Source organism: Chitinophagales bacterium (assembly GCA_019694975.1).
In the GTDB taxonomy this organism is placed as follows: Bacteria; Bacteroidota; Bacteroidia; order Chitinophagales; family UBA10324; genus JACCZZ01.
In genome coordinates, this window is the sequence record JAIBAY010000003.1 from 1 (window position 1) to 57,671 (window position 57,671).

The 57,671-nt window shown below is 44.1% G+C and carries 62 protein-coding genes and 7 tRNA genes (1 of these 69 running past the window's edge); 10 read left to right on the forward strand and 59 right to left on the reverse strand.

Annotation, left to right across the window (positions count from 1 at the left end):
• Positions 1–215 precede the first annotated feature (215 nt).
• The 34 genes from rplQ to rpsL form a co-directional block, all read right to left on the reverse strand.
• The gene (gene rplQ, locus K1X61_06380) at positions 216–770 is read right to left on the reverse strand and encodes a 50S ribosomal protein L17 (protein MBX7108260.1); all 555 of its coding nucleotides are present in this window, start codon (positions 768–770) and stop codon (positions 216–218) included.
• 101 nt (positions 771–871) lie between these two features.
• Positions 872–1,864 carry a DNA-directed RNA polymerase subunit alpha gene (locus tag K1X61_06385; protein ID MBX7108261.1) on the reverse strand — a complete coding sequence of 331 codons (993 nt, stop codon included), beginning with the start codon at positions 1,862–1,864 and terminating at the stop codon, positions 872–874.
• 84 nt (positions 1,865–1,948) lie between these two features.
• Positions 1,949–2,554: a 30S ribosomal protein S4 gene (gene rpsD / locus K1X61_06390; GenBank protein ID MBX7108262.1), complete on the reverse strand. Its 606-nt coding sequence runs from the start codon at positions 2,552–2,554 to the stop codon at positions 1,949–1,951.
• Positions 2,555–2,617: 63 nt separating this feature from the next.
• A complete protein-coding gene (gene rpsK, locus K1X61_06395) occupies positions 2,618–3,007 on the reverse strand; it encodes a 30S ribosomal protein S11 (GenBank protein ID MBX7108263.1) in 390 nt (129 codons plus the stop codon).
• Between the two features lie 54 nt (positions 3,008–3,061).
• Positions 3,062–3,445 carry a 30S ribosomal protein S13 gene (gene rpsM, locus K1X61_06400; protein MBX7108264.1) on the reverse strand — a complete coding sequence of 128 codons (384 nt, stop codon included), beginning with the start codon at positions 3,443–3,445 and terminating at the stop codon, positions 3,062–3,064.
• A 68-nt stretch (positions 3,446–3,513) separates the two neighbouring features.
• The gene (ykgO, locus tag K1X61_06405; GenBank protein ID MBX7108265.1) at positions 3,514–3,630 is read right to left on the reverse strand and encodes a type B 50S ribosomal protein L36; all 117 of its coding nucleotides are present in this window, start codon (positions 3,628–3,630) and stop codon (positions 3,514–3,516) included.
• A 57-nt stretch (positions 3,631–3,687) separates the two neighbouring features.
• The gene (gene infA, locus K1X61_06410) at positions 3,688–3,906 is read right to left on the reverse strand and encodes a translation initiation factor IF-1 (protein ID MBX7108266.1); all 219 of its coding nucleotides are present in this window, start codon (positions 3,904–3,906) and stop codon (positions 3,688–3,690) included.
• A gap of 95 nt (positions 3,907–4,001) precedes the next feature.
• Positions 4,002–4,781, reverse strand: a complete 780-nt coding sequence (map, locus tag K1X61_06415; protein ID MBX7108267.1) for a type I methionyl aminopeptidase — start codon at positions 4,779–4,781, stop codon at positions 4,002–4,004.
• 6 nt (positions 4,782–4,787) lie between these two features.
• Positions 4,788–6,125 (reverse strand): preprotein translocase subunit SecY, encoded by a 1,338-nt coding sequence (secY, locus tag K1X61_06420; protein MBX7108268.1) that lies wholly within the window; start codon positions 6,123–6,125, stop codon positions 4,788–4,790.
• 8 nt (positions 6,126–6,133) lie between these two features.
• Positions 6,134–6,580 carry a 50S ribosomal protein L15 gene (gene rplO / locus K1X61_06425; protein MBX7108269.1) on the reverse strand — a complete coding sequence of 149 codons (447 nt, stop codon included), beginning with the start codon at positions 6,578–6,580 and terminating at the stop codon, positions 6,134–6,136.
• Positions 6,581–6,582: 2 nt separating this feature from the next.
• Positions 6,583–6,762, reverse strand: a complete 180-nt coding sequence (gene rpmD, locus K1X61_06430; GenBank protein MBX7108270.1) for a 50S ribosomal protein L30 — start codon at positions 6,760–6,762, stop codon at positions 6,583–6,585.
• 82 nt (positions 6,763–6,844) lie between these two features.
• A complete protein-coding gene (gene rpsE, locus K1X61_06435) occupies positions 6,845–7,363 on the reverse strand; it encodes a 30S ribosomal protein S5 (protein ID MBX7108271.1) in 519 nt (172 codons plus the stop codon).
• 47 nt (positions 7,364–7,410) lie between these two features.
• A complete protein-coding gene (gene rplR, locus K1X61_06440; protein ID MBX7108272.1) occupies positions 7,411–7,758 on the reverse strand; it encodes a 50S ribosomal protein L18 in 348 nt (115 codons plus the stop codon).
• 57 nt (positions 7,759–7,815) lie between these two features.
• On the reverse strand, positions 7,816–8,379 hold the full coding sequence (rplF, locus tag K1X61_06445) for a 50S ribosomal protein L6 (GenBank protein ID MBX7108273.1): 564 nt from the start codon (positions 8,377–8,379) through the stop codon (positions 7,816–7,818).
• Positions 8,380–8,491: 112 nt separating this feature from the next.
• Positions 8,492–8,896: a 30S ribosomal protein S8 gene (rpsH, locus tag K1X61_06450; GenBank protein MBX7108274.1), complete on the reverse strand. Its 405-nt coding sequence runs from the start codon at positions 8,894–8,896 to the stop codon at positions 8,492–8,494.
• Positions 8,897–8,930: 34 nt separating this feature from the next.
• The gene (gene rpsN / locus K1X61_06455; protein MBX7108275.1) at positions 8,931–9,200 is read right to left on the reverse strand and encodes a 30S ribosomal protein S14; all 270 of its coding nucleotides are present in this window, start codon (positions 9,198–9,200) and stop codon (positions 8,931–8,933) included.
• Between the two features lie 4 nt (positions 9,201–9,204).
• Positions 9,205–9,750, reverse strand: coding sequence for a 50S ribosomal protein L5 (gene rplE, locus K1X61_06460; protein MBX7108276.1), 546 nt, complete (start codon positions 9,748–9,750; stop codon positions 9,205–9,207).
• A gap of 32 nt (positions 9,751–9,782) precedes the next feature.
• A complete protein-coding gene (rplX, locus tag K1X61_06465) occupies positions 9,783–10,142 on the reverse strand; it encodes a 50S ribosomal protein L24 (GenBank protein MBX7108277.1) in 360 nt (119 codons plus the stop codon).
• Between the two features lie 2 nt (positions 10,143–10,144).
• Complete coding sequence (gene rplN, locus K1X61_06470) at positions 10,145–10,513, reverse strand: 50S ribosomal protein L14 (protein MBX7108278.1); 369 nt, start codon at positions 10,511–10,513, stop codon at positions 10,145–10,147.
• An 83-nt stretch (positions 10,514–10,596) separates the two neighbouring features.
• Entirely contained in the window at positions 10,597–10,851 is a 255-nt protein-coding gene (gene rpsQ, locus K1X61_06475) for a 30S ribosomal protein S17 (protein ID MBX7108279.1), read from the reverse strand.
• Positions 10,852–10,899: 48 nt separating this feature from the next.
• Positions 10,900–11,118 (reverse strand): 50S ribosomal protein L29, encoded by a 219-nt coding sequence (gene rpmC / locus K1X61_06480; GenBank protein ID MBX7108280.1) that lies wholly within the window; start codon positions 11,116–11,118, stop codon positions 10,900–10,902.
• 14 nt (positions 11,119–11,132) lie between these two features.
• Entirely contained in the window at positions 11,133–11,552 is a 420-nt protein-coding gene (rplP, locus tag K1X61_06485) for a 50S ribosomal protein L16 (GenBank protein MBX7108281.1), read from the reverse strand.
• 70 nt (positions 11,553–11,622) lie between these two features.
• The gene (rpsC, locus tag K1X61_06490) at positions 11,623–12,387 is read right to left on the reverse strand and encodes a 30S ribosomal protein S3 (protein MBX7108282.1); all 765 of its coding nucleotides are present in this window, start codon (positions 12,385–12,387) and stop codon (positions 11,623–11,625) included.
• A 32-nt stretch (positions 12,388–12,419) separates the two neighbouring features.
• Complete coding sequence (gene rplV / locus K1X61_06495) at positions 12,420–12,893, reverse strand: 50S ribosomal protein L22 (protein MBX7108283.1); 474 nt, start codon at positions 12,891–12,893, stop codon at positions 12,420–12,422.
• A 3-nt stretch (positions 12,894–12,896) separates the two neighbouring features.
• Positions 12,897–13,166, reverse strand: coding sequence for a 30S ribosomal protein S19 (rpsS, locus tag K1X61_06500; protein ID MBX7108284.1), 270 nt, complete (start codon positions 13,164–13,166; stop codon positions 12,897–12,899).
• Between the two features lie 71 nt (positions 13,167–13,237).
• The gene (gene rplB / locus K1X61_06505) at positions 13,238–14,062 is read right to left on the reverse strand and encodes a 50S ribosomal protein L2 (protein ID MBX7108285.1); all 825 of its coding nucleotides are present in this window, start codon (positions 14,060–14,062) and stop codon (positions 13,238–13,240) included.
• Positions 14,063–14,153: 91 nt separating this feature from the next.
• The gene (rplW, locus tag K1X61_06510; protein ID MBX7108286.1) at positions 14,154–14,447 is read right to left on the reverse strand and encodes a 50S ribosomal protein L23; all 294 of its coding nucleotides are present in this window, start codon (positions 14,445–14,447) and stop codon (positions 14,154–14,156) included.
• Between the two features lie 15 nt (positions 14,448–14,462).
• A complete protein-coding gene (gene rplD, locus K1X61_06515) occupies positions 14,463–15,089 on the reverse strand; it encodes a 50S ribosomal protein L4 (protein MBX7108287.1) in 627 nt (208 codons plus the stop codon).
• Positions 15,090–15,119: 30 nt separating this feature from the next.
• Complete coding sequence (gene rplC, locus K1X61_06520) at positions 15,120–15,743, reverse strand: 50S ribosomal protein L3 (GenBank protein ID MBX7108288.1); 624 nt, start codon at positions 15,741–15,743, stop codon at positions 15,120–15,122.
• A 14-nt stretch (positions 15,744–15,757) separates the two neighbouring features.
• Positions 15,758–16,063, reverse strand: a complete 306-nt coding sequence (rpsJ, locus tag K1X61_06525) for a 30S ribosomal protein S10 (protein MBX7108289.1) — start codon at positions 16,061–16,063, stop codon at positions 15,758–15,760.
• A gap of 569 nt (positions 16,064–16,632) precedes the next feature.
• The gene (locus tag K1X61_06530; protein ID MBX7108290.1) at positions 16,633–17,934 is read right to left on the reverse strand and encodes a tail fiber domain-containing protein; all 1,302 of its coding nucleotides are present in this window, start codon (positions 17,932–17,934) and stop codon (positions 16,633–16,635) included.
• Between the two features lie 409 nt (positions 17,935–18,343).
• Complete coding sequence (gene fusA / locus K1X61_06535; GenBank protein MBX7108291.1) at positions 18,344–20,452, reverse strand: elongation factor G; 2,109 nt, start codon at positions 20,450–20,452, stop codon at positions 18,344–18,346.
• 24 nt (positions 20,453–20,476) lie between these two features.
• Entirely contained in the window at positions 20,477–20,944 is a 468-nt protein-coding gene (rpsG, locus tag K1X61_06540; protein ID MBX7108292.1) for a 30S ribosomal protein S7, read from the reverse strand.
• Positions 20,945–20,975: 31 nt separating this feature from the next.
• Positions 20,976–21,365, reverse strand: coding sequence for a 30S ribosomal protein S12 (gene rpsL, locus K1X61_06545; protein ID MBX7108293.1), 390 nt, complete (start codon positions 21,363–21,365; stop codon positions 20,976–20,978).
• Positions 21,366–21,624: 259 nt separating this feature from the next.
• Here rpsL and K1X61_06550 point away from each other — a divergent pair, with 259 nt between their 5' ends.
• Positions 21,625–22,914 carry an aminopeptidase P family protein gene (locus K1X61_06550; protein MBX7108294.1) on the forward strand — a complete coding sequence of 430 codons (1,290 nt, stop codon included), beginning with the start codon at positions 21,625–21,627 and terminating at the stop codon, positions 22,912–22,914.
• Positions 22,915–22,928: 14 nt separating this feature from the next.
• Here the strand turns inward: K1X61_06550 and K1X61_06555 are convergent, their stop codons facing one another.
• From K1X61_06555 to K1X61_06575, 5 genes are all read right to left on the reverse strand, one after another.
• A complete protein-coding gene (locus K1X61_06555; protein ID MBX7108295.1) occupies positions 22,929–23,729 on the reverse strand; it encodes a class I SAM-dependent methyltransferase in 801 nt (266 codons plus the stop codon).
• Between the two features lie 398 nt (positions 23,730–24,127).
• Positions 24,128–25,219: a T9SS type A sorting domain-containing protein gene (locus K1X61_06560; protein MBX7108296.1), complete on the reverse strand. Its 1,092-nt coding sequence runs from the start codon at positions 25,217–25,219 to the stop codon at positions 24,128–24,130.
• A gap of 120 nt (positions 25,220–25,339) precedes the next feature.
• Entirely contained in the window at positions 25,340–26,119 is a 780-nt protein-coding gene (locus tag K1X61_06565; protein MBX7108297.1) for a sugar nucleotide-binding protein, read from the reverse strand.
• Between the two features lie 226 nt (positions 26,120–26,345).
• A tRNA-Ala gene (locus K1X61_06570) sits at positions 26,346–26,419 on the reverse strand.
• 91 nt (positions 26,420–26,510) lie between these two features.
• Positions 26,511–26,584, reverse strand: a tRNA-Ile gene (locus K1X61_06575).
• Between the two features lie 214 nt (positions 26,585–26,798).
• Between K1X61_06575 and K1X61_06580 the strand changes: the two genes are divergently transcribed.
• The 3 genes from K1X61_06580 to K1X61_06590 all read left to right on the forward strand — a co-directional run bounded on the left by K1X61_06580 (position 26,799) and on the right by K1X61_06590 (position 31,074).
• Positions 26,799–27,872 (forward strand): endonuclease/exonuclease/phosphatase family protein, encoded by a 1,074-nt coding sequence (locus K1X61_06580; protein MBX7108298.1) that lies wholly within the window; start codon positions 26,799–26,801, stop codon positions 27,870–27,872.
• Between the two features lie 265 nt (positions 27,873–28,137).
• Positions 28,138–29,979 (forward strand): 2-oxoacid:acceptor oxidoreductase subunit alpha, encoded by a 1,842-nt coding sequence (locus K1X61_06585; GenBank protein ID MBX7108299.1) that lies wholly within the window; start codon positions 28,138–28,140, stop codon positions 29,977–29,979.
• A gap of 51 nt (positions 29,980–30,030) precedes the next feature.
• Positions 30,031–31,074 (forward strand): 2-oxoacid:ferredoxin oxidoreductase subunit beta, encoded by a 1,044-nt coding sequence (locus K1X61_06590; protein MBX7108300.1) that lies wholly within the window; start codon positions 30,031–30,033, stop codon positions 31,072–31,074.
• 48 nt (positions 31,075–31,122) lie between these two features.
• On the opposite strand, the gene K1X61_06595 is transcribed toward K1X61_06590, so the two are convergent.
• Entirely contained in the window at positions 31,123–32,664 is a 1,542-nt protein-coding gene (locus K1X61_06595) for a GH3 auxin-responsive promoter family protein (GenBank protein ID MBX7108301.1), read from the reverse strand.
• Between the two features lie 225 nt (positions 32,665–32,889).
• Here K1X61_06595 and K1X61_06600 point away from each other — a divergent pair, with 225 nt between their 5' ends.
• The 4 genes from K1X61_06600 (at position 32,890) to K1X61_06615 (ending at position 40,918) form a co-directional block, all read left to right on the forward strand.
• Positions 32,890–33,918: a hypothetical protein gene (locus K1X61_06600; protein ID MBX7108302.1), complete on the forward strand. Its 1,029-nt coding sequence runs from the start codon at positions 32,890–32,892 to the stop codon at positions 33,916–33,918.
• A gap of 132 nt (positions 33,919–34,050) precedes the next feature.
• Positions 34,051–35,973 (forward strand): molecular chaperone DnaK, encoded by a 1,923-nt coding sequence (dnaK, locus tag K1X61_06605; GenBank protein ID MBX7108303.1) that lies wholly within the window; start codon positions 34,051–34,053, stop codon positions 35,971–35,973.
• A gap of 613 nt (positions 35,974–36,586) precedes the next feature.
• Positions 36,587–38,278 (forward strand): DEAD/DEAH box helicase, encoded by a 1,692-nt coding sequence (locus K1X61_06610; GenBank protein MBX7108304.1) that lies wholly within the window; start codon positions 36,587–36,589, stop codon positions 38,276–38,278.
• A gap of 612 nt (positions 38,279–38,890) precedes the next feature.
• A complete protein-coding gene (locus K1X61_06615; GenBank protein MBX7108305.1) occupies positions 38,891–40,918 on the forward strand; it encodes an SBBP repeat-containing protein in 2,028 nt (675 codons plus the stop codon).
• Positions 40,919–40,935: 17 nt separating this feature from the next.
• On the opposite strand, the gene K1X61_06620 is transcribed toward K1X61_06615, so the two are convergent.
• The 3 genes from K1X61_06620 to K1X61_06630 all read right to left on the reverse strand — a co-directional run bounded on the left by K1X61_06620 (position 40,936) and on the right by K1X61_06630 (position 45,799).
• Positions 40,936–43,047 carry an aryl-sulfate sulfotransferase gene (locus K1X61_06620; protein MBX7108306.1) on the reverse strand — a complete coding sequence of 704 codons (2,112 nt, stop codon included), beginning with the start codon at positions 43,045–43,047 and terminating at the stop codon, positions 40,936–40,938.
• 289 nt (positions 43,048–43,336) lie between these two features.
• On the reverse strand, positions 43,337–43,828 hold the full coding sequence (locus K1X61_06625; protein MBX7108307.1) for a PUR family DNA/RNA-binding protein: 492 nt from the start codon (positions 43,826–43,828) through the stop codon (positions 43,337–43,339).
• A 162-nt stretch (positions 43,829–43,990) separates the two neighbouring features.
• Positions 43,991–45,799: an ABC transporter ATP-binding protein/permease gene (locus K1X61_06630; GenBank protein ID MBX7108308.1), complete on the reverse strand. Its 1,809-nt coding sequence runs from the start codon at positions 45,797–45,799 to the stop codon at positions 43,991–43,993.
• A gap of 180 nt (positions 45,800–45,979) precedes the next feature.
• On the opposite strand from K1X61_06630, the gene K1X61_06635 reads away from it, so the two are divergent.
• Together K1X61_06635 and nusB are read left to right on the forward strand one after the other, a co-directional pair.
• On the forward strand, positions 45,980–47,086 hold the full coding sequence (locus tag K1X61_06635) for a leucine dehydrogenase (GenBank protein ID MBX7108309.1): 1,107 nt from the start codon (positions 45,980–45,982) through the stop codon (positions 47,084–47,086).
• Between the two features lie 144 nt (positions 47,087–47,230).
• Positions 47,231–48,175, forward strand: a complete 945-nt coding sequence (gene nusB / locus K1X61_06640; protein MBX7108310.1) for a transcription antitermination factor NusB — start codon at positions 47,231–47,233, stop codon at positions 48,173–48,175.
• Between the two features lie 189 nt (positions 48,176–48,364).
• On the opposite strand, the gene rplK is transcribed toward nusB, so the two are convergent.
• From rplK to K1X61_06720, 16 genes are all read right to left on the reverse strand, one after another.
• Complete coding sequence (rplK, locus tag K1X61_06645; protein MBX7108311.1) at positions 48,365–48,802, reverse strand: 50S ribosomal protein L11; 438 nt, start codon at positions 48,800–48,802, stop codon at positions 48,365–48,367.
• 200 nt (positions 48,803–49,002) lie between these two features.
• Complete coding sequence (gene nusG / locus K1X61_06650; protein MBX7108312.1) at positions 49,003–49,548, reverse strand: transcription termination/antitermination protein NusG; 546 nt, start codon at positions 49,546–49,548, stop codon at positions 49,003–49,005.
• A gap of 17 nt (positions 49,549–49,565) precedes the next feature.
• A complete protein-coding gene (gene secE / locus K1X61_06655) occupies positions 49,566–49,757 on the reverse strand; it encodes a preprotein translocase subunit SecE (protein MBX7108313.1) in 192 nt (63 codons plus the stop codon).
• A gap of 32 nt (positions 49,758–49,789) precedes the next feature.
• Positions 49,790–49,862, reverse strand: a tRNA-Trp gene (locus K1X61_06660).
• Between the two features lie 231 nt (positions 49,863–50,093).
• Positions 50,094–51,281, reverse strand: a complete 1,188-nt coding sequence (gene tuf / locus K1X61_06665; GenBank protein MBX7108314.1) for an elongation factor Tu — start codon at positions 51,279–51,281, stop codon at positions 50,094–50,096.
• Positions 51,282–51,591: 310 nt separating this feature from the next.
• A tRNA-Thr gene (locus K1X61_06670) sits at positions 51,592–51,664 on the reverse strand.
• 70 nt (positions 51,665–51,734) lie between these two features.
• A tRNA-Gly gene (locus tag K1X61_06675) sits at positions 51,735–51,807 on the reverse strand.
• 134 nt (positions 51,808–51,941) lie between these two features.
• Positions 51,942–52,024 (reverse strand) — tRNA-Tyr (locus K1X61_06680).
• Between the two features lie 68 nt (positions 52,025–52,092).
• Positions 52,093–52,166: transfer RNA gene (locus K1X61_06685), tRNA-Thr, on the reverse strand.
• A 284-nt stretch (positions 52,167–52,450) separates the two neighbouring features.
• A complete protein-coding gene (raiA, locus tag K1X61_06690) occupies positions 52,451–52,750 on the reverse strand; it encodes a ribosome-associated translation inhibitor RaiA (GenBank protein MBX7108315.1) in 300 nt (99 codons plus the stop codon).
• A 44-nt stretch (positions 52,751–52,794) separates the two neighbouring features.
• Positions 52,795–53,679, reverse strand: coding sequence for a tyrosine-type recombinase/integrase (locus K1X61_06695; GenBank protein MBX7108316.1), 885 nt, complete (start codon positions 53,677–53,679; stop codon positions 52,795–52,797).
• Positions 53,680–53,737: 58 nt separating this feature from the next.
• Complete coding sequence (rpsU, locus tag K1X61_06700; GenBank protein MBX7108317.1) at positions 53,738–53,935, reverse strand: 30S ribosomal protein S21; 198 nt, start codon at positions 53,933–53,935, stop codon at positions 53,738–53,740.
• Between the two features lie 223 nt (positions 53,936–54,158).
• Positions 54,159–55,424 carry a glycosyltransferase gene (locus tag K1X61_06705; GenBank protein ID MBX7108318.1) on the reverse strand — a complete coding sequence of 422 codons (1,266 nt, stop codon included), beginning with the start codon at positions 55,422–55,424 and terminating at the stop codon, positions 54,159–54,161.
• A gap of 72 nt (positions 55,425–55,496) precedes the next feature.
• Positions 55,497–56,540 (reverse strand): NAD-dependent epimerase/dehydratase family protein, encoded by a 1,044-nt coding sequence (locus tag K1X61_06710; GenBank protein ID MBX7108319.1) that lies wholly within the window; start codon positions 56,538–56,540, stop codon positions 55,497–55,499.
• Positions 56,541–56,709: 169 nt separating this feature from the next.
• On the reverse strand, positions 56,710–57,648 hold the full coding sequence (locus K1X61_06715; GenBank protein ID MBX7108320.1) for a glycosyltransferase family 2 protein: 939 nt from the start codon (positions 57,646–57,648) through the stop codon (positions 56,710–56,712).
• Between the two features lie 8 nt (positions 57,649–57,656).
• On the reverse strand, positions 57,657–57,671 hold the final stretch of the coding sequence (locus tag K1X61_06720; protein ID MBX7108321.1) for a DUF4199 domain-containing protein. 513 nt of this gene lie beyond the right edge of the window; the window shows 15 of its 528 coding nt (coding positions 514–528); the start codon falls outside the window, past its right edge — the gene reads right to left on this strand; the stop codon is at positions 57,657–57,659.

Sequence of the window (57,671 nt, forward strand, 5' to 3'; positions counted from 1 at the left end):
TACATTTGTAGTGCAAATTTTACTGCCCCAAATTTGATCACTTCGTGACTTATTTGGGGCTTTTTCTTTGCACACTATACTGTGAAATACTTACTCAGATTGAGTTCTACATTTTCGGGAATACCCTATCCTGAAATCAAACAACAGCGATGTGCCGCAAAAAAAAAGCGCCGGAAAAAATATTCCGGCGCTGCAGCAAGTTAAGTTACATCCAACTATGCACCGCCTGATTTGCGCTGGCGGATTTTAGGTGTATTAGTGGTTTTTGTGGAAGGCTTCTTCTCACTCTTCTTCGATTCAACATTCTTAGGTTCTGTCTTGGCACCTGTTGATTTATTGGTTCCTCTGCGTGTACGCTTTTTCGGTGCAGCGGTTTCAGCAGCCGCAGTGGCTGATGCAGCGCCATTCAGCAGGCTATAATCCACCAGTTCTATTAAGGCCATATCAGCATTATCACCTGGGCGATTGCCAATTTTAATAATCCTGGTATAACCGCCCGGGCGATTGGCAATTTTTTCAGCCACGTCACCGAAGAGCTGATCAACTGCCTCTTTGCTCCTCAAAACACTGAATACAACCCTGCGGTTATGCGTGCTGTTTTCCTTTGCACGGGTGATAATCGGTTCAACATACCGGCGCAGTGCTTTTGCCTTCGCTGTGGTAGTGGTAATATGCTTATGCATAATAAGCGAAGTTGCCATATTACTTAACAGTGCACCACGGTGCTGACTCGTTCTGCTGAGTTTATTAATCTTATTCTGGTGTCTCATTGTTTTATTCTCCGTTGTATGTTGGCTGAAAAGATAAGTGCAGGATCAAAATGAAAAAACGTTATGAAAAGTGCATTGTCCTTCAGCAATAAATCAAATTATTAATCATCAAGCTTGAACTTCGAAAGGTCCATTCCAAAATGGAGGCCCTTTTCATTAATCAAAGCTTCAATCTCCATCAGCGACTTGCGGCCGAAATTGCGGAACTTCAGCAGCTCATTCGTATCATATTTTACCAATTCTGAAAGAGAACTGATCTTGGCTGCTTTCAGGCAATTGTAAGCGCGCACAGAAAGGTCAAGATCTTCCAAAGGTGTCTTCAGCAATTTGCGCATATGCAGGATATGCTCATCCACCACATCATCTTCCTTTTTCTCTTTATTGTCGAAAGTGATGTTTTCATCAGAGATGAGCATCAGGTGCTGAATCAGGATACGGGCAGCTTCTTTAATGGCTTCTTCCGGATGAATCGTGCCATCCGTTGTGATTTCCATAATCAGCTTTTCATAGTCTGTCTTTTGTTCAACACGTGTATTTTCAACTGCGTACTTAACATTTTTTATCGGTGTGAAGATCGCATCCGTGGCAATCGTTCCGATTGGAGCATCCTTTACTTCGTTTTCTTCAGCCGGTACATAACCACGTCCTTTCTGCACAATTATTTCCATGTCAAGTTTCACGCTGCGCTCCATCCTGCAGATCACGAGATCAGGATTCATGATGCGGAAGTTGGAAGAAGCCTTTTCAATATCTCCTGCACGGAAATCATCTTTATTTTTTATGGAAATAAGGATTTTTTCCTGTTGTAAATCTTCCTCAGTAGTTTTCTTAAGCCGTATTTGCTTGATGTTGAGAATAATCTCCGTCACATCTTCCATCACGCCTTTTATGGTCGAAAACTCATGATCCACACCGCTGATCCTTACTGCCGTGATAGCATATCCTTCCAGCGAGGAAAGCAGTACCCTCCGCAATGCATTACCGATGGTTACACCAAAGCCGGGTTCCAACGGACGAAATTCAAACAATCCTTCAAAATCAGTTGCCTTCTGCAGAACGATTTTATCCGGTTTTTGAAATGTGAGTAAAGCCATTATTTGTTTCGGGTTTTAGTTCTAAAATTTATAATTCCGGTATCCGTTTAATGCTATTCAACACGCTGCATATCCGGCTTGGCACTACTTGGAATACAATTCCACAATCAGCTGCTCATGAATGTTTTCAGGAATCTGCTCCTTCTCAGGCATAGCAAGAAACACACCCTTCATGGTATCACTGTTCCATTCCAGCCATGGGTACTTCGACTCACGGTTGCCGAGGGCCTGTGTGATAGCAGGAAGGCCCTTGGATTTTTCTTTGATACTGATCACATCTCCTACACGAAGCACAAGTGACGGAATGCCTGCAACTCTACCGTTCACGGTGATGTGCTTGTGCACCACCAACTGACGGGCTGCCCTGCGGGTGGGCGCTACGCCAAGGCGGAAAATGGTGTTATCAAGCCTGGCCTCCAATAACTTCAGCAGGTTTTCACCGGTTACTCCCTTTTTACGAACGGCTTCAGCATAAAAACGCGCAAACTGCCTTTCCAGCAGGCCATAAGTCATCTTGGCTTTTTGCTTTTCCTTCAGCTGTGTCGCATATTCGGAAGACTGCTTCTTCTTTCGAGACTGCCCATGCATACCGGGAGGATAACTTTTCTTTTCCAATGATTTGGTGTAACCCATGATAGGTTCTCCAAATCTCCTGTTTATTTTAGCCTTTGAGCCCGTGAATCTTGCCATGTTATTGTCGTATTCGCTGTATTTTAAATTGAATGAATTGTTTAATGTTTCGAAGATGTGTCACTAAACCCTTCTTTTCTTCGCCGGCCTGCATCCGTTATGCGGCAGTGGTGTAATATCTTTGATCACTGTCACATCTATTCCTGACGAAGAGATAGAACGGATCGCTGATTCACGTCCCGAACCGGGTCCTTTCACAAATACCTCCACCTTACGCATACCGGAATCATGTGCAACCTTTGCAGCATCCTGTGCGGCGAGCTGAGCGGCATAAGGGGTATTCTTTTTCGAACCCTTAAAGCCAATCTTGCCGGCAGAGGACCATGATATCACCTGGCCTGTTTTATTGGTAAACGTGATGATGATATTATTGAAGCTGGCCTGAATGTGCACGTGTCCTTCAGGTTCAGCTTTGATACTGCGCTTTTTGGTGGTCTTTTTTGTTTCAGCCATTGTGATTTATGCTTTTACAGATGAGGGTGCAATGCTTTCAGCACTGCGTATTTTTTATTTCTTGGCAGGTGTCTTCTTCTTACCCGCAACAGTTTTGCGTTTTCCTTTCCTGGTTCTGCTGTTCGTCCTGGTACGCTGACCTCTTGTCGGCAGTCCTTTGCGGTGACGGATTCCACGGTAACATCCGATATCCATCAATCGCTTTATGTTGAGCTGAATCTCCGAGCGCAATGCACCTTCCACTTTCCAGTCATTATTTATGATATTACGGATGGAATTCAATTCATCATCATTCCAATCCTTAACCTTCTTGGTAATCTCCACACCTGCTTCCTGAAGAATTTTCTTGGCAGCAGACTGGCCAATGCCAAAAAGGTAAGAAAGGCCAACGTAGCCCTGTTTATTCTTAGGTAAATCAACACCTGAAATTCTCGCCATGATGTATCGTTAATCTTTGTTTTTCAATTAAAATTACTGATTGCTTATTGGCAATTTGTCTGATGATCTTAACCCTGGCGCTGCTTGTAGCGCGGATTTTTTTTGTTGATCACATACAACTTTCCTTTGCGCCGCACAATTTTGCAGTCTGCGCTTCTTCTTTTTATGGATGCTCTTACTTTCATCGTCTGATTTTTATGCGTCCTGAAATTAAACCCGTATTGCCACTTTATTTATTAACGCTACTTGAACCGATAAGTAATCCTACCTCTTGTCAGATCATAAGGCGACATCTCTACCGTTACCTTGTCGCCTGGAAGAATCCGTATGTAATGCATCCGCATCTTTCCTGAAATGGTGGCTATAATCTCGTGCCCATTCTCGAGGCGGACACGAAACATCGCATTGGATAATGATTCCGTAATCGTGCCGTCCTGTTTAATAAGATCTTGCTTAGCCATTCAAAATTTGAGGGTGCAAATATCGGTTTAATTCGTGAATTTTTTTAAGCTTTTGCTGAATTACTCCTGCTGATGTTGAATCGATCCATTTTCCTTCACACTGCCACATTCAAAACTTCTTCAATAAAGCTGAAGGTGGTTAGCATTTGCGGTCCGCCTTTCGTTACAGCTACCGTATGTTCAAAATGCGCGGAAGGCTGATGGTCCTCTGTAAAAATCGTCCACCCGTCATTTGCCTGCAGAACATTCTTTTTTCCCATATTCACCATTGGTTCAATGGCAATAACCAATCCTTCCTGCAACTTTGCACCGGAACCACGCTTACCGTAGTTAGGTACTTCGGGATCTTCATGCAACTTTTTTCCAACTCCGTGACCTACCAGTTCCCTCACTACCGAGTAGCCATTTCTCTCGACATAATCCTGTATGGAAGAGGCAATATCTCCGATTCTGCCACCAACCTTTGCCTGCTCCACACCTAATTCAAGCGATTGCCTTGTTACAGCTAACAGTCGCTGCTTTTCTTCACTTATTTCACCTACCGGAAAAGTGAATGCACTGTCTCCGTAAAAATCATCTAATACAACACCGATGTCTACACTTACAATATCTCCTTCCTTTAGTATAGTATTACCGGGAATCCCGTGTACCACCACTTCATTGACAGAAATACAGGCCGCGTTGGGAAAACCACGATAACCAAGGAAGGCTGGAAAACCTCCATGATCCCTGATAAACTGGTCAGCCACGGCATCAAGCTTTATGGTTGCTATACCAGGCTTAATATGCTTTGCCACTTCGGCTAAAGCTCTTGAAACAATCAAAGAACTCCTTCTAATACGTTCAATCTCTTCCGGTGTCTTGTAATAAATCATTTATTGCTAAGCACTAACTGCCGTTGTTCTCCCTTTTATGCGTCCTGACTTCATCAACCCGTCGTAATGACGCATCAACAGGTGACTTTCTATCTGCTGTAGCGTATCGAGAATTACACCAACCATAATGAGCAACGAGGTACCGCCATAGAAATTTGCCCATTGACTGTTTACACCGAAAGCACGTGCAAACGAAGGCATGATGGCAACAAAAGCAAGAAATAAAGCACCCGGCAGGGTTATCCTTGACATTACCGTATCAATAAAATTGGCGGTCTGCTTTCCAGGCTTCACGCCTGGAATAAAGCCACCGTTTCGTTTCATGTCATCTGCCATCTGAATCGGATTCACAATAATGGCTGTATAGAAATACGTGAAAATGACAATCAGGAGCAGGTCGACCAGGTTATACCAGAACGATCCGGGATTGGTGAATGCTGTTGCTCCCTGCATGGCAGCGGAGTCGGGAAAAAACTGTGCAACTGTGGCCGGTATAAACATCAATGCCTGCGAAAAAATGATTGGCATAACACCTGCAGCATTCACTTTCAGCGGAATATACTGCCGCACACCTCCATATTGCTTATTACCCACGACGCGCTTAGCATATTGCACCGGAATCTTCCGTGTTCCCTGCACCAGCAAAATAACCATCACTATTACCGCGAGCAGCACAGCAAGTTCCAGCAGGAAGGATACAAGACCGCCGCCTTCATTCAAGCGACTGTCAAATTCTGCGAGGAATGCAAAGGGTAACCGCGCAATGATACCGATCATAATCAACAGCGAAATTCCATTCCCGATGCCGCGATCGGTGATCTTTTCACCCATCCACATGATAAAGATCGTGCCGGCTGTAAGAATAACGAGCGATGAAAACCAGAAAAGCCCCGGATTGACGCCGCTTACCACATTGGCACCAATACCGCTTTTCAGGTAAACAACATACCCGGAAGCCTGTGCGGCAGTTATTACTACTGTCAGCCACCGGGTGATATTATTAATCTTGCGGCGCCCGCTTTCACCTTCTTTCTGCATTTTCTGAAAGGTGGGAATAGCCAGTGTAACCAATTGCATCACGATGGAGGCCGAGATATAGGGCATAATTCCCAAAGCAAATATGGATGCCCTCGAAAATGCGCCACCGGCAAAAATATCGAGCAGACCAAAAATACCTTTGGCCCCCTGCTGGGTTACAGCTGCCAGTTGTACAGGATCAACGCCCGGCAGTACGATGTATGAACCTACCCGATAGACGAAAATAAGCCCCAGCGTATAAAGAATCCTTTGACGCAGGTCTTCAATTTTCCAAATGTTCTGTATGGTTTGAACGAAACGTTTCATGTACGTTATTAAACAAGGTTAACAGTACCGCCGGCAGCTTCAATGGCCTTCTTTGCCGTTTCGCTGACTGCATTCACTTTTACATCAAGCTTTGATTTTAATTCGCCGGTTCCAAGAATTTTCACCTTATCATTCTTAGTGATAATGCCATATTCCAGCAGTACTGCATGATTGACCGCGGTGAGTTTGTATTTATCAACGTATGCCTGTAAGCGGCCGAGGTTAATGACTTCAAACTCTTTACGGAATGGATTCTTGAATCCAAACTTCGGCAACCTACGTTGCAACGGCATCTGACCGCCTTCAAAACCTCTCCTGCTTTTATTGCCGCTTCTGGCACCGGCACCTTTATTACCTCGTGTAGAAGTACCTCCATGACCGCTGCCCTGACCACGACCGATTCGCTTTACCTTTTTTACGGACCCTTTTGCGGGTTTCAGATTACTGAGATTCATGCTTAGATTTTTTCAATAGTCACTAAATGTCTCACCTTTGTCAGCATTCCCTGTATTTGTTCGGAATCTTCCTTCACAACCGGAACATGCAGTTTGTGGATGCCCAAAGCAGTAATCGTACGCTTCTGCCTTTCGGGCCGGTCGATTGCGCTTTTTACCTGGGTAATTTTTAGTTTTGCCATGGTTATTGATTCTGTTTTTCGATACAATATGCGATCAGCAAAAATTGCAGCTGCCTATTGTTCCCGGAAAATGCCGGCTGTATTAACCGTTAAAGACTTTTTTCAGATTTACATTGCGCGTTTGTGAAATTACCAGCGGATCCCTTACCAGTGAAAGGGCTTTTATGGTTGCCTTAACCACATTGTGAGGGTTGGTTGAACCCAGTGATTTCGCCAACACATCCGTAACCCCTGCACTTTCCAGCACTGCACGCATTGCACCGCCTGCAATTACACCGGTTCCGTGTGAAGCCGGTTTTATCCATACTTTCGATGCACTGAATTTGGCGATCTGCTCATGCGGAATCGTTCCTTTGTAAACCGGCACTTTAACAAGATTCTTTTTAGCATCATCGATGCCTTTGGTAATAGCTTCCTGCACCTCCCGCGCCTTGCCAAGGCCTTGTCCCACGATACCATTACCGTCTCCCACCACCACCAAAGCGGAAAAGCTGAAGGTACGGCCACCTTTTGTCACCTTCGCCACACGCTGAATGTTTACCACTTTGTCTTTAAGGTCCAGCTCGCTTGCCTTTACCCTTTGAATGTTTGCTTGCGCCATTGTATTTCGCTGATTTCTTGTTAACAGATTAGGATTCAATCCTGAATTTAAAATTGCAGTCCGCCTTCACGTGCACCATCTGCAACGGCTTTAACCCGTCCGTGATACAGGTAACCGCCACGATCAAATATTACATTGCTGATACCCGCATCAATTGCTCTTTTGGCAATTGCCTTTCCTACTTCCTTCGATCGTTCAATCTTGGTTCCGGTGATTTCCTTCATATCACGGGAAGAGGCTGCCGCTAAAGTATGTCCCTGAGAATCATCAATGATCTGCACATAGATTTCACTGTTGCTGCGATAGACTGACAGGCGGGGCCTTTCCTTGGTGCCGGAAATTTTCTTCCGAATCTTCCTGCGGATCTTTTCTCTTCTTGCTTCCTTTCTTACCATTTTTTTTGATTTTATTTTCGCTTACGGATTTTGCCGTAGGCTGTTTTTTAATTCATATTATTTTGCGCCTGTCGCAGCGGACTTACCGGCTTTGCGGCGCAGAATTTCGTTCACATGCTTAATACCTTTGCCCTTGTATGGTTCCGGCCTTCTCACTTCACGGATCTTCGCTGCCATCTGCCCCAGCAATTGCTTGTCATAGCTGCTCAGGGTGATGATGGGGTTCTGACCTTTCAACTGTTCAGCCGATGCCTTGATTTCCTTCGGCAGTGAAAATAAAACAGGATGTGAAAATCCAACGGATAATTCCAACAACTGACCGGTTACCGTTGCCCTGAAACCAACACCCACAAGTTCCAGTTTTGTTTCGTACCCTTCAGTGACTCCCTTCATCATATTTGCCAATAAAGCACGGTACAATCCATGCAATGCCTTATGGCGTTTCTGATTGGTGGGCCTGTTAACGATTACCTGACCATCTTCCGTTGTGAACGTGATATCTGCATCAACTTTCTGCGTCAACTGACCTTTCGGGCCTTTTACAATAACCTCATTGGAAGGAGTGACAGAAAAACTGACTCCTTTGGGTAATGCAACCGGCATTTTTCCTATGCGTGACATGCTTGAATATTGCTTGTTTTAAAATCCTGTTTTAACTACTGTGAATACCTGCTTTCGTTCATTTCACCAATTCATTATCCTGCACTCTTGCCAGCAGGTGAATTACTTTTACTTAGAAAATATAGCAAAGCACCTCTCCGCCAATTTTTTGTGTCTTCGCTTCCTTATCAGTCATCAGCCCTTTGGAGGTGGAAATTACTGCTATACCCAATCCATTCATCACCTTTGGTAATTCTTCAGCGCCACGATATCTTCTCAATCCCGGACGGCTTACCCTGCGCAGCGAGCGTATAGCAGGCTGCTTGGTAACCTGGTTGTATTTCAAGGCAATTTTAATGACGCCACTTCCATTTGTGCTGTCTTCAAATTTGTATTTAAGTATGTATCCTTTATCATACAATATTTCAGTCAGCCGCTTCTTCAGGTTGGAAGAAGGAATTTCCACTATGCGATGATTCGCTGTGAGTGCATTGCGCATGCGGGTGAGGTAGTCAGCTATAGGATCGGTTACCATTATGAGTTGTTGGAATTGATTAATTAATTTATCACGCTTACCAGGAAGCTTTCGTTACGCCCGGGATCTTGCCATTCAGGGCCAGCTCCCTGAACTTGATCCTGGAAATGCCAAATTCACCAATGTACCCTTTCGGCCGTCCAGTTATCTGGCAACGGTTATGCTTACGTACCGGTGATGCATTTTTAGGAAGTTTATCCAATCCAACATAGTCACCGGCAGCTTTAAGGGCTTTACGTTTTGCGGCATATTTAGCCGACATGCGGGCACGTTTTCTTTCTCTTGCTTTTACTGATTCTTTTGCCATTTGCTTATTTATCTTTTTTAAACGGAATCCCTAATTCGGCGAGTAATGCCTTCGCTTCCTCATCGTCGGTTGTACTGGTTACAAAAGTGATATCCATACCATTCATCCTGGTGATTTTATCGATATCTATTTCAGGGAAGATGATATGTTCGGTTACGCCGAGTGTGTAATTCCCTCTTCCGTCAAAGCTTTTATCATTCACCCCTTTGAAGTCACGCACGCGTGGCAATGCCACCGAAATGAAACGATCCAAAAACTCATACATCCGTTCACCGCGAAGTGTTACCCGTACTCCAATCGGGGTATTCGCCCGCAGTTTGAAATTGGAAATATCCTTCTTGGATTTGGTAGCAACTGCGCGTTGACCTGCAATGGCCGAGATTTCAGCAACAGCGGTATCAATCAGTTTCTTATCGGCAGTAGCCGCACCTACACCCTGGTTGATGGCAATTTTTTCAAGGCGGGGTACCTGCATACCTGACTTGAAATTGAATTGTTTTTTCAAAGCAGGCACCACATTTTCTTCGTAGTGTTTTCTTAACCTGGGAATGTATTTTTCCATTGGACTGCTACTTTAATAAATTATTTTATCACCTGGCCTGAACGAACTCTTCCTTTAGCGAACCGAACCGATTTCTCATTTTCGCGTTTTCTGCCAACCCTGGTTGGTTTTCCATCCTTCGGGTCCAGCAACATGAGTTTGGAAATATGTACCGGCGCTTCCTTTTTAACAATGCCTCCCTGTGTATTTTTTGCATTCGGCTTGGTATGGCGTGATACAATATTCACACCTTCCACCAATGCTTTCATCTTGTCCACCATTACTTCGAGTACGCGTCCCTTCTTTCCCTTATCATCACCAGAACGAACATATACCATGTCGTTTTTCTTTACATGCGTCTTTGTCTTGAAGCGGGTTGTTTTAGTTTTTGTATTGTTCATGGTTACAGTACTTCAGGTGCTAAAGAAATTATCTTCATGAATTGTTTTTCGCGCAGTTCTCTTGCCACCGGGCCGAAAATACGCGTACCCCGTGGCTCATCGGATGGGTTCAGCAACACACAGGCATTATCATCAAAACGGATATACGAACCATCCTTTCTGCGGATCCTTTTCTTGGTTCTTACAATTACAGCTTTTGAAACAGTTCCCTTTTTCAACTGCCCGGCAGGTATCACGTCTTTGGCGGTCACAATTACCACATCTCCAACTGAAGCATAGCGCTGATGTGAATGGCCCAATAACCGAATCACCAGCACCTCACGTGCCCCGCTGTTATCAGCCACCGTCAATCTTGATTCTGTTTGTATCATTGCTCTAAGATTCTTTTAACTGCTGTTTCCGGTTTTAAACTCCTTCATTTCATCCGCTGCAAACCGGCTGCTTATGTTATGTGTTATTTAACTTTCTCTATTACTTCTACCAGCCTCCAGCGTTTGTTTTTGCTCACCGGACGGGTTTCCATGATCCGCACCGTATCACCAATAGAACATTCCTGCTTCTCATCATGTGCCATCATCTTTTTGGTCTTCTTAAGATACTTACCATAAAGAGGGTGCTTCACCTTCCGTTCAATCGACACCGTTATGGTTTTACTCATCTTGTTACTGGTTACGACACCTATTCTTGACTTTCTAAGATTTCTTTCCATGAATTTCTTACGGCTTTAAATGATGGCCTGAACTATTTGTCTGATGATTTATTTAGTCTCCGTTTTTGCTTCGGTAACGGACCGTTGTTTCAACTCCGTCTTCATTCGAGCAATATCCCTGCGCATTTGACGAAGCGTCATGGGATTCTCCAGCGTTGTAACCACATGATTGAACTTCATCTTGGTATAATGCGTGCTATCCTCTTTTAATTTTTCCGTCACTTCAGCAGTCGTGAGGTCTTTCAGGTTTAATTTTTTCTTCGCCATGATTTGCTTCTCTTTTATGCTTTATAATCTCTTGCAACAACAAACTTCGTATGAACAGGGAGCTTATCTGCAGCCAGCTGCATTGCTTCCTTTGCAATGTTGAGTGCCACGCCTTCTGCTTCGAAAAGTATACGACCGGGCTTAACCGGTGCCACCCATCCTTCCGGGTTACCCTTTCCTTTTCCCATCCTCACTTCTGCCGGCTTTTTAGTAAGCGGCTTATCCGGAAAAACACGGATCCATACCTGGCCTTCACGTTTCATGTGCCGCGTTAAGGCTACACGTGCCGCCTCCAGCTGCTTATCGGTTAACCAGGCCTCATCCAGCGTCTTGAGTCCGAATGAACCGAACGAGAGCGTAAACCCACGTTGTTCATTACCCTTCATTTTACCACGTTGGGTCTTGCGATATTTGGTTTTTTTCGGTTGTAACATGTTAACTGCTCTTTACTGGTTCTTGCTGTCTCCTGTAGTTTCTTATGCTGATTTCAGATAATCTCCTGAATTACTCTCTGTCGCTGCGTTCCCTGTCCTTTCCTCTGCCTCCTCCGCCTCTTCTGCCACCTGCACCGGTTCCTCCTCCTCCACTCTTTGGCCTTTGCATCTCATTGGTTTTTTGACCCACATTCGGTGAAAGATCACGCTTACCATAAATTTCTCCTTTACAAATCCACACCTTGATGCCAATCTTGCCATATACAGTTTGTGCTTCAGCCAGTGCATAATCAATGTCGGCGCGGAATGTATGCAATGGAACACGGCCTTGTTTGATCTCTTCCGACCGTGCTATTTCCGCACCTCCCAATCGTCCGCTGATCCTTACTTTAATTCCTTCAGCACCCATGCGAAGGGCGGAAGCAAGCGACATTTTAATCGCACGCCTGTAGTTGATGCGCGCTTCAATCTGCCTGGCAATTGTATCACCAACGATAGCTGCTTCAGTTTCTGCCCGGCGGATTTCCACGATATTAATCTGCACTTCCTTATCCGTCAACTTCTTCAACTCTTCCTTGATACGGTCTACTTCACCGCCTCCCTTGCCTATAATTATTCCGGGGCGTGAAGTATGGATCGTGATCGTGATACGGTTTAAGGTCCGTTCAATAACAATTTGCGCGAGCCCTCCTTTGGTTATGCGAGCTCTCAGGTAGTTGCGGATCTTCTCATCGCCTACCAGCTTTTCGGCAAACTCACGTCCACCGTACCAGTTGGATTCCCATCCTTTAATAATTCCGAGACGGTTACCAATCGGATTTGCTTTTTGTCCCATGCAGTTGTTTTAGTCTATTGGGTGATTTTATTTTATGCTTTTACTGTTTCTTTAGCAGCCTTTTTTGCTCTTGACGATTTCTTAACCGGTGACTCTGCAACCGGTGCAACTGAATTGTCTGCTTCTTTTGCTGCAGTTGCCTGTACCTTTTCTCCAGTTACAATCTTCGAATCCACGATCAGTGTAACATGATTGGAACGCTTCCGTTTTTTATAGGCTCTTCCATGCGGTGCAGGTAACCAACGCTTCAACATGGCACCACCATCCACAAACAATGTTTTGACAATGAGTTGTGCATCTTCAATTCGCACCCCTTCATTTTTTTTCTCCCAGTTATCGATGGCAGATCGCAGGAGTTTCTCCAGGGGTTTGGCACCGAATTTTGCACTGTGTTGCAGTACAAAAAGTGCTTTTTCTGCATCCATCCCACGTATCATATCTGCAACATAACGCATCTTACGTGGTGATGAAGGGCAATTTCTCAAAACGGCTCTTGCTTCTGCCATGGCTTAAACAATTTTCTTTGATGAATGACCTTTAAAATTGCGGGTAGGTGCAAACTCTCCCAGCTTATGCCCTACCATATTCTCACTCACATAGATGGGAATAAACTTATTGCCATTGTGTACTGCAAATGTGTTTCCCACAAACTCAGGTGTGATGGTAGAACGGCGTGACCATGTTTTAATCACTGTCTTCTTACCGGTGTTGGTCATCTTATCCACCTTTTCCTGTAGGTTGTGATCAACATAGGGTCCCTTTTTAATACTTCTGCTCATGCTGAGTTATTAGTTATTCTTGATCGGTTAATGCTTTAATTTATTAACTCCTCCACCGGAAGAACTATGATCTATTTCTTCTTCCTGCTGATTATGAATTTATTTGAAACATTTTTTGGATGCCGCGTCTTCATGCCTTTGGCATACTTGCTTGTTCTCGAACGTGGATGGCCCCCTGAGGCTTTGCCTTCGCCACCGCCCATCGGGTGATCAACCGGATTCATAGCCACACCGCGCACCCTTGGACGTATACCTTTCCAACGGTTGCTGCCTGCCTTACCTGATCTTTCTGTATTGTGATCTGAATTTGATGCAGAACCAATGGTAGCGATGCAATTTGCCAGCACCATTCGGTTTTCGCCGGACGGCAGTTTGATTATCGCATACTTCCCTTCTTTCGCACTCAGCTGCGCATTAGCGCCGGCACTCCGCGCCATGGCACCGCCTTTTCCGGGATGCAGTTCTATATTATGTATGATTGTACCGAGTGGAATATCCTTCAGGAAAAGGGCATTACCGATTTCAGGAGGAGCTTCGGGGCCGGAGAGCACTGTTTGCCCTACTTTAATGCCGGCAGGCGCCAGGATATATCTTTTTTCACCGTCCTTATACTGAATAAGGGAAATAAAGGCTGAACGGTTGGGGTCGTATTCAATGGATTTAACTTCACCGGGAACGCCATGCTTATCGCGTTTGAAATCGATAATACGGTACATCTGTTTATGTCCGCCACCGATATAGCGCATCGCACGGTGTCCGTCACTGTTTCTGCCGCCCGTTTTTTTAATGGGTTCCAGCAGGCTCTTTTCAGGCGTACTGGTGGTTATCTCTGCAAAAGCATTGATGATTCTGAACCTTGACCCCGGTGTAACCGGATTTAATTTTCTTACTGCCATCTTTGATTACTTTTCCGCTAATCTTTAACGTTAGTTGCTATTCATCATTTTAACGTAACTGTCCGCAGCCACGTGTCCGCACTCTGACTGATCAGATGTTTGCGTAGAAATCTATTGTTTCGCCTTTGGCGAGGGTTATGTATGCCTTTTTTATCGGGCTCTTCATACCTGTTGAAACTCCTTTCCTGGTGTTGCGCTGTTTCGTTTTGCCGGGCAATACAGTTATGGAAACAGATTTTACGGTTACACCGTACATTTTCTCTACCACATTCTTGATCTGAATCTTATTTGCATTCCTTGCCACCACAAAACCAACCTTGTTGAATTTTTGATTAAGCGAATTCAACTTTTCTGAAATTAACGGCCTGATCAGTATTTCTCCCATGAGATAAATTCCGTTTTAATTATTAGCTGATTCAAAATGTTTCAAACTGCTTTCTACAAAAACAAGTGTAGATGCATTCATTATTTCATAAGTGTTTAAATCACTCACTTTAGCTACTCGGCTCTTCTGCACATTGCGGCTGGCTATCATCAAATGCTCATCGCCTTCATTTATAACCATAATTGTCTTCTTACCCGCCAAGCCAAGATTCTTAAGTATCTGTGCAAACTCCCTGGTTTTATGATCCGGCAGTTTAAAATCTTCGATGATCGTGATACTGTTATCCTTTGCCTTGTAACTTAAAGCAGATCTCCTGGCAAGGTCCTTAACTTTTTGATTCAGCTTGAAGCTATAATCACGTGGTTTAGGGCCGAACACCCGTCCACCACCCGGAAATAAGGGACTCTTGATGCTTCCCTTTCTTGAACCACCGGTACCTTTCTGTTTGTGTAATTTCTTGGTGGATCCGGAGACTTCCCATTTTTCCTTTGCCTTATGTGTACCCTGGCGTTGATTGGCCAGAAATTGCTTCACCGTAAGGTAGATAGCATGGTCATTGGGTTCCACAGCAAAAAATGCATCGGGAAGATCCACACTCCTTCCTGCTTTGTTACCATCTGTTTTTAAAACGTCAACTTTCATGGTTCAATGATTATCGCGGTGAGGCTTTAATTAATTTTCATTTTTAATTACAACATATGAACCCTTCGGGCCGGGAATACATCCGTTAACAACCATCAGATTCTTATCAGCGAAGATGCGCAGTACGGATACGTTCCTGATCTTCACTGTTTTCCCTCCGTCGCGGCCTGCCATACGTAATCCTTTGAATACCCTGGATGGATAAGAAGAACCACCCAGCGAACCGGGAGCGCGGTTGCGGTCATGCTGACCATGCGTTTGTCCACCTACCCCATGAAAACCATGACGTTTAACAACACCCTGAAAGCCTTTGCCTTTGGAAACACCTACGATGTTAACTTTTTCGCCAACCTCAAATATGTCTACAGAAACTGTGTCCCCAAGATTCTTTTCCGTGCCAAAATCCCGGAATTCGAGCAACTTCCGCTTGGCTGGTGAACCTGCTTTTGCAAAATGCTTTTGAAGCGGCTTGGTGGTATTCTTGTCCTTTTTTGTATCAAAACCTAACTGCACTGCACTATAGCCGTCCTTGTCATTGGTTTTGATTTGTGTAATCGTACATGGGCCGGCTTCGATGAGCGTACAGGAAATGTTTTTTCCGGTTTCATCAAAATAGCTGGTCATGCCGACCTTTTTTCCAATAATGCCTTTCATGTTGGTAGTGTCTTTTAACCTTTAATGTTAATCTCAACACCACTGGGCAATTCTAATTTGCTCAGCGCATCCACTGTTTTGGATGATGAGGTGTAAATGTCAAGTAAGCGTTTGTAAGTACAGAGTTTGAACTGTTCGCGGGCTTTCTTATTCACGTGCGGAGAACGCAACACAGTGAAAATTTTTGTTTCAGTGGGAAGGGGTATAGGTCCCGCCACAACGGCACCGGTGCTGCGCACCGTTTTCACAATCTTCTCACAGCTTTTGTCTACCAGACTGTGGTCATACGATAATAGCTTTATTCTGATTCTCTGTGCCATTTATTTCAATGAGCTTTTAAAAACGGATTGCAAAGGTATGACAACAACTTGGTATCTCCAATAGGATGAAAAAGAATTTTGTGTTGAAGACAGCCTGATGATAATTGAATGCCATTTAGACCAAAGCAGGTAACCATAGCGTCTGGCTACCCGATAATTGCCGGCTCCCGATAAGTCCGTTTTTTACCGGGCAAGTGTACAATATCAGAAGAAAAGGAGCGCAACGATCTTGACGGTGGTAAAGATGAAAATTGCGGCGAGCAGCCAACTTCCAATTTCCCCGAGAACCTGATATTTAGTATTCATTTTGAAAGTTTTTGAACAAGCAAAGGACTTTACAAAAAGAAGACCGTTTAAAATCAACTCCGATAGTTCAACTGGCATTTAGTTGAATATTAGCTTGCTTTTACAAAATGCTGACAATTAACCCTGACAGGATTATTATCAGGCACCGGCTACAACCAAAAAGAGCGGCCAATAGCGCTCTTTTTGCCATATTCTTCACATAAGATGATTTTCCCTGGAACCAACCGTCCGGAAATGTATTCCACGTAAGGGTACTTGTACCGTTAGTGCAGAATCTGCATCTTCTTAGTATCTATTAAATGATCATCGATATACAGTGAGTAGGCATAGGTACCACCCGGAAGATCGTTAGCTTCAAATGTAACATGGGAGTCGCCTTGTGTTACCGGAATGGTACGAACCAGCCTGCCTGAAGCAGCGGATGTAATGAGTATAACGGCATAACTTTTAAAAGCAGGAATATTGACCGGAATTAATGTTCTGCTATCGAACGGATTCGGGATATTCATACCTAAAACCGGAATACTGGTATTCGCAGATGACTCTACTTTTGACATGGAGGGCAACTGGCAAGGCGCGACGATATCTTTCAATTCATTGATCTGTTGCTGAAGATCAGCATTCTGTTTCATCAAAGCATTAATCTGTACACTTAAAGCCTGAATACTAAGCAAAGCAATACCTGCAGGATCGATGGTAGATATGGTGGTGTCGTCACCCACCTCAAATAACCTGTGAAAATCCTGCGCCATCGGGCCAATGTACTTCCGGCTGCCATCCACCTTATAGTTCCAGCGGGTGATGCTCAGATGATTGACTTTGTCGAGAATCTTGTTCTTATCAAGCACTTCCTTGTTTTCTTTCAGTCGTTCATCACTTGAATTAGTCCAGGTGCCGCCACTGGAAAGCTTAGCCGAAGTGGCTGAAAATTCGAGGATACTGGATGAGGAGCATTCCTTGCCAATTCCAATCCTGCTGATGCCTGAGCCGACACGTGCTGTATTGCTCACCGTTACATCTGCGTTGTATCCTATGCCTGTAGCATTGGTGACATTTGGCACCCACGAGGTGATCTGTGAACCAACGTACGTATTGTTACTACCTAAATCTGACGGTGCACCAACGGCTCCTGTGAGGTAACCGATACATACATTTTCACTTCCGGCTATGTTATGCTCTCCGGCATACGCACCTAAAAATGTATTGCCGAATCCGGAAGTTGTTTTGGATCCGCTCAAATAACCCATGAAGGAATTATTTGAACCAATTGCTGTTGATCCTGAAAGACTACCCACAAAGACAGAATTTGATGAGGTACCATTGGTGAGAAATTTACTTCCGTCGAGAAAGAGCGATCCATCAAGGTAAATGTCGCGCCAGGTTTTTGCAGTTGATCCCAGATCAAATGTTGCAACGCTTACCGGCAGCAAAGCCTTATTGACCGCTGTAGGAGCAGCCAGATTGGATAGTGTGGTATTGGCATTTTGTGCTTTCAAATCTGTATGCAGGATGCAGGATACAGATAATAAAATGCCGTTGATGATCAATTTGAAATTTGTTTTCATTTGCTGATTTTTTGTTGAATAATTAAACGCAAAAGAAATATTCATAAGAGCTTCAATCAATCCCATATAAGTAGAGGTGGAATTTTCCGGGTGAAAGCAACGGATTGAGAAAAACGATAAGGTCGACGCATACTCGGCAAGCAGTCATTTAGGATTTGGCCATGGTCTTCCTCGCCGACTTCTTAATACATATTTTATTTTTCTATTATGAAATGACTAACGGGTAAGCAAGTCATTGACAATAATTGCGTGCTGAATATTGAATATTCATTATTGTCGATCGAAAAAATCAATAGTCAATAATCAGCATCTAAAGGCCAATTTTCAATTTTCACGATAGTCACTGGCCTATCTACAATAAAAAAGCCCTCCGGATCTAGAGGGCTTTACATGCAAACTTTAATAAGTGTTAGGCTTCCGCCTTCACTTTTCCTTTTGCCTTTGACACCACCTCTTCGGTGATGGCATTGGGGGCAGGGGCATAGTGCGAAAACTCCATGATGGATGTGGCGCGACCAGAAGTAATCGTACGCAATTGTGTTACGTAACCGAACATTTCTGATAAAGGCACCTTAGCCTTGATCACCTGGGCGTTGCCTTTCATTTCCATTGATTCAAGATGTCCGCGGCGGCGATTCAGATCACCTACCACATCGCCTGTATATTCTTCCGGAGAAACAATTTCCACTTTCATGATCGGTTCAAGCAGAATGGGATTTGCTTTGGCACACACTTCCCTGAATGCATACTTGGCGCACAGCTCAAATGCCATCTGATCGGAGTCCACATTATGGTAGCTTCCATCATACAGCGTCACCTTAAGGTCATCAACAGGGAAACCCGCCAACACACCGGCAGACATAGCGGCCTGAAAACCTTTTTGCACCGGCGGAATAAACTCACGCGGAATAGCGCCACCAAATACTTCATTTACAAAGACCAATCCTTTTTCGCCCTCGCCCACAGGCCCAACTTCCACATGAATATCTGCGAACTTACCACGGCCACCTGTTTGCTTCTTGAATACTTCGCGGTGCTTGATGGTCTTGGTGATGGTTTCTTTGTAAGCAACCTGCGGAGCGCCCTGGTTACATTCAACCTTGAATTCACGCTTTAATCTGTCAACAATAATCTCCAGGTGCAACTCACCCATACCACTGATGATGGTTTGACTGGTTTCATCATCCACACGAACCTTGAAGGTTGGATCCTCTTCGGCAAGTTTGGCAAGCGCATTACCCAGTTTATCAACATCAGCTTGCGTTTTGGCTTCAACTGCTATTGAAATTACCGGATCCGGGAACTTGATCGTTTCCAAGATGATCGGATTTTTTTCATCGCACAGAGTATCACCTGTCCTTATCTCTTTAAATCCTACGGCAGCTCCGATATCTCCGGCTTCAATTACTTCTATCGGATTTTGCTTGTTGGCATGCATCTGAAAAATACGCGAAATCCTCTCCTTCTTATCTGTTCTGGTATTTAAAACATAAGAACCTGCATTGAGCGTACCCGCATAGACACGGAAGAAAGCAAGACGGCCGACAAATGGATCAGTCATGATTTTAAAAGCCAAAGCGGTAAATGGTTCCTTTGCATCCGGTTTGCGGAAAATTTCCTCTTCTGTATTTGGATTTATTCCTTTTACGGCTTCCAGATCCAAAGGGGACGGCAAGTAGGTGATCACCGCATCAAGCATCGCCTGCACTCCCTTATTTTTGAAGGACGAGCCGCATAGCATAGGAATAATAGCAATGTCTATGGTTGCTTTACGGATGGCTTCCATCACCTCCTCTACGGTAAGCGAATCAGCGTCCTCCAGGTATTTTTCAAGGATCTTATCATCGTAGGAGGCAACCGCTTCAATCATAATGGTACGATATTCTTCCACCAGTTCCTTCATATCATCCGGTATCGGAATCTCTTTATAGGTCATACCCTGCGTGGTATCGTCCCAGATGATGGCTTTATTCAGCACCAGGTCAACCACGCCTTTAAATGAATCTTCAGCTCCGATAGGCAATTGCAGCGGAACGGGATTGGCACCTAATTTTTCCTTCACTTGTTTTACCACATCCAGAAAATCAGCGCCGCTCCGATCCATTTTATTCACAAAACCGATACGGGGAACCTTATAACGATTAGCCTGGCGCCACACCGTTTCTGACTGAGGTTCTACGCCGGAAACTGCGCAAAACAGTGCTACCATACCATCAAGAACACGTAAAGAACGTTCTACCTCGACGGTAAAATCGACGTGACCGGGTGTATCAATGATATTTACTTTGTATTCTTTGTCCTTGTATTTCCAGAAACACCGTGTAGCAGCAGACGTGATGGTGATACCCCGCTCCTTCTCCTGCACCATCCAATCCATCGTGGCAGCACCGTCATGCACTTCACCGATTTTATGCGAAACACCAGTATAGTAAAGAATGCGTTCCGTGGTGGTTGTTTTGCCGGCATCAATGTGCGCAGCTATCCCGATGTTTCGGGTAAACTTTAAATCCTGAGCCATAAAAATGTTAAAAAGCTGAGATGATTAAATCCTGAAGTGAGCAAAAGCCTTATTGGCTTCTGCCATTTTGTGGGTATCTTCCTTCTTCTTGAAGGCTGCCCCCTCTCCCTTGGCTGCTGCAATGGATTCGGCAGCTAACTTGTCGGCCATTGACCGGCCACTGCGGGCGGCTGCATAATTGATCAGCCATTTCATAGCCAGAGCCGTTTTACGGGTAGGACGAACTTCTGCCGGAATCTGAAACGTAGCACCACCGATACGGCGACTGCGCACTTCAACAGCAGGCATCAGATTTTCCACAGCTTTTTTCCAGATTGGAAATCCCTCTTCCTTAGTGGTATCAGCTATCTTATCAATAGTGTCATAAAAGATTTGAAAGGCAGTCGTCTTTTTTCCCTGCTTCAGCAGTGTATTTACAAAACGGGTTACCATTTCATCATTAAACTTCGGATCCGGTAGAATCGGGCGTTTTTTTGCTCTGGACTTTCTCATGTTATTAAATAGAAAACTGCTGTTTTAGGAATTATTTTTTAGCTGCTCCTGCTTTTGGTCTTTTAGTTCCGTACTTGCTGCGGCTCTTCTTCCGGTCATTTACACCTGCGGTGTCTAATGCACCTCGAACAATATGATAACGCACACCCGGCAAATCTTTAACACGGCCGCCGCGAATCAATACGATTGAGTGTTCCTGCAGGTTATGTCCTTCACCCGGAATATAGGAGATCACTTCAATGCCATTGGTTAGCCGGACTTTTGCAACCTTTCTGAGTGCAGAATTCGGTTTCTTTGGAGTGGTCGTATAAACACGGGTGCAAACTCCTCTCTTTTGCGGTGAACTGTTCAGGGCTCTTGACTTACTCTTGGAGCGGATGATCGTTCTTCCTTTACGTACAAGTTGTTGAATGGTAGGCATTCTGATTTACAGCTAAAATTTTAGAGGGTGCAAAAGTAAGTTGAATTTGCGGGATATGCAATAGCCGTAGAAAGTTTGTAGAAGTGCATTGTCATGGCTTAAAAAGCGGCTGAGGCAAAGCGACTGATAGTAATAATTTTAGCTTCCGGTAAAGACCTCCTTGATTACCTGATTACTTGACTACCTGCTCCTTTTTTGTTTTCTTTGGTAAACTTGTAGGTTTGGATCTTCAAAAAAATTTCCCATAAACCCAATTAATATGAAATACCTTCCGATGGATCAGCAGTTATATATTGAAAACCGGAAGCGGTTTGCTGCGCAGTTACCCCCTAATTCCATCGCCTTCTTCCATTCGAATGATGAAATGCCCCGCAGCGGCGACATGAATTTTCAGTTCCGGCAACAGGCAGACCTCTTCTACCTGACCGGTATTGACCAGGAAGAAACGCTGCTCATCATCTATCCTGACTGTCCTCTGCCAGAGTACAAAGAGGTTTTATTTCTACGGAGAACGAATGAAATGATAGCCGTTTGGGAAGGCCATAAATATACCATTGCAGAAGCGCAATTTGCATCAGGCATAAAAACCATCCTTTGGATTGATGAACTGCCCTCCATACAGCACATGCTCATGACCTTTGCGGAATTTGTGTATGTTGATACGAATGAAAATTATCGTGCACAACCCCAGGTTGAAGACAAAAATCTACGACGGGCACATGCACTGATGCGGCAGTATCCCGCGCATCAGTACCGCCGCAGCGCGCCGGTCATGCTACAACTAAGGCAGATAAAATCAAGAACAGAAGTCAACATCATTCAGGAAGCTATACGCATAACGGCCATCGCTTTTGAAAGAGTATTAAAATATACTAAGCCGGGGGTGATGGAGTATGAGATAGAAGCTGAAATTACCCATGAATTTCTACGAAACCGCTCCGGCGGGCATGCCTATACACCCATTATTGCAAGCGGAAAGAATGCCTGTGTGCTGCATTATACGGATAACAATCAGCCTTGCAAGCGCGGCGACCTGCTATTGCTTGATTTTGGTGCCGACTACGGAAATTATGCCGCCGATCTCACCCGCACCATACCGGTGAACGGCCGCTTTTCGCCACGTCAGAAAGAAGTTTACCAGGCTGTGCTGCGGGTACAAAAGCAGGCCATTAACCTCCTCATTCCAGGCACTATCATTAATGAATATCATAAGATTGTGGGCCAGATGATGGAAGAAGAATTAATCGGACTTGGATTACTGAAGAAAGCTGCTGTTAAAAAACAGGATCCTGAAAAACCATTGTATAAAAAATACTTCATGCATGGCACTTCGCATCATCTTGGCATTGATGTGCATGACCTCGGAACACGGTTTGATCCTATACAACCCGGTATGGTATTCACCTGCGAGCCCGGCATCTATATTCCGGAAGAAAACATCGGTATCAGGATAGAGAATGACATCCTGGTAACGAATGGTGCCCCTGTGGACCTGATGGATATGATTCCTTCAGAAGTAAAAGATATTGAAGCTATGATGAGAAAGTAAATTGCTTTGATCTATCACTTGTTCTTAAGGCTGACGAGATAATACATGGCCGTTGTAAAAAGATCTCTCACCCAGGGAACGGCAGCTACCAGTTTGTTTTGCTCTCTGGTCTTCCATCCAAACTTGTATTCGTAAATTGGATTGATGAGGTAATAAACCCGTTGATCAATGATGTAGCCGAGGCGCTTCAATATCTTTTCGAAACGTTCGATTGAAATTCCGGTCTCTTTTATTTCGGCAAGGTCTTCAACAGACTGTTGCGATTCACCTCCCCACTTCAGTACCATTCTAAATAGCGGCATTGGCAAGAGGTGATAATAGGGAAGTTTAGACAGCCATCTGTTTTTGCAGACCTGCTGATGGCCGCCAAATGGCATGTACCATGGCGGAAATCCGAAGAAGATTTTCCCTTCCGGTTTCAGGTACAACTTTAACTGATCCATCAGCTTTTGCTGATCATGGATGTGTTCAATAACATCTTTAAGAATAATAAGGTCGAATGCATTTTTGAATTCACTGGAAAAGGAAGGATCGTATATATCTTTTGCGATGATAGAAACACACTGTTCCGCTATTTCCTGCTTCAAAAAATTGCTTGCCAGTTCCGCTCTTGAAGGACTCAGTTCAACTCCTACTCCGGTGCATCCCCTCTCTAAAAATGCTTTCAGCACCCCTCCTTCTGCACAACCGATTTCCAATACATTCATGCCGGCATTTACAGGCATTCCTTTTTCGACAAAAGGGATGACCCACTTCGCAGCATTCTCCTTCTGATAGTTGAAATAGGTTTCCTTATCCTTATGAAATTCGAACATGCAACACGCTATTATTGATCCTGAATCACGAACGCAAGGTTAGGGAATTTTATTCCAATTGTATGAAATGCAGGAAGCATCAATTGATATTGTTCCGGCATAGTATTTACAGATAATGCTTGACCTTATCATCTCGTTAATGGCTTCATTTACATGTTGTCGTGCCTTTTAACAAAACAAATTCGTTGTACGCCCACAACAGCAGTGAAGGCATGTTTGAAAAGGATAAGTAAGCTAATGCTATTCGGCTTACTCTTCGGCTTCGTTCAAGGTAAAAAAATCCGGTAGCTGAGCGAGTCGAAGCGCCGGATTTCGAGAAGTGCGAAATAAATTGTTGCGCCCTTCGACTACGCTCCGGGAGCAAAAATTTGTGAGCAAGCAGATGATCTATTACCTACCTATTGTATCACAAACTTTTCAGAAACGATGCGCTGACCTTGTTCTGCAATAAGCAGGTAATTCCCCGGTGCCAGCTGATCAACGGTCAAGGGTATGGATCCCTCGTAGGAATCAAGGCTAATTTGCTTTGACATCACGGTTTGACCCAGCAGGTTTACCACGCTGACATTTACATTATTTCCCATGAAGCTTTTTCCAAAATCAATATACAATTGAGTCGTCACAGGATTTGGATAAATGTTGAGTTCATCTTCAGTTTTGAAAGTGGACAGCTCCATGCTTTTCCCGTCGCAACTGCCTAGTGCACCACAGACATCATTTGTAATACCGTATTTGCATGCGAGGTAATTCTCCACCGCAATTCTTTGTTCATTTGTCAACTTAACATTATAGCCAATCACTTCAAAGATGGTACCTGTCAGATATTCGGATGGGGTGAATACATCTCTTTGACCAATTGTAATTTTCCGGTTAACAGGCGATAGTGAAACCTGAACGCCTTGCTGATCTTTCGGTTCTGTTGACAGCAATCCATTTGTATAATAGGTAATGTCGGTTGCGCCCGCTCCCCACATGCCTTCTACAATACAAATCTCATTATCGGGCATTGAGCTCAGGCAAGGAGAAGACTGCGCAGCATAATTACCGGAGGAGTGATGGTGATAAATTCTTTCATTTAGTATCAGGAATTCCTGGGAGTAACCGTTGGGGGATAAAGAGATAGCAGTGCCCGTAAACTCCTTTTTCTTAACAATAAAAATAGTAGCAGTTGTCGGGTAGAAACTTGAACTTGCCGGTGCCTGTAAATATTGTCTGCCGTTAAATTTTACACCCGGTACAGCAGGTGGTTCCACATAGAATGGCTTTGATCCTCCGGTAGAAGATACATGGTTATTTGCTCCGGATTGATCCTGCCATTCTTTTACCCGTTGCGGAGAATTTGTATTAACAACTATTCCTGCATCGCCACGGAGCCAGAGTTGTAAAATGGAATTACCAGAAACATCACCAATACCTCCGGGGCCACTTTGTGCAAGCCCGGAATAGAAGATGCAAGTGAACACTAAGCAAAGTGTTGTGATTTTCTTCATAGTGATAGGTTTTAGGTTACTTGAGATAATTAACCAAATATATCATAATATATTCTAAATAATAAACGAATATTTAAGTATCGATCATCTGCACCCAATTACACTAATTGACAACAAAAATCAAGGTAAATCAAGGTAATTTATTAGAGCGGGAAGCTGCAACCTGGTATCTGTCATCCGGTAATCCATTATCGCTCCGGACACAGTTTCAACTTTCCATGGATTGCCATGAAGTTTATTCAGGGCTGTTGCAATTTCATAAAAATTCCAACGTACGTTGGCATCCAAATGATACAATGAGGGTGGGTAATCAGCAGTCAGGTGAATCAATTGATTACATGTATCCTGTAGAAAAGAGCAGGCCGGTTTCCAGTTTACATTGGCACGTATGATACCGCTTTCATCCATCTGCCTTTGCAGATAATCTATCATGTTATTAGTTCCGGCTGCATAGCCAATCTGCCAACCCAAACGGGCAATCAGTGCATCCGGATTTTGTGCACGTACCCGTTCTTCCGCCATACGCTTTTCATAACCATAACCTGATGCTGCATCCGGTTTAGAAGCGGTGTCAAATGGTGCGGGTTGCCTGTTTGAAAAAACGAGGTTGGTGCTGGTGAATACAAACTTCACCTTCAGTCTACTGGTAATCCACGCAAGTTCACCGGGCCATGCGACATTGACCTTCCACGACTCAGGGCTGTTGTGATGTTGTGAAGTATAAGCAAGATGGAATAACACATCAGGATGAACTTCCAGCATGAAGTTCTCCATGCGCCTGTAATCATCCGTTGGAATCAATTGCCTGTTCCATCCGACCACGTCAATACCTCTTTGTTTCAGGAGGCTGCACAACACCGACCCTATGGTGCCATGAACACCGGTAACTAATGCTTTCATATTTATACTCTGTTGAAGTTGAAAGATGGAATTGTATCAGTGGCTCCTGCATCTAAAATACTAAGGGCTGAGCAGAACTCATGCCGGCAAAAAAAACCACCCTGATCCGAAGTGGTTTTGTCGGAGGAAGTAAACGGAATCGAACCAATAACCCTCCCGACTTCAGTCGGGATGCTCTATCCATCATCGCAAAAAAAAACCACCTCATTGCTGAAGTGGTTTTGGGTGGAGGTGAACGGAATCGAACCGATGACCTCCTGCTTGCAAGGCAGGCGCTCTAGCCAGCTGAGCTACACCCCCGTTTTTTGTCCGCCAGCTTTTGAGAAAAAGTGTACGGGAAATCCATTCAAAATAAATTCGCCCCAGTTGTCCGGGACTACTGCAATTGAAGTAGGCCCGGGCAGAGTTGAACTGCCGACCTCTACATTATCAGTGTAGCGCTCTAACCAACTGAGCTACGAGCCTGTGTCTGTTTGGCAATTGCAGACGGCCTTTATACGTAAAGCATTCAGCCATCCATCCCTGATGACACGGGAGCGCAAAAGTAAAATTTTTATTCAATAGTAAAATGCCACGCAAGAATTTATCCCAATAAATGCAGGCAGCACAGGAAACACCCTGAAAAAGAATCTGCCGATAACCTGATTATACTTTTATTTTTGCCCTCTCAAAAAATATTATGCGAATACGTTACCTGCTTACTTTTTTCCCGGCCGTCCTATTATTGTTTTGTACCAGCGTCAACTCCATACAAGGTTCCAAAATACCGTATGAAAAGCACCGGCTGGAAACGGGCGCGACCAGTTTCATGATTGCATTTTACAATGTCGAAAACCTGTTTGACACGAAGGACGATCCTGCCACGGATGATGCAGAGTTTCTGCCCGGCGGTAAATACAAGTGGACCGATGACAAATACAGGGCGAAGAGTGATAACATTGCCCGTGTGCTTGCTGCGATGAATGATGGCAAGGGCGCAGATATCGTCGGCTTTTCGGAAGTGGAAAACAAGGACGTCATTACTGATTTGCTGAACCACCCTGCACTGAAGAAAATGGATTACGGGATCGTTCACCATGAATCCCCTGATATGCGGGGAATTGATGTTGCAATGATTTACAAAAAAAAGTCATTCAGGGTGATCGGCAGCCATGCCATCAAAGTAGATATCAGCAAGTTTGACGCACACCCGACAAGGGATATCCTGCTGGTTACCGGAGTCACTCCATCAAAAGATACTTTGTACCTGTTCCTTAATCACTGGCCTTCCCGCCGCGGCGGCACTGCCGAATCACAGCCACGGCGTGAGCTGGCTGCCACGGTATTGCGGAAAGCGGCAGATTCCATTCTGCAGAAGGTTCCGAACGCAAAGCTGGTGCTGATGGGTGATTTCAATGATAATCCAAGCGATGCCTCCATTTCGCAGACGCTGCGTGCCTCGAAAGCGCCTGATTTATCAATCGGCAATTCATTGTATGATCCGGCCAATAATTTCGACTGGAAAGCAGGAGAAGGTTCGGAGTTTTACAGAGGTGACTGGAGTAGGTTTATTCAGATCATTCTTTCCAATGCTCTCGTCAAAGATCAACTTGATGAACAAAAGAGCTTTCGCGATATCTACATTTTTAAACCGGACTGGCTGTTGATTGAAGAACCTGCCTATCAGCAAATGATTCCCTACAGAACATTCGAAGAGGGGAAGCCGATTGGTTTCAGCGACCACTTGCCGGTGTATGTAAAGCTTAAATTATGAGTGCGGATCCTTTATGCTGATGTTGTAATTTTGCTGCCTGTTACGTGAGTAAGTTCACCGTTCCTGTTATTGCGATGTGTGATAATGGAACATTGGAACTCCTGCAAACAATGTTAAAAACAATACGACTTTCATCATTTGCCGCAATGGCTACAATGCATATATTGCAGCGGTTGACTTTTAGCTTGAAATTGGCGTTTCTGCAATACCAGCAGCGTGTTTTTGCGTCGGATATTTTTCAATAAATAAAATTACAGCAGTTTATATGAGTACTAAAAATTTCGAAGTATTAGAAGAAGTAGTCATCAAATTTGCCGGCGATTCGGGTGATGGGATGCAGCTTACCGGAGGACAGTTTACCAATACCGCCGCACTCTTTGGCAATGATCTCGGCACTTTCCCTGATTTTCCCGCTGAAATTCGGGCACCAATCGGGACTGTAGCCGGCGTTTCAGGTTATCAGCTCAACTTTGGCAGCAAGGAAATCTATACACCGGGTGATAAATGCGATGTACTGGTGGCGATGAATTCCGCTGCACTGAAGGTAAACCTCTTCAATCTGAAGAAGGGAGGAATCATTATAGCCAATACTTCCGGGTTTGACTTAAAGAATCTCAAGCTTTCCGGATACGATAAAAACCCACTGGATGACGGCACTCTGGATGGATATAACCTCATTAAAGTGGACGTTACGCGTATGACCCGTGAAGCCACGGAAGATATTCAGCTGGGTGTAAAGGAAAAGGACCGTTGCAAGAATATGTTTGTACTCGGCTTTCTCTATTGGATGTTTGACCGCCCGATGGAAAACACCATTAATTTTATTACCAAGAAATTTGCGAAGCAGGACGATGTGAAGGAAGCGAATCTCCGTGCCCTGAAGGCAGGTTATCACTACGGCGACACTACGGAAACTTTTACCACAAGATACCATGTGGAGAAGGCCAAAATGGAACCGGGCACTTACCGCAACATCATGGGCAATCAGGCACTCAGTCTTGGATTGGTTGCCGCATCGCAAAAGTCAGGGTTACCGCTTTTCCTGGGTGCATATCCAATCACACCGGCCTCTGACATCCTGCATGAACTGGCGAAATTCAAAAATTTCGGCATCCGCACCTACCAGGCGGAAGACGAAATCGCTGCCATCTGTTCGGCCATTGGCGCCTCCTTTGGAGGCTCGCTGGGTGTTACCACCACTTCCGGCCCTGGCATGGCGCTTAAGCTGGAAGCCATGGGATTAGCTGTGATGCTGGAGATTCCTTTGGTCATTTGCGACATACAAAGAGGCGGCCCGTCTACCGGATTACCTACCAAAACAGAACAGGCTGACCTGCTGCATGCACTTTACGGAAGAAACGGCGAATGCCCGATGCCGGTACTCGCAGCGAGATCTCCTGCAGATTGTTTTGACACGGTGCTGGAAGCCGCACGCATTGCCATTCAGCATATGACACCGGTTATTTTGCTGAGTGACGGCTATATTGCCAATGGTGCAGAACCATGGAGATTCCCTTCAGGCAATGATCTCAGGGAAATCAAGACATCCTTTGCGAAGCCCATGGAGAACGGCGAAAAATTTATGCCGTATGCGCGTGATGAAAAACTTGCCAGGCCCTGGGCCATACCCGGCACAAGGGGACTGGAGCACCGGATTGGCGGTCTTGAGAAACAAAATATCACCGGCAACATCTCGTATGAACCGGAAAATCATGAATTCATGGTGAAATTAAGGGAAGAAAAAGTTGAGCTCGTGGCTGACTATATTCCATTACAATCCCTGGACAGCGGCCCTGAAAAAGGTGAATTGCTTGTGTTGGGATGGGGTGGAACTTACGGATCAATAAAAGCTTCCGTTAAAGAACTGCAGGACGAGGGTTACAAAGTTGCCCATGCTCATTTGCGTTATCTGAAGCCTTTCCCGAAAAATTTAGGGGAGTTGCTTCATAATTATGACAAGGTTTTAGTACCGGAAATTAATAATGGACAGTTAGTGAAAGTAATACGCGATAAATTTATGATACCGGCCATTCCATTTAACAAGATTCAGGGATTACCCATTATGAAAGCAGAACTGGTAAACAGCATTAAATCATTACTTGCCTAAGACTTCCATAAGCAGCAACCATACTGCAACACCTAAAATATAACTGAAATTATGATCGACTCGTCAACAGTAACTGAACCGGTGGTAAAACTTACCGCGAAAGATTTTCAAACAGATCAGGATGTACGCTGGTGTCCCGGCTGCGGTGATTATTCCATCCTGAAGCAGGTGCATACCATACTACCGCAACTGGGATTAAAAAAAGAAGACCTCGTTTTCATCAGCGGCATCGGATGTTCTTCCAGGTTTCCGTATTACACCGACACATTTGGCATGCATTCAATTCATGGACGAGCAACTGCAGTAGCATCAGGCCTGAAGGCTACGCGGCCGGAACTGAGTGTGTGGATCGTTACGGGCGACGGTGATGCTTTATCTATCGGCGGTAATCATTTCATCCACCTCATGCGGCGCAACTTTGATGTGAACGTACTTATGTTCAACAACCAGATATACGGATTGACGAAGGGACAATATTCACCCACTTCGGAAGTGAACAAAATCACCAAGTCAACGCCCTATGGCTCAGTAGATCATCCGTTTAATCCGATAGCATTGGCACTTGGTTCTGATGCCACATTTGTAGCACGCTCCATGGATCGCGACCCTGCCCATCTGCAACAGATGTTGCTCCAGACATGGAAACATAAAGGCGCTTCGTTTCTTGAAATCTACCAGAACTGCAACATCTACAACGATCAGGCTTTTGAACTATTTACGGAAAAAGGGACGAAGAAAATGAATGACCTTTTTATGGTAGAAGGTCAACCGCTGATATTCGGGAATAACGATGAAATGGGAATCAGGCTGGATGGCTTTACACCGCAGGTAGTGAATCTGAATGACGGATTTTCGAAAGATGACCTGATGGTGCATCAGCCGAAAGACATTAATAAGGCGATGATACTTTCGCGCCTCTATGAAATGAATGACAGCGAGCATCATTTTCCAAAACCGTTCGGCGTCTTTTATGTCAAAGACCGTGATACCTATGAAGATGTGATGAATGGTCAGGTTGAAGCTGCATTGGCAAAGATGGGCACAGGTGACCTTGACAAATTGTTGCGCGGCAAAGAAACATGGACGGTGGTCTAAATTCGTTTGTCTCTCTCAGCGCCGAATTTATGAGCAGTTAAGCGGTTTTTATTTACGCTGTTCCAGGTAATTCAGCCAGTCAACCAGTTGTTTTTTCTTCAGCACGCGCGGAAACTTATGCTGTCCGCCCAGTTTACCCTGTTTCCTCATCCAGTCCATAAATACTGCTGCCGGCATTACCTGCACAAATACATCCTTTAATGCCGATGCACGTTCCGTAGCATAATCATCGTTCAACACCCGGAGCTGATCGTCAATTTTATTACGCAACGCTTGCGCGTCCAAAGGATCATCGCATCCGATATACCATTGATGGGCAAACAAGCCATCGTGCGGAATGCCGGCCACCGTAAATTCACGTATATTGATATTCAGTTCTTCATTTACCAGCTCTATCGCACGGTTCATATTGTCAACAGAAAGATGCTCGCCCGTAAGACTGAGGTAATGCTTCGTTCTTCCTACGATAATAATCTCCGCCCTGGCAACATCCGTAAATTCAATCACATCACCAATCAAGTATCGCCACGCTCCGGCACAGGTGGTGAGCAGCAACGCATAGGGACTGTGCGCTTCCACTTCTCCTATATGCAGGGCCCTGGTTCCTTCCCTTAGATCACCATTCTCATCAAAATGCTCATCATTAAAGGGAATAAATTCATAGTAAATACCATTGGTGAGCAGCATCTTCATTCCATCAGCATGCGCATGATCGGCAAAGGCTATGAATCCTTCTGATGCCAGGTAGGTGTCAATATCTATTACTTTCTTTCCAAACAATTTTTTAAACCCCTGCCGGTAAGGTTCGAAGGAAACGCCGCTGTGCACATAACACATCAGGTTAGGCCATATATCATGAATATTTTCGAGATCGTTGTATTCAATGATGCGTTCCAGCATTATTTGTATCCAGGCCGGTACGCCAACGATGATAGAGATATCCCAGCCGGGCGCTTTACGGGCAATTTCATTCAGCTTCCTGTCCCAGTCTTTTTCCTGTGCTATTTTTTTGCCGGGTTTATAAAATACCTGGAACCAGAATGGAATTTTTTTCGCGCTGATACCGCTTAAATCTCCTTCAAAGTATTTTCCCCTTTTATTGAGATCAGTACTGCCTCCCAGCATGAGGATACGCTTTTCAAATATTTCGGGGGGAAAACCAAAATGCCTTCCCGAAAGTATTTGCTTTACTGAAGCCCGCTTGATTGCCCTGATCATATCGATTGTTAACGGAATACGCTTGCTTCCCGACTCTGAAGTGCCACTGCTCAGTGCAAAATATTTTGTACGGCCCGGCCAGCAGATATTGTCTTCGCCATTGAGTGTGCGCTGCCACCAGTTTTCAAGAATGGAATTGTAGTGATACACCGGTACCGCTTCGCGGTAGGCATTCAATACATCCTGCTTCATCAAAATGTTATAAAACCTGAAATGCTTGCCAAATTCTGTGAATGCTGCTTTTCGCAACAATCGCTTCAGCTGACGCTCCTGTTGTTTTAAAATGCTTACAGGCAGCAGACGATCACGCTGTTCCTTTAACCGTTCGTTCAGTGCAATGGTGCGGTCAATGAGCGGGCCGATAAGTGGCATAGGTGTACTTTATTTTAAATCGTTGCGGAGATCCGGATCTTAAGCAAACATCAAACCCTCTAAAGATACTATGTGAATTGATTCCTCTCAACAAAAAATAAACTGACCGGCAAGTGCCGGCAAAAAAATCGGCATGCAATGAATAGCTGCTGCAGTGCTCGATGATTGATTTCCGGCAACGCCCTGTGAAATCAACAATCAGAAGTTATTCATATTTTTGCGGCCATGAAGCACTCCCTTATCGTTGCCATACTGCTATCCACTCTCCTGTTCTCCTGCAAAACCGATTTTGATGTAACCTCTGACTGGGAAGATATTGCTATTGTATATGGCCTGCTTGATCCAACGGATACAGCTCAGTATATAAAAGTCAACAAAGCATTTCTTGATAAATCAACAAGTGCATTGGAAATAGCACAAATTCCGGATTCGCTTTACTATCAAAATATCACTGTTGAGTTGCAACAATTTCAGAATGGTGTTTTGAAAAAGACCATCGGGCTCGAAAAGGTCGACGGCAATCTTGAAGGATATGTGAAGGACACCGGCATTTTTGCGGCAGCACCTAATTTCCTTTATAAAACCAAAGAGTTGCTCGATCAAAACAGCAGTTACCATTTATTGATTACAGAATCCGACAACGGAAAAGTGATCAGTTCCGAAACCGAAATCATCAATGATTTTGCCATACTTCGCCCCACGCCCACCCAAAAGGTAAATTTCTTCCCCGGTGATAATTACAACGGACAGTTTGTTTCCGCCAAAGACGGAAAGATATACGGACTTACCGTCCGTTTTAACTACAGGGAAGTGAATGTAGCTGACCCGTCATTTTTTGAAGATAAATATATTGATTGGGAAATCTTCTCCACTAAACGTTCAAATAATACAGGTGGTGGTCAAACCATGGATTATGATATTCCGGGTGATGGATTTTATGCTTTCGTCAATTCTCAGCTTAAAGATGATGCAACCATTTACCGGCAGGCGATAAATTTTGACTTTATGTTTTCTGCCGGTGGCGAAACCCTTGATACCTACAACCAGGTTGCCATAGCCCAACAAGGACTTACTTCAGGCAATATTCAGCCTGAATATACCAATATAGAAAACGGACTCGGCCTTTTTTCATCGCGCTTCTACAAGACTATTTATAAGGTGCAGATAGATGATCATACGATTGATACTTTAGCGTGCAGCACGGTCACCAAACACCTCCGTTTCGAAAACACAGAAGGTGACTTCTGTTTCTGATTGCTGTCTTTTTGTCACCATTACGATTGCCAGCCCCACTATATAATGGCATAGTGCCAATATTTCTTGCATTCAATCCGGTGGCATAACTATTGACAAGGCTGACTGTTCTAATTCTAAAAAATAAATAACATGGGAAAAATAATTGGCATTGACCTGGGCACCACCAATTCCTGCGTAGCAGTGATGGAAGGTGCAGATCCGGTTGTAATTGCAAATGATGAGGGAGCCAGGACAACGCCTTCCGTTGTCGCCTTTCTTCAGAATGGTGAGAGGAAAGTGGGAGCTCCTGCAAAACGACAGGCAATCACAAACCCGAAGAATACAATAGCTTCGATCAAGCGTTTCATGGGCCGCAGGCACGATGAGGTAGCAGCAGAACTGAAATATGTTGCCTATGATGTTGTCAAAGGCGAAAATGATACAGTGCGTGTTAAGATAAATGATCGCAACTATACTCCGCAGGAAATTTCTGCAATGATCTTGCAGAAGATGAAAAAAACGGCGGAAGACTATCTCGGTCAGCCAGTCACCGAAGCGGTGATTACGGTGCCTGCCTACTTTAACGATTCACAACGTCATGCGACAAAGGAAGCCGGAGAAATTGCCGGTCTGAAGGTGCTGCGTATCATCAATGAACCTACAGCAGCCGCACTGGCCTACGGCCTCGACAAGAAGCATAAAGATATGAAGATTGCCGTGTATGATCTTGGCGGCGGCACATTCGATATTTCTATACTGGATTTAGGAGATGGTGTTTTTGAAGTTAAATCCACCAACGGTGACACACATCTCGGTGGTGATGACTTTGATCAGGTGATCATCGGATGGCTGGCAGAAGAATTTAAAAAAGATGAACCGAACATCGATCTGAAAAAAGACCCGATGGCATTGCAACGGTTGAAAGAAGCGGCTGAAAAAGCGAAGATTGAATTGTCTTCTTCTGTAGAAACGGAAATCAACTTACCATATATCACTGCAGTTGATGGTGTTCCCAAACACCTGGTGAAAAAACTCTCGCGTTCAAAGTTTGAACAGCTTGTTGATCACCTCGTAGAGCGTTCGCTTGAGCCATGCCGTAAAGCGGTGGCCGATGCCGGCGTCTCCGTTTCGCAGATTGATGAAGTGATCTTGGTTGGTGGTTCCACCCGTATTCCGAAGATTCAGGAAGTGGTGGAGAAATTTTTCGGCAAAAAACCCTCCAAAGGTGTTAATCCTGATGAGGTGGTAGCTGTTGGTGCTTCTATTCAGGGCGGTGTGCTGGCAGGTGATGTTAAAGATGTACTGCTGCTCGATGTAACTCCGTTGTCACTCGGTATTGAAACACTGGGTGGTGTAATGACCAAACTTATTGAATCCAACACCACGATTCCTACCCGTAAATCGGAGACATTTACCACTGCGGCTGACAGTCAGCCCTCCGTTGAAATACATGTGATGCAGGGTGAAAGGTCGATGGCACGCGATAACCGCACTATCGGAAGGTTCATGCTCGATGGTATTCCGCCGGCTCCCCGTGGCGTACCACAAGTGGAAGTAACCTTCGACATCGACGCGAATGGAATTCTGAATGTAAGCGCAAAAGACAAGGGCACCGGCAAGGAACAAACGATCAGGATCCAGGCTTCCACCGGTCTCAGCAAGGAAGAAGTGGAGAAGATGAAGAATGATGCGCGGGCAAATGAAGCGGCAGACCGTGAAGCACGGGAAAAAGTGGATAAACTCAACTCCGCGGATTCACTCATATTCCAGACGGAAAAGCAATTGAAAGAATTCGGAGAAAAAATTCCCGCCGATAAAAAAGTGGCAATTGAATCTGCTCTTGGCAGGCTGAAAGACGCCCACAAACAACAGGACATTACAGGAATCGATGCCAGCATGAATGATTTGAATACAGCATGGCAGGCAGCGTCTGAAGATCTGTACAAGGCACAGCAACAGCAACCCGGAGCTCCTACCGAAGACACTTCCGGCAAGGGCGGAAATGAATCCGGCGCAAAGGATGATACAGTACAGGATGTGCCTTATGAAGAAGTGAAAGATGAGAAGAAATAATTGCCGGTAGTCATTTATGAAAAGCTCTGTTCCCAATCCGGAACAGGGCTTTTTTATTTGTTAAATACCACACACACTTTAAAATAACATGGGATTAATCTGACCATGATTCGCAAAAAAATTATACATGATGCCTTTTGACTTCAGCATTCATGAATCCCGCAGTTCCGTGTTTTCACTACGCAGCAATATCAGGATGAAGATGATTGTACGTTATATGATGAAAGAAGATCAGGAGTTTTACAGCGCAGTTTTAGGATTGCCTATTGTGAATCTCATGCACGAAAAAATGTGCATCATAATGAAGTCAGATTTTCCGCAGCAAGTTGTTGCAACAGCTTTTATTTGCTGAAACTAACATAGCTTAACTATTCCACTGCATGTTTTCAATCATAGAGATTAGCTATTACAGCTAAGCATAACAAACGCTTGCAGCAATCTCCTTCATCACTTTTTGTTTCAAGTACTTTCTTTACAAGCAACCGGGCAATCAAATCAGCTCAACCCAATGCTAAACCACTTTTGAGATTATCTCCGGCTCACTCATTAATCTCCCCAATCCGCTGTACCTTGCCATCAGAATTTCTCACCTTTATACTTTAATCACTGTTACATGCAATCATTTTCAGACCTCGGGTTGTCGCAACCAATTCTTGAGGCAATAGAAACCATGGGATTCATCACCCCTACGCCGATTCAGGAAAAAGTTATTCCCGTACTGCTGATTAATAGTCGTGATATGATCGCCCTTGCCCAGACTGGCACAGGCAAAACCGCTGCTTTTGGATTGCCGCTGATACAATTAATCAACCCCGATCTCGCGCATACGCAGGCATTGGTGCTAGCTCCAACGCGCGAATTATGCATGCAGATAACAAGCGACCTCAAGAGTTATGCTCGGCGCATCCCCGATATTAAAATTGTGGCTGTCTATGGCGGCGCCGGAATCGTTGAGCAGATGCGCACTATTCGCAATGGTGTGCAAATAGTGGTGGCTACACCGGGCCGGCTCATAGATCTCATTGGTCGTAATGCCGTTAATCTGAAAACGATCAGCTTCGTGGTACTCGATGAAGCTGATGAAATGCTGAATATGGGCTTCCAGGAAGATCTCGATGAAATCCTGAAAGCCACACCCGAAGAAAAGATCACCTGGCTCTTTTCGGCTACCATGCCGCCTGAAATCCGGCGCATCTCGAAAAAGTATATGCGCAATCCTTTCGAAGTGCAGATCGGCAGCGCTAATACAGCCAACGAAAACATTGAACATCAGTATTACGTCGTACATAGCCGCGAAAAATATGCCGCGCTTAAGCGTATTGTCGACTTTACACCGGATATCTATGGCATTATCTTCTGCCGCACCAAGGCAGAGACACAACAGATCGCGGAGACACTCATCAAGGATGGTTACAATGCTGATTCATTGCATGGTGACTTGCAGCAGGCACAACGTGATAAAGTGATGCGCGCTTTCAAAAGCCGCACTGTACAATTGCTTGTTGCCACTGATGTCGCCGCAAGGGGCATTGATGTAAATGATGTGTCTCACATCATCAATCTGCATCTGCCGGATGATATGGATTCCTATACGCACCGGAGTGGCAGAACTGCGCGGGCAGGTAAGACCGGAATCTCCATGGTGCTCATTGATGACCGCGATATTTCTAAAATCCGGCAACTGGAGAAAAAGATTCAGTCAAAATTTGAACGCAAAAAAGTTCCTACCGGACTCCAGGTCTGCGAACAGCAATTACTTTCTCTTATCAAACGCGTGCATGGTGTAACGGTCAATGAAAAGGAAATGTCGCCTTTCATGCCATCCGTCATGGAAGAATTTAAAGATCTGAGCAAAGAAGAAGTAATCAAGCGCTTTGCTTCTATTGAATTCAACCGCTTCCTCGATTACTACCGCGGTGCCAGGGATCTGAATATACAGGAGCGGCCAACGTCATACCGTGACCGCAATTTTGACTATGCAGGTTCAGGCCAAAGCGGGCAACGCATGTTCATTAACCTTGGTAAAATGGACGAACTTACGGAAGAGAAACTGCTGTCTATTATCAGGCAGGCTACACAGCTGAAAGGCAAGGAAATAATGAACCTGCGGCTGAAGGGTGCGTACTCCTTCTTCTATCTCGATGATCAATACGTGAACGCCGTAGTGCATGCATTTAAGGGAGCTTCCTACCGTGGCAGGCGAATAAGAGTGGAAGTGCAGAATGAAAACGAAGAACGCCGTGAAAAAAAACCACATCGTAAAGGGTCATCCGGCCATAAACCAAAAGAAAGAAACAGGTATTAAGCTTCAGCTAAAAAAATAACCCAACAGGCAGCTTGCCACGTGTTCCTCCCGATAAAATACCTTCATACTACGATGTTTGCAACATGCAGTTAATGCTGCATGCTGCTTCCAAAATTATAGTAGTTGAAACCAACAACAGCATTGATCTGCCACTGTGGCACAGTTTGCCTGCAGATAAAAATCTGCCCTTCCACTCTTTTAGTGATTTGACTTCTTAAAATCTTTCGAGAAATATTTCCATTATTAAGTCTGTTCGATTCAGGAACACATTAAGCCTGTTGTGCCGGATGCTTTAAAAAAGGGTATTGTTAAACCTGCCATCTGCACCCTTCATTAAATCTGAAATGAAATTCACTCCTTCATTACAAAGGCAGCACGACAGTGTAGTCAAAAAACCAACTGAATTTATCTCCGTGCTTCGCACCATATATTTAAAAATACCGTAATAATTTCTCAAGGATACCGTTATCAAAAAATTTACTGTTGCTTCAGGAAAGTTAACTTAACTTAGTCTGTACAAAGTCCTGATGGTGAGTAATTACGTATGCTACTAGTTCTCTTCCAATTGCAATGAGGGATGTTGCATTTATGATAATCACTAAATAGGAGTATATGAAACACCAATTCAATCATCTGCTCATCAATGAGGTTACAAGCCTTACTGGAAAATGGTGCAAATACTATTTGATCGTTTTATTGATTATTGCTGCAACCCTACCAGGCCTTGCCCAATACAATGTCGTGGATTGGGGTGCTTATTTCAGCGATGATGCTACAGGATGGAATTTTGCTGATGACGAGCTGATCGATGATATTAAAGTGGATAACGGCAATCCAGAAAACATATATGTGGTAGGAAGAACAAGGTCAGCTTCCGGTTCGGCTGCGCCCTGCCAGGGAAATTTACTCAGTTATGGTAAAGGCGATGTGATGTTGGCTAAATACAACCGTTGCGGCGAGTTGTTATGGTCAAGATACCTTGGCAATAAGAAGAAGACTGATTATGCTTATTCAATTGCCCTCGACTACGACGACTTCGGGAATACATTTATTTATGTGGCAGGTGAGATGAAAACGAGTGGAACGGGCCCCGAAGCCATTGTTTGTGATGATGGCAATATACCCTTCCGTTCGTTGCCTGCCGGAACATGGGACGGCTTCATAGCAAAATATAACCAGAAAGGTGAATATCAGCGATGGACTTATTTCGGAGGCAGTGATGCTGCAGGTGAGAAAGTAGATCAGATTTTAGGAATCGCCGTTAATAATCATGAAGTATTTGTGGTTGGCTATACTGAAAGTCCTGATCTGCATAAAAATGCACTGTTCGCCGACGATACATCCTTTGAAGGCGCGGGCGATGGATTTCTCGCAGGTTTTTCCGCCGATCTTCATTCGCTCGAATATTTCACCTATATCGGTGGAAGCGGCAAAGACCGTTGCCATGGTATCACCATCTACCAGCCTCCCGGTGTTGCCATGCCTGATATATTTGTAGATGGCACAACGCCAAGCTCAAACGGTATTGCAGCCGGAACCGGATTCGACATAACACTTGGTGGTGACCTCGATGGGTTTGTCGGCAAATGGCAGGACATTGACAATGACGGAAAATTTACGAAGACCTGGGCCACCTATATCGGTGGAGGCGGCATTGAACGTGCGCGGGATATGGACGTGGATAATAATGGAAATATCCTGCTTGTCGGACAAACTAACAGCACCAGCCTCTCATGGGCGAAGGGTTACGATTCAATACGCAATGGTCAGTTCGATGCATTTGTAATCAAACTTCCGAATGCAGGAGGCGACCCTGTCTGGGGAACTTATCTGGGTGGATATGCTGATGAAGAAACAGTTGGCCTTGCCTGGAGAAAAGGTGCGAACGAAAATCATGTTATTGTCGGAGGAATTACTTACAGCTCACAGAAAGAAACCTGTCTCCCCGTACCGAATCCGGATAACTTTACGGTCTTTCCGCTGAAGGATCCATTATTAAAATACATCAATGGTAAACCCGGAGCCGGCTATTGCCCCGGAACTGTGGGTGATGCTTTTATTGCAGAATTGACGGACAAGGCAGTTGGCCAGTCATTGGTTTTTTCCACTTTTATTGGCGGTTCAGGCAATGAAGTGAATGGAGAAAATCAACTGAGTTATAATCCTTCCTTTGCACTTTCCAAATATGGAGAGCTATATATAGCATTCAATTCACGAAGTATTGATATTGCTCCGTTGCTGGGACCTTCAATACATAAGCTATATGGAAGTTACCATGGTGGCATTGATGGTGTTGTGGCAAGGCTTATTGACAGCAATGCATTTCACTATCATTGCACGTCTTTCCGGGAAATTGATTATCCGGCCGGAAGCCAAACCGGAAATACCAACGATGTTGTAAAAGTATATCCCAATCCATCTCAAAATATTTTTAATGTTGAATACATTGCAGAAAGCGGCTCAGAGGCACGTCTGGCTGTTGTAAATCAGGTTGGGAAAATCGTAATCACAAAATCAATTATGCTTCAGCCTGGCTTCAATTCAATTGCCATCGACCTGACCGGCCTTATGAATGGCATCTATATCCTGCAGGTCTGCCTTCCTGAAAAGACACTGCAGGTAAAACTATTAAAGCAATAGTTTAACAGGCAAACAGATTACCTGATCTCCATTTGCTTCCTGTAAGTGAAACAGGCACTCCTGATGCTCAACATGTAGATACCGGCCGGCAATCGTTCAATATTAAATTGCAACTGATTCATACCGGGCTGAGCACTGACCTTTTCCACTAGCCGCATCATACCAAGCATATCGCTTAACAACAACGTTACCTGATCAGCTTGCGGCATTCCAAACTCAACATTCAATGTACTGTTTGCAGGATTAGGATAAATAGAAACGGTATTAAACTGGCCGGATCCAAAGGCCACATGGGTTGCAAGCGTGTTGAAGGAATCAATCGCGGAATAATTGGATGAGTCTTGAACGGATGTACAGATAGATTGAACTCTATAGGCGTATGTAGAATCGGGCTGCAGGTTGGCGAGTGAAACACTATTGCTTACTACAGGGATGGATATCCAGCTGGCTGATGATGCAAGCTTGTATTGAAATACGTACGAAGAATTGAAGTTTGGTGCATTCCACGTCAACACGGCAGAGTCGGCACTGATATAATCCAGCTGAATCATCGAATCAACCACTGGTGCGCATCGGTTCCAGTCGAATTTATGCGCCCGGTAAACAATATAATATTCACTGTTAAAATTAAATTCCCATACAATATTCCCGGCTGAATCTACTTCCGAAAATCTCGGCACCTGCGGAATATTGGATGACAGCAATCCCCAGTTAATAAAGGTGTTACCATTTGATAACCGCTGAACGCTTCCCATTGCCGGACCAAAAACATTGGCCGTACCAACCATCGGATGTTTATACTTCCAAACCATGGTCGCCACTTTATTAACCTGGTCAAGCTGATACTCCTTTGCACTCGACACATTCGGCGTAACATTATTGCCATTGTTGAACAGTGTATAATTTCCGTTGGGTAAACGCCTGAAATCATGCTGACCGCTGAAATGACTTGGATCAGGGTCGTTAACAAAAGTAAACTGATTGTTATCACCACCCATTCTCCACATCATATCACCGGTTGAAAAATCAATCTTCGTAATCTCGCATAAATGACGCGATGATAAGAGCAGGTTGCCATCAGTATCCAGTTCCATAGAATTGGCATGAATCCAGTCAAAAACAGGATTACCCTGTGCAATATCATCGTAAGCCCAGGCGATTGCATCCGCATACACCATGTGATCCCATGTTCTCCACTCAAAGATCACATTCTGATCTGCATCCAGTTGCTGAACAACACATCCTATCACATCCACCGTATCGAGACCGCCTAAATAAGACAGATCAAGATTCGGATGCGTATCATAACACATCAACAGGCTTTTTCCGTCGGGATAAACCTGGAACTCATGTTCATCGGCCCGATAGCCATTACCCATGAAATATTGCTTCACCACATTGTAGGATGAATCCATCATATCGAAACAACTGTCAACGTAATCATAATAGGTGAGATAACCATTTTTATTAATGGTAAAGCCAATTCCGCGTTCACCATCAAAAGTGCTGTATATCGAATCGCCTGTATTGCTTATGATGGATTTGCCAAAGCAACCGTCACCACCACGGAAGTTGTAATAAAAAACATCTTGTTTCAATTCATTTCCGGTTGCAGTAATGGTATAAGCTGGCATCGAACACAAATCTCTTACACCCCCGTTTATTACACTGCCATCAATGCCTGCATCATTCCATTCCAGCTTTCTGGCATAATCCCTGGCGCTCCGGATACTTGCCCGGTCTGCAGGTGAATAAAAAGGATGAATATCAAAGTGAAAATCTGTTCCGGTTATAACCGAACCATTAAGTTTACGAAAACCATCAGCTACCTGCACTTCTACCCTCTCTCCTTCCACAAATTTTTCCAATGGATAGATCAGTATGGTTCTGCCGTCTGATGACAATATAATTCGGCAGGAATGCTCTCCGCTCAATGAACCGGTGACTGTCAGCAGTGAAGGGTGTAAGGATTCCCTTTCAATCAACTCTCCATTCTTTAAAATAATATTTGTTTCCGGGTTATGGTATGTGCTGCCCGGAACCGGTGATATATACTGAAACTGCGCGACAGCATTTGTTGCAAAGCTGATCAATATGAGTGATGAAAAAACAAACGTATCAAATTGCATGCAGGAGCTTTTAAGGTTTCATTGAAGTCACAAATTAAAGCAATTGCAGCCAATTGAAGACTAGCAGCATAGCCCACAGGCATGCTACAAGCGATTATGACTTGTCACATCGGTATCCTGATATTTTGGAGATATTGTTTGCTTAAAACATTGCTGCAGCACCGGTCAGTTAAGATGCCATGAAACCAGTTGTTTAGCTACTCAGAAAATCTTACCAAAACAAAAGCAGCATGGAAGGCAAAAAAAAACTCCCGGTTAAGGGAGTCCTATTTTTGAAGAAAGAGAAAATCTACCACTTGAGATCATCTTCATCTGCATGCTCAGTTGACGCAGCAGGAGGTGGCTGCATAGAAGCAGGAGGTTCCGGGATTATTTCTGCAGCAGGTTCATCGCTGTCCTTAGCTGTAGCGGCAGCCACCGGAGTAATATCCCTGTATTCACCCTCACCTTCATTGTCTAACCGGTTGGCATCACGGTTTTTTTCATACTCTGCCTGACGCTTGGCAAACTCGTCGAAATCATAGTGAGGCATCAACTCAGTTTTTACATGGTCGATGGTTTCAGTCAGTGATTCCAGGAACTTATTGAAATCCTCCTTGTAGAGAAATATTTTAAAACGCTCATAACTATCATCCTGGCGCTTCTTACTTTCAGTAATAGTCAGAAAATAGTCATTCGCTTTCGTTGATTTCACATCAAAGAAATAGGTCCTTCTTTTTCCGGCTCTCAGCTTTTTTGAGTAAACAGAATCCGATTTGAAATTCCCTTTTTTTTCCTCCACAGTATATACGTTTTGTTTCTAATCTTCGCAAATATATTGTTTTCCGTTTCTAAATTCAAAATCTTTTAAGGAATAACAAATCCGCAATTGCAGCTATTGCAAAAGGTGTGGCAAAAGATAAACAGCGGGAATGCGACCCGGTCACTCAACCCTGTCAGGGTCTCAGGCAGGTGCTGTCTTCGATACCCTGCTCTCTTCCAGTTGCTGTCTTTCAAACAGCTCATAGTAGATACCTTTTCGTTCCATCAACGTTGTGTGATTACCTTCTTCTGCTATCGTACCATCATCCAGCACGATAATTTTATCAAAATTAAAGAGCGAAAAAATACGGTGGGTGATAATTATGGTGGTGCGGTTTCGGAGATACTTATCCAGGTACCCCAGTATTTCTCTTTCGGTCTGTGCATCCACCGCTGAAAGGCAATCGTCGAATACAACAATACCAGTATCCTTTATCAATGCCCTGGCGATGGAGATGCGCTGTTTTTGTCCGCCGGAAAGCGTGACACCGCGTTCACCTACAATGGTCTCATACTGCTCCGGCAGCTGCAGAATATCGTTATGTACTGCCGCATTCATGGCGGCAGCCACCACCTTATCACGTTCAATCGCTTCGGATTCGAGGCCAAAGCCAATGTTGTTTATTACAGAATCGGAAAACAGGAATACATCCTGTGCAACATAACCGATCTGGCGGCGAAGTGCATACAGGTTCAGCGATCTTAATTCCTGACCATCCAATAAGACAGATCCCGAATCCGGATCATACAATCTTACAAGCAACTGACCTAATGTGGATTTACCTGAACCAGTGCGACCGATCACTGCAATCCGCTGTCCTCTCTCTGCGACAAAGGAGATTCCCTTTAATGCTTTAATGCCCGTAACAGGATAAGTAAATGACACTTGCCTGAATTCCACACTACCACCAATCGGAGCATCTGCTATTGCAGGAGATTTAATGGCGGGAACAACACTCATAAATTCATCAATCCGTTTCTGTGAAGCGGCAGCGCGTTGCACAAGCGCCATTACCCAGCCTACTGAAGCAATCGGCCAGGTCAGCATATTGATGTATATAACAAACTCGGCAATGTTACCGGACGTTATCTTACCCTGAATAACCTGTGTTCCACCAATAAATATCGTCAGTACCGTGCTGAGGCCCACCAGTAAAAATATGATGGGAAAGTAAATAGCTTCGATACGGGCAAGCGCCAGGTTATTTGTTTTATAGTGCTCGCATTCTGCATTAAAGTACCGGCTCATGAACTTCTCCTGCACATACGATTTGATTACCCGGATACCTGAAAAGGATTCTTGTGAAATGGTGGTTAAGAAAGAAAGCTGCCGCTGAATTGCTTCACTCTTGCGCTGTATCATTCCATTGACGTAAAAGATGGAATAACCCAGCAGCGGCAATGGTGCAACAGTAAATAAGGTGAGTTCAAGGTTAACCCGCACCATGGTGTAAATGACCATTACAAATAACACGAGCAGGTTAATTGTATACATGATGGCCGGACCGGTATACATTCTCACCCTGGATACATCTTCCGTAATGCGTGACATGAGGTCACCGGTATTGTTACGTTTATAAAAATCAAGGTGAAGCTGCTGGTAATGCGCATAAATTTCATTCTTCTGATCGTATTCAATCAGCCTTGACATAACGATAATAGTCTGCCGCATAAAAAACAGGAATATCCCGCGCAATATGGCAAGCACAACCACTACCATTCCAAAAAACAGAATCGACATACCGAACACCTTCATAAAATCGCGATACAAACCCGAACCGGTATAGAAATGGTGATAGGCAATCTGGCTGGTAATCATATCCACAGCATGACGCACTGCCTGCGGAGCATACACACCGAAGAGATTGGAACAGGCTATAAAAACAATACCCATTACCAGCCTTATACGGTATTTGTATAAATATTTGTTAAGTGTACGTAAGTTATTCATTGCAGTATTACTACCGGATATTGAATTTTCTCCTCACAAAAATAAAACTACCTTTGAGGCCTCAGAAGTACTTGTCAAAAGTGCAATTCAATCTTCCGTAAATGTAATGGTATTGAATTCAATAAATGGAACACTGTTTTTAATCAACTTTTCCCAGACTCAATCCAAAAAATATATTTGATGGCTGCTGCTACCAACACTTCCGCAGAAATTTCCGCACCGTTTTCTGTATTCGACAAAATGGCTTCAATGGATCATGAACAGGTAGTCTTCTGCCATGATAAAGCATCCGGACTGAGATCAATTATCGCAGTTCATAATACTGTGTTGGGGCCTGCATTGGGTGGCACACGGTTCTGGAACTATGCAAATGATATTGATGCTATAACCGACGCCTTGCGCCTGTCGCGCGGCATGACCTATAAAGCTGCTATTACCGGTCTCCATCTTGGCGGTGGTAAAGCCGTGATTATTGGTGATAGCAGGAAAGAGAAATCCGAAGCACTCTTCCGGCGCTATGGCAAGTTTGTCGAGGGGCTTGGTGGAAAATACATCACCGCAGAGGATGTGGGCACCTCTAAAGAAGATATGGAATGGATATCGCGTGAAACGAAGTATGTAACCGGATTGCCCGAATATCTTGGAGGAAGCGGCGACCCGTCGCCATTCACGGCTTTAGGTGTGTATATGGGCATGAAAGCTGCTGCGAAAAAGGTTTATGGCAATGACTTACTCCACGGAAAGAAAGTGATTGTGCAGGGAATTGGCCATGTCGGCGAACATCTTGTCAATCACCTGGAGCAGGAAGGTGCGGTAATATCCGTAACTGATATCTATGCCGACAGGTTAGCCGCCATCAGTAAAAAGCATAAGGTTACAGTGGTGAAACCTGAAGAGGTATATGAACTGGATGCAGACATTTATGCACCTTGTGCACTTGGTGCCACAGTGAATGATGATACCATACATAAACTGAAATGTTCCATCATTGCCGGCGGTGCCAACAATCAGCTGGCGGTGGAGGAAAAGCATGGCCAGGTACTGATTGACAGGGGTATATTATATGCACCTGATTTTGTAATTAATGCCGGCGGCCTGATAAATGTAGGAATGGAGCTTGAAACGTATAACCGCGAACGGGTAAAAACAGAAACTGAAAAAATTTATCAGCGCACGCTGGACATTTTTAATTACGCCCAAAACAAAAAGATTCCCACCTATAAAGCCGCAAATGAAATTGCGGAAGAACGTATCAACAGTATAGCACACCTGAATGCAAGAAGATAAAATTATTCCACCCGGTTTTTCTCCTGTTGTGCCTGGCTGTTAATAAAAACGGTGTCATGAGAAAAACAACTGTTGATCATGCGCTGCTTGTCATGCCGGTAGCCATACTCAGTCAATAACATTTTGTAATTATCAGATATTACTATGCTTTCAAGAAGAAATGTGCGTATTAAAGTGATGCAGGTTATTTATGCGCATGCGCACGATAGCGGGAAAACAGCAGAACGTCTGGAAAAGACGATGCTTGAAAATATCAATAGTTTTTACCGCGCTTTTCTATACAACCTCTACCTGCTTTCCAAAACCACTGAGTATGTTTTGAAAGATGCGGAAATCCGGGCAGGTAAACATATTCCTTCCGATGAAGATCATTTCCTGTCTGTTCAGTTGTTTCACAATTTCATCATTCAGCATCTTGTAGTAACAGAAGATTTATACAAAGAAATTCGGCGTGAAAAGCTGGATAACCGCATAGATGAAGATTATTTCAGGCAATTTTTTCATCTGCTTAAGAAGACTCCGGAATATCACACCTATTCCCACCTGGAAAATCCTCTATTGCCTGATGACAGGAATATCATCTCATTTCTCTATAAGAAAATACTGTATCCCGCTGAAATATTTCAACAACACGTGGAAGATGTCTTTCCGGGCTGGCTCGATGATAAAGATGCTATCTATCACTCTGTAATGAATACGATTGAAGCATTGTCACCCGGACAAAAATCATTTATTATCAGTCATTCGAAAGAAACAAAAGAGGAAAAGCAATTCGCGCTGGACTTGCTTCGCTATACGTTGCATCACGAAACAGAACTTGATGAACTAATTGCACCTTTCCTGGAGAACTGGGATAAAGAAAGGCTTGCCATGATGGACTTCATCCTGATGAAGATGACAGTTAGCGAAATGTTGTACTGCCCGGAAATTCCAGTAAAAGTGTCTATCAATGAATACATCGAGTTGGCCAAGTTATACAGCACGCCTAAAAGCGGCGAATTTATCAATGGTATTCTTGATGCAATCATGAAACAATTGAAAAATGATGGCAAGATCGTCAAAAGCGGCCGTGGGGTAAAAGACGATTGACCAGAGAGTTTGCGGCCGATGCAGCAATGTCAGACGCGATTCAGCAAGATTCCGTCAGCCCCGAACTTGAAAAGATCTGCATACTTATAGCTGATTCGCACCCAGTAAATTTCAGGGACACAAAAAAACCGCTTCTTGTGAGAAGCGGCTCTTTTCATATAAATAATGTGCTGAATGTATTCGGGAGGATCAGAATGGTGCTGTACCTTCTACCGTCAATCCCATAGAACGAGCCGTGCCGGCTACCATCCTCATGGCAGAATGAAGGGTGAAGCAATTCAGGTCACTCATTTTTTCTTCAGCAATTTTCTGAATCTGTTCCCAGTTGACACTGCCGATTTTATTCCGGTTAGGAACCGCGCTTCCTTTATCCTTCTTTGATGCCTCGAGAAGGGAAATAGCAACAGGAGGTTGTTTGATAATGAATTCAAAGGACTTATCCTTAAATACCGTAATTACGACAGGCAGTGTTTTGCCGGGTTTATCCTGGGTCTGTGCATTAAACCGCTTACAGAACTCCATGATGTTAACCCCTTTGGCGCCCAGTGCCGGTCCGATCGGCGGAGCAGGATTTGCCGCACCGCCCTTTACCTGAAGTTTTATAAATGTTTCAATTTCTTTTGCCATGGCTTGCTTTTTTTATTGCTGTCTTCACATTTTTAGAAGCACAGCAGATGCTGAAAATTCAACTAACTATTCAAAATCAAAGATGCCATTGAAACTGCCAAGTAAACGGAGTGAAGCGGCTCCGATTAACGATTCAATTTTCTACTTTGAAAAATAATTGCTCATTTTGCCAGGTTACAGTCAGCACTTAATCTTAGCTGTTACTGCTTTTCCACCTGTGCATAATTCAATTCAACCGGCGTCTTTCTGCCGAATATTTTAACGGTAACCTTAAGCTTTTTCTTCTCCTCATTCACCTCTTCAATCAAACCGATAAAGTCATTAAAGGGACCATCAGTGATTTTAACATTTTCCCCTACGAGGAATGGTTCGATGATTGTTTCTCCAACCTCCGCCATCTCATCCACTTTACCCAGGATACGGTTCACTTCAGTTTTCCTGAGAGGCTGAGGCTTGGCGCCGCCTAAAAAGTTGATTACGCCGGAGACATTTTTAATCGCTGAGAACATGTCACCATTCATCTTTATCTCATTCGCTTCCAGCAATACATATCCCGGATAAAAGGTACGTTCCTTGATAATTTTCTTGCCGTCTTTCACCTTGTAAACCTTCTCCATCGGCACGAGTACCTGTGAGATGATTTCATTCCAGCCGCTCCGGCTTACTTCGTTTTCAATGTACTCTTTGATCTTTCTTTCCTTGCCACTTATCACCCGCATCACATACCATTTTTTCTCTTCAGACATAACTCCTTAATTTTCGATTAGAATAAATGGTAGAATGTTGACATTGCCAGATCAGCAGCCTTATCCATCACAAAAACAATAAACGCTACAATCACTGCAGCTACCGTTACGACAATGGTGCTGGCCTGCAGTTCTTCCCAGGTAGGCCACGACACTTTATGCATAAGCTCATTGTACGTCTCCGTGAAAAAATTTGAAATCTGATTCATATCTATCTAGTAAAAGTTAACGATTCTGTTTGCACGGGTGGAAGGACTCGAACCCTCAGCCAATGGTTTTGGAGACCACTACTCTACCAATTGAGCTACACCCGTTTATTTCCTGTTCCTTCAACCACCCTGACCAAAGAAAATCCGGTTTTAGCCGGAAGTCTGATTCATCGCCTTATGTTTTGTCCTTTTGCATGCAATCAGTTTTACATTAAAAATCGGACGAAACATTCTTTGCATTCAATGCTGGAACGTAAAAGCGCAAAATCCCAATAATAAACTGGCAGTTTGCAACCTGATGTTACAACAGGTTACAAACTGCCAGCGAATTGATTCTTATTTAATAATTTCAGTCACCTGGCCGGCACCTACGGTACGTCCTCCTTCACGAATGGCGAAACGCAGACCCTTTTCCATGGCAACCGGTGTAATCAGCTTCACCGAAATGGAGATATTATCACCTGGCATCACCATCTCCACACCACTTGGCAACTGGACTTCGCCTGTTACATCGGTTGTACGGAGATAGAACTGCGGACGGTAATTATTGAAAAATGGTGTATGACGTCCGCCTTCTTCCTTCGACAGCACATAAACTTCACATTTAAATTCTGTGTGCGGTGTAATAGACCCCGGGGCACAAACTACCATTCCTCTGCGGATATCATCCTTTTCAATACCACGCAGCAACAAACCTACGTTATCGCCGGCTTCTCCATCATCCAGGATCTTCCTGAACATTTCAACTCCGGTAACGGTAGATTTCAGCGACTGATCCTGAAGACCAATAATTTCAACGGGATCACCGGTATGAATCGTGCCGCGCTCAATACGGCCTGTGGCAACAGTACCCCGACCTGTTATGGAGAATACGTCCTCCACAGGCATCAGGAATGCCTTATCCTTTGCACGAACGGGAACAGGTATCTCCCTGTCAACGGCTTCCATCAGTTCTTCGATGGATTTAAGTCCTGCCGGATCATTGTTCAAGGCTCCCAAAGCAGAACCACGGATCACCGCTGCTTTGTCACCATCGAATTTATAGAAAGTAAGCAACTCGCGGATTTCCATCTCAACCAGTTCAAGCAATTCAGGATCATCAACAAGGTCCACCTTATTCATGAACACTACCACCTGGGGAACACCAACCTGGCGGGCCAGCAGAATGTGCTCACGGGTCTGCGGCATAGGTCCGTCCGTAGCAGCTACCACAAGGATGGCACCATCCATCTGCGCGGCACCGGTTACCATGTTCTTGATGTAATCAGCGTGACCGGGGCAATCTACGTGTGCATAGTGACGGTTCTTTGTCTGATACTCCACGTGTGCTGTATTGATAGTGATACCACGTTCCTTTTCTTCAGGAGCATTGTCGATGGAGTCATATGACTTCACTTCAGCCAAACCCTGTTTAGAAAGCACGTAGGTAATCGCAGAGGTGAGCGTGGTCTTTCCGTGATCCACGTGACCGATTGTGCCAATATTTACGTGCGGTTTGGTACGTTCGAATTTTTCTTTAGCCATAACTTAATGTTTGATGAAGGTTTAAAAATGTTTAAAGTAATGTTTAATGAAAAATGCATGCAATGAATTTAATCACCAACATCCACTTTTGCGTCAATGATCCTGTTACGATCAGGATATCTTTCCCGGTTGAAGGGGCGCTCTGCCATTGAGCTACATGACCTCCCGTTTAACCGGGAATGGTTATTCTTTTTCTGCGCTGACAGTTCAGCTGCGGATTTCCGGGAAGTATATCAAAAGCATTCCTATCGTCTTTCATCAAGTTGATAATCTGCTATGCCTTTTCCAAAAACTCCGTATTAAAAAACAGAGCCGATGACCAGAATCGAACCGGTGACCTCATCCCTACCAAGGATGTGCTCTACCAACTGAGCTACATCGGCAAATGCCTGCCGGTTTTACTATTCAGCAACCGGCCATCAGGTTAATACTGAAATTGAGAAAACCTTGCAGAGCGGGAGACGAGACTCGAACCCGCGACCCTCAGCTTGGAAGGCTGATGCTCTACCAACTGAGCTACTCCCGCTTAATTAATTTCAAAAAATTCAACAGGCAGAAATCCCACGCCTACCCTGGTTAAATCTTTGTAAATAATCCAGTAAAAAAAGAACAAATTTCAAACAATAACTTTTATGTCAACCGCACCAATCCTGCTTTAAGTGGGGAGAGGAGGATTCGAACCTCCGAAGTCATAAGACAACAGATTTACAGTCTGCCCCGTTTGGCCACTCTGGAATCTCCCCCTTTTGATTGCAACAGTTGTAAGCAACAGTTAAAATCCTGCATGCTGATCAACCATCACCATTTTAAGAGCCGATGGAGGGATTCGAACCCCCGACCCACTGATTACAAATCAGTAGCTCTGGCCAACTGAGCTACATCGGCATTCATTAACTCCGGTCACTTTGAAATGAATACCCAACTTTATTTAATCAATTGAGCCCGGGATACAAGCCAATCCTAATCAACAGGTATTTTTCTCCGAATCAATTCAACATCAAAACACCTATCTCCACTTCAACCATGCGCTGCAGTATCACTATTTCCTTCAGATCTTTTCCGGATAAGCCTCAGGACATATCAAACCCGGTAAAATTAATACCGATGCCCCCAAAAAAGGTGGGCAAATATACGGGAATAAATAAGAAATCAGAAAGTGTTTCAGAAAATTAATTCCGGATCTTATCCTTGTGCTTTTTCACTTGCCGTATAATAGAATCGGCAGCCAATTCAACAGATTCTTCAAACAGCTTACTGCGTTCTTCTGCAAACACAGTTTTACCAGGGATCTTAATCCTGATCTCGGCAATCTTATCCTTAACGGTGCCTTTATTGTGATCCAGTTTCAACGTCACCTGTGCATCAATGATATGCGTAACAATTGCATCCAGTTTCTGTAGTTTCTTCTGTATGAAGCTTTCCAGTTTTTCGTCTGTATCGAAATGGATTGAATGAATCTTTATGTTCATGGTTGATAAGGATTTTATTATTTGAAGAAAAAACTGAATTAGCATCAGGCCTTCGGATGGGCCTTCCTGTAAATGTCTTTTAGTTTATCAATGGTATTATGTGTATACACCTGAGTTGCCGCCAGGCTGGCATGCCCGAGCAGTTCCTTAATAGCATTTATCTCTGCTCCGTTGTTTAACAAATGCGTCGCAAATGTATGCCGAAGCACATGAGGGCTTTTCTTTTCAATTGTGGTAACCTGCCGAAGGATACTATTTACAATAGCATACACCTTTCTGGGATTCATCGTTTCCCCCTTATCCGTAACAATAAGCGCCTGAAAATCACTTTTGTTAAACGCATTATTCCTCATCGTTATGTATGCATCAATCAGCTCTTGCAGGTGCGGATTGAATGGGATGATACGCTCTTTGTTCCCTTTCCCCAGCACCCTGATGGTCTGCCGATTGAAATCAACTGACTTATCGGTAAGTTGCAATAACTCAGCCCGACGCATACCGGTACCATAAAAAAGTTCCATGATCAGCCGGTTGCGCGTACCGGAAAACCCTTCCCCAAAATCAAAATGACGCCATAAGAATTCGATTTGACTGGCATTGATGAAAACGGGCAGACGACCTGGTATCTTTGGGGCAATAACTTTTGCCATGGGATTATGACTGATCGCACCCATTTTCATATTAAACCTGAAAAATGTTTTTAATGCCGATAATTTCCTGTTGATAGATCGGGTACCGGTGCCGGCTTCCATCAGCGAAACAAGCCAGGAACGAACAAAGGCATGGCGGGAATCCAATAGATTTTCGAGATCGTATGTCGTTTTCAAAAATTCGGAGAACTGCAGGAGGTCATGCTCATAAGCTGCAATAGTGAGCTTTGAATAACGCTTTTCGTATTGAAGATATTGGAGAAAACTGCTAAGATCCATCCCGTTCACTAATGCTTACTATACAAATATAGGCATAAGTATGGGGGAATAACAAGATTTATTGCGCTTCCATCTGGCGGGTTACTTCATCACGGTACACCGCTTTAAGAATTTCTCCGCGCCGCTTGACGGATGGTTTGGTAAAGGACTGGCGCGACTTCAGCTGCTTCAAAATGCCGGCTTTTTCAAACTTTTTCTTATACTTTTTTAACGCCTTGTCGAGGGATTCGCTGTCCCGGGTATCAATGATGAGCATGCTGATTCTTTTATTTTAGGACTGCAAAGATAATCATTGAAAATTATTGAGCAAATCGAATATTGAATCTAACCTTAACCCCTGCGTCCTGATTTTTTGAATAGAAAAGGCCAGCTATCCGGGATTACCGGATCAGATGGCTACTTGTCACGTGCTTGTATATGCCGTTATTTAGGGCCACCCAATAACAGCATCAATTTACAGGCAGTCAATAAAATTGATATCACGCTTTGTTCAGAATCGCCTTCACATACGCATCCCAACTCATCATGCGGGTCGATTCTTCTACATTTTCCCTTTTTATGGGTTGATCAATAAATCGGAACATCTGCTGCGCCATGGAATTGATATCCCCTGCTTCTGCCAGGTAACCATTATACCCGTCCTTAATAGTCTCCGGAAAGTGGCCTACACGGGTGGCAAGCACAGGCAGGTTAAAATTATAGGAAAGCGACTCTACTCCGGAAGGTGTAGCGGTGAGATAATACAAAACGATACAGTCGCTTACCTGGAAATATTTCGGCACTTCCTCATTAGGTATGAAACGATTTACGACAGTCACCCGGTCATGCAGTTGCAGTTCTTCTATCAGCTGGAGCGGCTGATAATCCTGCTCATTCTCACTTTGCTTAAGCACCAATGATTTCGCCCATTTGAATAAAGTGCTTTTTATTCTTGCTGAAATTTTTTTCCGGTCCAGTGTGTTCCAGAAACTCTCACCCGCAATTAACAATGAAACATCATTTCTTTCGGATGTCACTATCTTAAATGCATGAATCACATTGTGCAGTCCTTTGTACTTTCTGATGAATCCAAAAAAAAGAAAAACATATCGCCTGAGATGCAATTCCTCTTTTACCGCTTCGATGTTAAAAGCCGGATCCGGTTTAAACAGATCATAAATCGGGTGAAAAAGCTTGATAATGGTCGGCTGCCCATTATTGCTTCGGTTGCCGGTTTCATTCACCAAAAATTTTTTTTCAGGAAAAAGTGATTCCAATTCATGCACCGTTTTATAGGCATGGGCGATATAGGTATGCGCATGGGACAGGCCATATCTGCTGATATATTTATCGAGGGAAGAAGCTTCTTTCTGCATCACCAGGTGACAATCAATAATCACTTCCGCTTTCCCTGATTGCATGAGTTTGCCAGCCATCCAGCCGACAGGCAATCCTTGTAAAGCAATTGCCCATTGAAAAATTACGATGTCTGGTTGCAGCAAGAGGATCATGTTCACCGTTTTTTTCCAGGAAAACGGATTGTTGTAATTCGTGACATAGCTTACCTGAATATTACTTCCTTCCAGAAAATCCAGCTTACTGCTCCTGTCAATAAAATCTCTCGGAATAATAGCAGGATACTGCTGTGTCCAGGAAACAATATGAACCTGCGCACCATTTTTTTCAAGTGCCTTAGCCAGTGAAGTATTGTAGTTCGAGATTCCTCCTTTGAACTGTGGGCCTGGGCCAAAACAAACAACTTTCACATTTGTAATTTGAACTGCTTTTAAACTTTTTGCAGACCACAGTAACTATCCTGCTCTGTTACTGTGTGGCATTTAACTGCTTATTGCTGCAACCGCTGCATCGTAAACTCTTTTCATACCTTCAGCAACCGTGATCTTTGGTTGCCAATGAAATTTTCCGGCAACAAAATTCATGTCAGCATACCTCGAGTGCACGCCCACCGGCTTGTCTAATAATGGCTTAATTACCGGTTTATACCCTGCAAATTCACAGAATAGCGTGATGATTTCAATAAATGAAGTGAGTTTGCCTGAGCCAATATTAATAGCCGATCCATCATGAATATGATCCATCGCCATGAGAATGCAATCAATGCAGTCATCAATATGCACGAAGTCTCTCCCCTGCTTGCCGCTTCCCCAAACTTCAAATGGGTCTTCCCTTCTCGCCGCACGGGTTGCAATTGCCGGCACCGGATAGGTAAGATCCTGATCTTCGCCATAGCCTGAAAAGGGCCGAACGCAGGCGACTGAAATACCATAGTGCCTCGCTGCAATCTGCGCAAGATACTCGCCGGTCAACTTCGACCAGCCATACGTCATATCCGGTTGCCCGAGGTTCTGATCAAACTTAATGTCTGACTCTTTCAGTGCAACTGCTTCCGCATCTGTTTGCATGCTAATGGGATAAGCAGCACTTGAACTTGGATAGAGTACCCTGGATGGTTTGTAGGTGCAGATCCAATAGAAAAACTCAGCATCTATCGACAGATCAAGCGCCACCACCATCGGATCACCGTCTATCTTGAGTCGTCCGCCTACAATGGCGGCAAAATGATAAACATCGGAGAACCTTGGAAAGTTAAATCCGTAGCGCGTATTGATATAATCAGGATTGTTTTTTATTTCAAAAAGAAAATTCCTGAAATCGCCTTTTTGAAAAATCAACCGGCCATCGCAATATATTTTCAAATCATTCACTACCGTGAAGGCAGGCTGATCGAGCCAGCTTTCCGGTGGCCTGCCTGTAGACAAATCATCCACGACAAACAATGTGTCACTTGTGTTTTTCAGCAATCGCTTCACCAGATTTCTGCCAACAAAACCACAACCGCCTGACACCAGATGAATGGCCATACTCTGTTTTTTTCACAAACATACTATTCTAATTTTATTGAAATGAGATCCTGCCTGCCTGCGAAGGGATGAGTGGCCGCCTATTGAATATCCGGACAAGATACGCTGAACATATCAAGACAATCCCTGACAGCAGCCCTTTCATAAAACATTTTATTACTGAAAAGTATTAAAGATTGACACGACGGTCAATCATATAGACATTCCGGTCTGCCGCATTTCTAGAGACCAGTTCAGCCAGAAACCCGGAAAGAAACAACTGTACGCCAATCACCATGGTCACCAGGCCAAGATAAAAGATGGGCCGTTCAGTCATTTTAGTCATGTCATAGAATATTTTACCAATTGATAGGTATAGCAAAATGACAAATCCGATAAAAAAGGAAATCAATCCAAGTGTTCCGAACAAATGCATGGGGCGCTTTCCGAAACGGAAAACAAAAATGATGGAAAGCAGATCGAGGAAGCCGTTGATAAACCTTTCCCATCCGAATTTGGTAACGCCATATTTTCTCGGATAATGTACTACTTCCTTCTCCGTAATATTGATAAACCCGGCCCACTTTGCAAGCAATGGAATGTAACGGTGCATTTCACCGTACACCTCTACGTTTTTCACCACATCCTTCCTGTAAGCTTTCAGCCCGCAATTGAAATCGTGGATATTGATGCCACTCATATAACGGGTTACCCTGTTGAATAACCTGGACGGCCATCGTTTGGAAACAGGATCATGGCGTTTCCTTTTCCAGCCTGACACGAGGTCAAATCCTTCCTTTTCAATCATCCTGTATAGTTCAGGAATCTCATCGGGACTATCCTGCAGGTCGGCATCCATCGTAATCACAACATTTCCTTCCGCTGCACTGAATCCTTCGCTTAATGCAGCCGATTTACCATAGTTTCTCCTGAGTTTAATACCCTTTACAAGGTCAAACTGCTCTGCAAGTGATTGTATAATGTGCCATGATTCGTCGCGGCTTCCGTCATCCACAAAAATAATCTCATATGTAAACTGATTCGCAGCCATGACACGCTGAATCCATGCCGTTAATTCCGGTATCGATTCCTGTTCATTAAACAACGGAACAACAACTGAAATCTGCATGAAGCTCTTTATTGTGGTGGCTG

Bases quoted from the DNA above. Each gene is read 5' to 3' on its own strand.
- secE (MBX7108313.1), bottom strand. From the start codon at position 49,757: ATGAATCAGATTTCAAATTTTTTCACGGAGACGTACAATGAGCTTATG.
- rplC (MBX7108288.1), bottom strand. From the start codon at position 15,743: ATGAAAGGCATTATTGGAAAAAAGGTCGGCATGACCAGCTATTTTGAT.
- rpsE (MBX7108271.1), bottom strand. From the start codon at position 7,363: ATGGCGCAAGCAAACATTCAAAGGGTAAAGGCAAGCGAGCTGGACCTT.
- K1X61_06550 (MBX7108294.1), top strand. From the start codon at position 21,625: ATGAAATACCTTCCGATGGATCAGCAGTTATATATTGAAAACCGGAAG.
- nusB (MBX7108310.1), top strand. From the start codon at position 47,231: ATGCTTTCAAGAAGAAATGTGCGTATTAAAGTGATGCAGGTTATTTAT.
- rplO (MBX7108269.1), bottom strand. From the start codon at position 6,580: ATGAATCTCAGTAATCTGAAACCCGCAAAAGGGTCCGTAAAAAAGGTA.
- rplK (MBX7108311.1), bottom strand. From the start codon at position 48,802: ATGGCAAAAGAAATTGAAACATTTATAAAACTTCAGGTAAAGGGCGGT.
- rpsL (MBX7108293.1), bottom strand. From the start codon at position 21,365: ATGCCTACCATTCAACAACTTGTACGTAAAGGAAGAACGATCATCCGC.
- K1X61_06600 (MBX7108302.1), top strand. From the start codon at position 32,890: ATGAAGCACTCCCTTATCGTTGCCATACTGCTATCCACTCTCCTGTTC.
- rpsM (MBX7108264.1), bottom strand. From the start codon at position 3,445: ATGGCGAGAATTTCAGGTGTTGATTTACCTAAGAATAAACAGGGCTAC.
- rpmC (MBX7108280.1), bottom strand. From the start codon at position 11,118: ATGGCGAAGAAAAAATTAAACCTGAAAGACCTCACGACTGCTGAAGTG.
- rpsN (MBX7108275.1), bottom strand. From the start codon at position 9,200: ATGGCAAAAGAATCAGTAAAAGCAAGAGAAAGAAAACGTGCCCGCATG.
- K1X61_06620 (MBX7108306.1), bottom strand. From the start codon at position 43,047: ATGCAATTTGATACGTTTGTTTTTTCATCACTCATATTGATCAGCTTT.
- K1X61_06710 (MBX7108319.1), bottom strand. From the start codon at position 56,540: ATGGCCATTCATCTGGTGTCAGGCGGTTGTGGTTTTGTTGGCAGAAAT.
- rplB (MBX7108285.1), bottom strand. From the start codon at position 14,062: ATGGCAGTAAGAAAATTAAATCCGGTTACACCGGGGTCAAGGTTCAGA.
- K1X61_06635 (MBX7108309.1), top strand. From the start codon at position 45,980: ATGGCTGCTGCTACCAACACTTCCGCAGAAATTTCCGCACCGTTTTCT.
- infA (MBX7108266.1), bottom strand. From the start codon at position 3,906: ATGGCTAAGCAAGATCTTATTAAACAGGACGGCACGATTACGGAATCA.
- rpmD (MBX7108270.1), bottom strand. From the start codon at position 6,762: ATGGCAAAACTAAAAATTACCCAGGTAAAAAGCGCAATCGACCGGCCC.
- rplX (MBX7108277.1), bottom strand. From the start codon at position 10,142: ATGAACAATACAAAAACTAAAACAACCCGCTTCAAGACAAAGACGCAT.
- K1X61_06630 (MBX7108308.1), bottom strand. From the start codon at position 45,799: ATGAATAACTTACGTACACTTAACAAATATTTATACAAATACCGTATA.
- raiA (MBX7108315.1), bottom strand. From the start codon at position 52,750: ATGAACATAAAGATTCATTCAATCCATTTCGATACAGACGAAAAACTG.
- rplR (MBX7108272.1), bottom strand. From the start codon at position 7,758: ATGGTAAGAAAGGAAGCAAGAAGAGAAAAGATCCGCAGGAAGATTCGG.
- K1X61_06580 (MBX7108298.1), top strand. From the start codon at position 26,799: ATGCGAATACGTTACCTGCTTACTTTTTTCCCGGCCGTCCTATTATTG.
- K1X61_06560 (MBX7108296.1), bottom strand. From the start codon at position 25,219: ATGAAGAAAATCACAACACTTTGCTTAGTGTTCACTTGCATCTTCTAT.
- K1X61_06565 (MBX7108297.1), bottom strand. From the start codon at position 26,119: ATGAAAGCATTAGTTACCGGTGTTCATGGCACCATAGGGTCGGTGTTG.
- map (MBX7108267.1), bottom strand. From the start codon at position 4,781: ATGATTTATTACAAGACACCGGAAGAGATTGAACGTATTAGAAGGAGT.
- K1X61_06695 (MBX7108316.1), bottom strand. From the start codon at position 53,679: ATGGATCTTAGCAGTTTTCTCCAATATCTTCAATACGAAAAGCGTTAT.
- rplQ (MBX7108260.1), bottom strand. From the start codon at position 770: ATGAGACACCAGAATAAGATTAATAAACTCAGCAGAACGAGTCAGCAC.
- rplN (MBX7108278.1), bottom strand. From the start codon at position 10,513: ATGATACAAACAGAATCAAGATTGACGGTGGCTGATAACAGCGGGGCA.
- rpsD (MBX7108262.1), bottom strand. From the start codon at position 2,554: ATGGCAAGATTCACGGGCTCAAAGGCTAAAATAAACAGGAGATTTGGA.
- rpsQ (MBX7108279.1), bottom strand. From the start codon at position 10,851: ATGGAAAGAAATCTTAGAAAGTCAAGAATAGGTGTCGTAACCAGTAAC.
- rplW (MBX7108286.1), bottom strand. From the start codon at position 14,447: ATGGGAGAAATACTGATCAGGCCGTTAATTTCAGAAAAGTTGAATTCG.
- K1X61_06590 (MBX7108300.1), top strand. From the start codon at position 30,031: ATGATCGACTCGTCAACAGTAACTGAACCGGTGGTAAAACTTACCGCG.
- fusA (MBX7108291.1), bottom strand. From the start codon at position 20,452: ATGGCTCAGGATTTAAAGTTTACCCGAAACATCGGGATAGCTGCGCAC.
- rplF (MBX7108273.1), bottom strand. From the start codon at position 8,379: ATGTCACGCATAGGAAAAATGCCGGTTGCATTACCCAAAGGAGTCAGT.
- secY (MBX7108268.1), bottom strand. From the start codon at position 6,125: ATGAAACGTTTCGTTCAAACCATACAGAACATTTGGAAAATTGAAGAC.
- rpsK (MBX7108263.1), bottom strand. From the start codon at position 3,007: ATGGCTGAAACAAAAAAGACCACCAAAAAGCGCAGTATCAAAGCTGAA.
- rpsS (MBX7108284.1), bottom strand. From the start codon at position 13,166: ATGAGCAGAAGTATTAAAAAGGGACCCTATGTTGATCACAACCTACAG.
- tuf (MBX7108314.1), bottom strand. From the start codon at position 51,281: ATGGCTAAAGAAAAATTCGAACGTACCAAACCGCACGTAAATATTGGC.
- K1X61_06555 (MBX7108295.1), bottom strand. From the start codon at position 23,729: ATGTTCGAATTTCATAAGGATAAGGAAACCTATTTCAACTATCAGAAG.
- K1X61_06610 (MBX7108304.1), top strand. From the start codon at position 36,587: ATGCAATCATTTTCAGACCTCGGGTTGTCGCAACCAATTCTTGAGGCA.
- rplD (MBX7108287.1), bottom strand. From the start codon at position 15,089: ATGAAAGTTGACGTTTTAAAAACAGATGGTAACAAAGCAGGAAGGAGT.
- rpsJ (MBX7108289.1), bottom strand. From the start codon at position 16,063: ATGGCACAGAGAATCAGAATAAAGCTATTATCGTATGACCACAGTCTG.
- K1X61_06715 (MBX7108320.1), bottom strand. From the start codon at position 57,648: ATGCAGATTTCAGTTGTTGTTCCGTTGTTTAATGAACAGGAATCGATA.
- K1X61_06385 (MBX7108261.1), bottom strand. From the start codon at position 1,864: ATGGCTTTACTCACATTTCAAAAACCGGATAAAATCGTTCTGCAGAAG.
- ykgO (MBX7108265.1), bottom strand. From the start codon at position 3,630: ATGAAAGTAAGAGCATCCATAAAAAGAAGAAGCGCAGACTGCAAAATT.
- rplV (MBX7108283.1), bottom strand. From the start codon at position 12,893: ATGGCAGAAGCAAGAGCCGTTTTGAGAAATTGCCCTTCATCACCACGT.
- rpsG (MBX7108292.1), bottom strand. From the start codon at position 20,944: ATGAGAAAGTCCAGAGCAAAAAAACGCCCGATTCTACCGGATCCGAAG.
- nusG (MBX7108312.1), bottom strand. From the start codon at position 49,548: ATGTCTGAAGAGAAAAAATGGTATGTGATGCGGGTGATAAGTGGCAAG.
- K1X61_06585 (MBX7108299.1), top strand. From the start codon at position 28,138: ATGAGTACTAAAAATTTCGAAGTATTAGAAGAAGTAGTCATCAAATTT.
- rpsU (MBX7108317.1), bottom strand. From the start codon at position 53,935: ATGCTCATCATTGATACCCGGGACAGCGAATCCCTCGACAAGGCGTTA.
- rpsC (MBX7108282.1), bottom strand. From the start codon at position 12,387: ATGGGACAAAAAGCAAATCCGATTGGTAACCGTCTCGGAATTATTAAA.
- K1X61_06615 (MBX7108305.1), top strand. From the start codon at position 38,891: ATGAAACACCAATTCAATCATCTGCTCATCAATGAGGTTACAAGCCTT.
- rplP (MBX7108281.1), bottom strand. From the start codon at position 11,552: ATGTTACAACCGAAAAAAACCAAATATCGCAAGACCCAACGTGGTAAA.
- K1X61_06530 (MBX7108290.1), bottom strand. From the start codon at position 17,934: ATGAAAACAAATTTCAAATTGATCATCAACGGCATTTTATTATCTGTA.
- dnaK (MBX7108303.1), top strand. From the start codon at position 34,051: ATGGGAAAAATAATTGGCATTGACCTGGGCACCACCAATTCCTGCGTA.
- K1X61_06595 (MBX7108301.1), bottom strand. From the start codon at position 32,664: ATGCCACTTATCGGCCCGCTCATTGACCGCACCATTGCACTGAACGAA.